The 54,357-nt window shown below is 64.7% G+C and carries 56 protein-coding genes (2 of these 56 only partly in view); 21 read left to right on the top strand and 35 right to left on the bottom strand.

The window, feature by feature from the left end; genetic code table 11:
- The 3 genes from RVU70_RS16280 to gltB form a co-directional block, all read right to left on the bottom strand.
- Positions 1–50 carry the 5' end (the start) of a hypothetical protein gene (locus RVU70_RS16280; protein WP_363348141.1) on the bottom strand. The gene continues 160 nt to the left of window position 1, outside the view, so 50 of the gene's 210 nt are visible here — the first part of the coding sequence; it begins with the start codon at positions 48–50; its stop codon lies off the left edge, out of view.
- Between the two features lie 6 nt (positions 51–56).
- Positions 57–1,475, bottom strand: coding sequence for a glutamate synthase subunit beta (locus tag RVU70_RS16275; RefSeq protein ID WP_363348139.1), 1,419 nt, complete (start codon positions 1,473–1,475; stop codon positions 57–59).
- A 228-nt stretch (positions 1,476–1,703) separates the two neighbouring features.
- Positions 1,704–6,389, bottom strand: a complete 4,686-nt coding sequence (gltB, locus tag RVU70_RS16270; RefSeq protein ID WP_363351373.1) for a glutamate synthase large subunit — start codon at positions 6,387–6,389, stop codon at positions 1,704–1,706.
- Positions 6,390–6,897: 508 nt separating this feature from the next.
- Between gltB and RVU70_RS16265 the strand changes: the two genes are divergently transcribed.
- On the top strand, positions 6,898–7,812 hold the full coding sequence (locus RVU70_RS16265; protein WP_363348137.1) for a hypothetical protein: 915 nt from the start codon (positions 6,898–6,900) through the stop codon (positions 7,810–7,812).
- A gap of 57 nt (positions 7,813–7,869) precedes the next feature.
- Here RVU70_RS16265 and RVU70_RS16260 read toward each other — a convergent pair whose 3' ends face one another.
- A complete protein-coding gene (locus RVU70_RS16260; protein WP_363348135.1) occupies positions 7,870–8,334 on the bottom strand; it encodes an Hsp20 family protein in 465 nt (154 codons plus the stop codon).
- Between the two features lie 179 nt (positions 8,335–8,513).
- Here RVU70_RS16260 and RVU70_RS16255 point away from each other — a divergent pair, with 179 nt between their 5' ends.
- Entirely contained in the window at positions 8,514–9,080 is a 567-nt protein-coding gene (locus tag RVU70_RS16255) for a TlpA disulfide reductase family protein (protein WP_363348133.1), read from the top strand.
- 82 nt (positions 9,081–9,162) lie between these two features.
- The gene (locus tag RVU70_RS16250) at positions 9,163–10,104 is read left to right on the top strand and encodes an alpha/beta hydrolase (protein ID WP_363348131.1); all 942 of its coding nucleotides are present in this window, start codon (positions 9,163–9,165) and stop codon (positions 10,102–10,104) included.
- Between the two features lie 44 nt (positions 10,105–10,148).
- Here RVU70_RS16250 and hisN read toward each other — a convergent pair whose 3' ends face one another.
- On the bottom strand, positions 10,149–10,952 hold the full coding sequence (gene hisN, locus RVU70_RS16245) for a histidinol-phosphatase (RefSeq protein WP_363348129.1): 804 nt from the start codon (positions 10,950–10,952) through the stop codon (positions 10,149–10,151).
- Between the two features lie 28 nt (positions 10,953–10,980).
- Entirely contained in the window at positions 10,981–11,925 is a 945-nt protein-coding gene (locus RVU70_RS16240; RefSeq protein WP_405044818.1) for an N-formylglutamate amidohydrolase, read from the bottom strand.
- Between the two features lie 179 nt (positions 11,926–12,104).
- Here RVU70_RS16240 and cpdR point away from each other — a divergent pair, with 179 nt between their 5' ends.
- Together cpdR and rpmE are read left to right on the top strand one after the other, a co-directional pair.
- Positions 12,105–12,467: a cell cycle two-component system response regulator CpdR gene (gene cpdR, locus RVU70_RS16235; protein WP_341108785.1), complete on the top strand. Its 363-nt coding sequence runs from the start codon at positions 12,105–12,107 to the stop codon at positions 12,465–12,467.
- A 145-nt stretch (positions 12,468–12,612) separates the two neighbouring features.
- Positions 12,613–12,843: a 50S ribosomal protein L31 gene (gene rpmE, locus RVU70_RS16230; RefSeq protein ID WP_363348127.1), complete on the top strand. Its 231-nt coding sequence runs from the start codon at positions 12,613–12,615 to the stop codon at positions 12,841–12,843.
- A gap of 168 nt (positions 12,844–13,011) precedes the next feature.
- Here the strand turns inward: rpmE and RVU70_RS16225 are convergent, their stop codons facing one another.
- Both RVU70_RS16225 and RVU70_RS16220 read right to left on the bottom strand, forming a co-directional pair.
- Positions 13,012–13,548 carry a DUF1465 family protein gene (locus RVU70_RS16225; RefSeq protein ID WP_363348125.1) on the bottom strand — a complete coding sequence of 179 codons (537 nt, stop codon included), beginning with the start codon at positions 13,546–13,548 and terminating at the stop codon, positions 13,012–13,014.
- 300 nt (positions 13,549–13,848) lie between these two features.
- On the bottom strand, positions 13,849–14,100 hold the full coding sequence (locus tag RVU70_RS16220) for a hypothetical protein (protein ID WP_363348124.1): 252 nt from the start codon (positions 14,098–14,100) through the stop codon (positions 13,849–13,851).
- A gap of 145 nt (positions 14,101–14,245) precedes the next feature.
- Here RVU70_RS16220 and RVU70_RS16215 point away from each other — a divergent pair, with 145 nt between their 5' ends.
- The 3 genes from RVU70_RS16215 to RVU70_RS16205 all read left to right on the top strand — a co-directional run bounded on the left by RVU70_RS16215 (position 14,246) and on the right by RVU70_RS16205 (position 15,934).
- Positions 14,246–15,037, top strand: a complete 792-nt coding sequence (locus RVU70_RS16215; RefSeq protein ID WP_363348122.1) for an inositol monophosphatase family protein — start codon at positions 14,246–14,248, stop codon at positions 15,035–15,037.
- 4 nt (positions 15,038–15,041) lie between these two features.
- Complete coding sequence (locus tag RVU70_RS16210; RefSeq protein WP_363348120.1) at positions 15,042–15,545, top strand: GNAT family N-acetyltransferase; 504 nt, start codon at positions 15,042–15,044, stop codon at positions 15,543–15,545.
- Between the two features lie 176 nt (positions 15,546–15,721).
- Positions 15,722–15,934: a cold-shock protein gene (locus tag RVU70_RS16205; protein WP_363348118.1), complete on the top strand. Its 213-nt coding sequence runs from the start codon at positions 15,722–15,724 to the stop codon at positions 15,932–15,934.
- 162 nt (positions 15,935–16,096) lie between these two features.
- Here RVU70_RS16205 and pyk read toward each other — a convergent pair whose 3' ends face one another.
- Both pyk and RVU70_RS16195 read right to left on the bottom strand, forming a co-directional pair.
- The gene (gene pyk, locus RVU70_RS16200; protein ID WP_363348116.1) at positions 16,097–17,545 is read right to left on the bottom strand and encodes a pyruvate kinase; all 1,449 of its coding nucleotides are present in this window, start codon (positions 17,543–17,545) and stop codon (positions 16,097–16,099) included.
- Positions 17,546–17,595: 50 nt separating this feature from the next.
- Positions 17,596–18,015 carry a DUF1036 domain-containing protein gene (locus RVU70_RS16195; protein ID WP_363348114.1) on the bottom strand — a complete coding sequence of 140 codons (420 nt, stop codon included), beginning with the start codon at positions 18,013–18,015 and terminating at the stop codon, positions 17,596–17,598.
- A 191-nt stretch (positions 18,016–18,206) separates the two neighbouring features.
- Here RVU70_RS16195 and RVU70_RS16190 point away from each other — a divergent pair, with 191 nt between their 5' ends.
- On the top strand, positions 18,207–18,791 hold the full coding sequence (locus RVU70_RS16190) for an NAD(P)H-dependent oxidoreductase (RefSeq protein WP_363348112.1): 585 nt from the start codon (positions 18,207–18,209) through the stop codon (positions 18,789–18,791).
- 8 nt (positions 18,792–18,799) lie between these two features.
- Here RVU70_RS16190 and hemB read toward each other — a convergent pair whose 3' ends face one another.
- Complete coding sequence (gene hemB / locus RVU70_RS16185) at positions 18,800–19,810, bottom strand: porphobilinogen synthase (RefSeq protein ID WP_363348110.1); 1,011 nt, start codon at positions 19,808–19,810, stop codon at positions 18,800–18,802.
- A gap of 113 nt (positions 19,811–19,923) precedes the next feature.
- Between hemB and RVU70_RS16180 the strand changes: the two genes are divergently transcribed.
- Entirely contained in the window at positions 19,924–20,421 is a 498-nt protein-coding gene (locus RVU70_RS16180) for a hypothetical protein (RefSeq protein ID WP_363348108.1), read from the top strand.
- 127 nt (positions 20,422–20,548) lie between these two features.
- Here RVU70_RS16180 and RVU70_RS16175 read toward each other — a convergent pair whose 3' ends face one another.
- Both RVU70_RS16175 and gatB read right to left on the bottom strand, forming a co-directional pair.
- Complete coding sequence (locus RVU70_RS16175; RefSeq protein WP_363348107.1) at positions 20,549–20,869, bottom strand: hypothetical protein; 321 nt, start codon at positions 20,867–20,869, stop codon at positions 20,549–20,551.
- A gap of 636 nt (positions 20,870–21,505) precedes the next feature.
- A complete protein-coding gene (gene gatB / locus RVU70_RS16170; protein ID WP_363348105.1) occupies positions 21,506–22,975 on the bottom strand; it encodes an Asp-tRNA(Asn)/Glu-tRNA(Gln) amidotransferase subunit GatB in 1,470 nt (489 codons plus the stop codon).
- An 86-nt stretch (positions 22,976–23,061) separates the two neighbouring features.
- Between gatB and RVU70_RS16165 the strand changes: the two genes are divergently transcribed.
- Positions 23,062–23,391: a PGPGW domain-containing protein gene (locus RVU70_RS16165; protein ID WP_363348102.1), complete on the top strand. Its 330-nt coding sequence runs from the start codon at positions 23,062–23,064 to the stop codon at positions 23,389–23,391.
- Positions 23,392–23,501: 110 nt separating this feature from the next.
- Here RVU70_RS16165 and RVU70_RS16160 read toward each other — a convergent pair whose 3' ends face one another.
- From RVU70_RS16160 to RVU70_RS16145, 4 genes are all read right to left on the bottom strand, one after another.
- Positions 23,502–23,834 (bottom strand): chorismate mutase, encoded by a 333-nt coding sequence (locus tag RVU70_RS16160; protein ID WP_363348100.1) that lies wholly within the window; start codon positions 23,832–23,834, stop codon positions 23,502–23,504.
- Positions 23,835–23,837: 3 nt separating this feature from the next.
- Complete coding sequence (gatA, locus tag RVU70_RS16155; RefSeq protein WP_363348098.1) at positions 23,838–25,328, bottom strand: Asp-tRNA(Asn)/Glu-tRNA(Gln) amidotransferase subunit GatA; 1,491 nt, start codon at positions 25,326–25,328, stop codon at positions 23,838–23,840.
- Positions 25,329–25,379: 51 nt separating this feature from the next.
- Positions 25,380–25,667: an Asp-tRNA(Asn)/Glu-tRNA(Gln) amidotransferase subunit GatC gene (gene gatC, locus RVU70_RS16150; protein WP_363348096.1), complete on the bottom strand. Its 288-nt coding sequence runs from the start codon at positions 25,665–25,667 to the stop codon at positions 25,380–25,382.
- Positions 25,668–25,796: 129 nt separating this feature from the next.
- Positions 25,797–26,066, bottom strand: coding sequence for a hypothetical protein (locus tag RVU70_RS16145; RefSeq protein ID WP_363348095.1), 270 nt, complete (start codon positions 26,064–26,066; stop codon positions 25,797–25,799).
- 100 nt (positions 26,067–26,166) lie between these two features.
- On the opposite strand from RVU70_RS16145, the gene ruvX reads away from it, so the two are divergent.
- Positions 26,167–26,640 (top strand): Holliday junction resolvase RuvX, encoded by a 474-nt coding sequence (gene ruvX / locus RVU70_RS16140; RefSeq protein ID WP_363348093.1) that lies wholly within the window; start codon positions 26,167–26,169, stop codon positions 26,638–26,640.
- A gap of 138 nt (positions 26,641–26,778) precedes the next feature.
- Positions 26,779–27,021 (top strand): hypothetical protein, encoded by a 243-nt coding sequence (locus RVU70_RS16135; protein ID WP_363348091.1) that lies wholly within the window; start codon positions 26,779–26,781, stop codon positions 27,019–27,021.
- On the opposite strand, the gene dprA is transcribed toward RVU70_RS16135, so the two are convergent.
- Both dprA and plsY read right to left on the bottom strand, forming a co-directional pair.
- The gene (gene dprA / locus RVU70_RS16130) at positions 27,002–28,273 is read right to left on the bottom strand and encodes a DNA-processing protein DprA (protein WP_363348090.1); all 1,272 of its coding nucleotides are present in this window, start codon (positions 28,271–28,273) and stop codon (positions 27,002–27,004) included. The genes RVU70_RS16135 and dprA overlap by 20 nt on opposite strands.
- Positions 28,270–28,863, bottom strand: coding sequence for a glycerol-3-phosphate 1-O-acyltransferase PlsY (plsY, locus tag RVU70_RS16125; RefSeq protein ID WP_363348089.1), 594 nt, complete (start codon positions 28,861–28,863; stop codon positions 28,270–28,272). The genes dprA and plsY overlap by 4 nt, the downstream gene beginning before the upstream one ends.
- 229 nt (positions 28,864–29,092) lie before the next feature.
- On the opposite strand from plsY, the gene RVU70_RS16120 reads away from it, so the two are divergent.
- From RVU70_RS16120 to RVU70_RS16110, 3 genes are read left to right on the top strand one after another with little or no spacing between them, the layout of a single operon-like run.
- Positions 29,093–30,163 carry a TIGR01620 family protein gene (locus tag RVU70_RS16120; protein WP_363348088.1) on the top strand — a complete coding sequence of 357 codons (1,071 nt, stop codon included), beginning with the start codon at positions 29,093–29,095 and terminating at the stop codon, positions 30,161–30,163.
- 5 nt (positions 30,164–30,168) lie between these two features.
- Entirely contained in the window at positions 30,169–30,966 is a 798-nt protein-coding gene (gene xth, locus RVU70_RS16115) for an exodeoxyribonuclease III (protein WP_363348086.1), read from the top strand.
- A 23-nt stretch (positions 30,967–30,989) separates the two neighbouring features.
- Positions 30,990–31,916 (top strand): CBS domain-containing protein, encoded by a 927-nt coding sequence (locus RVU70_RS16110; protein WP_363348084.1) that lies wholly within the window; start codon positions 30,990–30,992, stop codon positions 31,914–31,916.
- On the opposite strand, the gene RVU70_RS16105 is transcribed toward RVU70_RS16110, so the two are convergent.
- On the bottom strand, positions 31,913–32,758 hold the full coding sequence (locus RVU70_RS16105; RefSeq protein WP_363348082.1) for a hypothetical protein: 846 nt from the start codon (positions 32,756–32,758) through the stop codon (positions 31,913–31,915). The two genes, RVU70_RS16110 and RVU70_RS16105, sit on opposite strands and share 4 nt — an antisense overlap.
- 449 nt (positions 32,759–33,207) lie before the next feature.
- Here RVU70_RS16105 and RVU70_RS16100 point away from each other — a divergent pair, with 449 nt between their 5' ends.
- Both RVU70_RS16100 and RVU70_RS16095 read left to right on the top strand, forming a co-directional pair.
- Entirely contained in the window at positions 33,208–33,816 is a 609-nt protein-coding gene (locus RVU70_RS16100) for a hypothetical protein (protein WP_363348080.1), read from the top strand.
- A 164-nt stretch (positions 33,817–33,980) separates the two neighbouring features.
- Positions 33,981–34,577, top strand: coding sequence for a superoxide dismutase (locus RVU70_RS16095; protein WP_363348078.1), 597 nt, complete (start codon positions 33,981–33,983; stop codon positions 34,575–34,577).
- A 55-nt stretch (positions 34,578–34,632) separates the two neighbouring features.
- Here RVU70_RS16095 and RVU70_RS16090 read toward each other — a convergent pair whose 3' ends face one another.
- From RVU70_RS16090 to RVU70_RS16080, 3 genes are all read right to left on the bottom strand, one after another.
- A complete protein-coding gene (locus RVU70_RS16090) occupies positions 34,633–34,851 on the bottom strand; it encodes a hypothetical protein (RefSeq protein WP_363348076.1) in 219 nt (72 codons plus the stop codon).
- A gap of 45 nt (positions 34,852–34,896) precedes the next feature.
- Complete coding sequence (locus RVU70_RS16085; RefSeq protein ID WP_363348074.1) at positions 34,897–35,436, bottom strand: SRPBCC family protein; 540 nt, start codon at positions 35,434–35,436, stop codon at positions 34,897–34,899.
- A 139-nt stretch (positions 35,437–35,575) separates the two neighbouring features.
- A complete protein-coding gene (locus tag RVU70_RS16080) occupies positions 35,576–36,778 on the bottom strand; it encodes a pyridoxal phosphate-dependent aminotransferase (protein ID WP_363348072.1) in 1,203 nt (400 codons plus the stop codon).
- A 158-nt stretch (positions 36,779–36,936) separates the two neighbouring features.
- Between RVU70_RS16080 and RVU70_RS16075 the strand changes: the two genes are divergently transcribed.
- Positions 36,937–38,187, top strand: coding sequence for a glycosyltransferase family 87 protein (locus RVU70_RS16075; RefSeq protein WP_363348070.1), 1,251 nt, complete (start codon positions 36,937–36,939; stop codon positions 38,185–38,187).
- 203 nt (positions 38,188–38,390) lie between these two features.
- Complete coding sequence (locus tag RVU70_RS16070; RefSeq protein ID WP_363348068.1) at positions 38,391–38,618, top strand: hypothetical protein; 228 nt, start codon at positions 38,391–38,393, stop codon at positions 38,616–38,618.
- A 163-nt stretch (positions 38,619–38,781) separates the two neighbouring features.
- Here RVU70_RS16070 and RVU70_RS16065 read toward each other — a convergent pair whose 3' ends face one another.
- The 9 genes from RVU70_RS16065 to RVU70_RS16025 all read right to left on the bottom strand — a co-directional run bounded on the left by RVU70_RS16065 (position 38,782) and on the right by RVU70_RS16025 (position 49,332).
- Complete coding sequence (locus tag RVU70_RS16065; protein ID WP_363348066.1) at positions 38,782–39,387, bottom strand: copper chaperone PCu(A)C; 606 nt, start codon at positions 39,385–39,387, stop codon at positions 38,782–38,784.
- Positions 39,388–39,441: 54 nt separating this feature from the next.
- A complete protein-coding gene (locus tag RVU70_RS16060; protein WP_363348064.1) occupies positions 39,442–41,370 on the bottom strand; it encodes a CopD family protein in 1,929 nt (642 codons plus the stop codon).
- Between the two features lie 128 nt (positions 41,371–41,498).
- A complete protein-coding gene (locus RVU70_RS16055; RefSeq protein WP_363348062.1) occupies positions 41,499–41,831 on the bottom strand; it encodes a copper resistance CopC family protein in 333 nt (110 codons plus the stop codon).
- Between the two features lie 131 nt (positions 41,832–41,962).
- Positions 41,963–42,580 (bottom strand): hypothetical protein, encoded by a 618-nt coding sequence (locus tag RVU70_RS16050; protein WP_363348060.1) that lies wholly within the window; start codon positions 42,578–42,580, stop codon positions 41,963–41,965.
- A 358-nt stretch (positions 42,581–42,938) separates the two neighbouring features.
- The gene (amoB, locus tag RVU70_RS16045) at positions 42,939–44,198 is read right to left on the bottom strand and encodes a bacterial ammonia monooxygenase, subunit AmoB (RefSeq protein ID WP_363345982.1); all 1,260 of its coding nucleotides are present in this window, start codon (positions 44,196–44,198) and stop codon (positions 42,939–42,941) included.
- Between the two features lie 166 nt (positions 44,199–44,364).
- Positions 44,365–45,123 carry a bacterial ammonia monooxygenase, subunit AmoA gene (gene amoA / locus RVU70_RS16040; protein WP_363345981.1) on the bottom strand — a complete coding sequence of 253 codons (759 nt, stop codon included), beginning with the start codon at positions 45,121–45,123 and terminating at the stop codon, positions 44,365–44,367.
- Positions 45,124–45,454: 331 nt separating this feature from the next.
- A complete protein-coding gene (gene amoC, locus RVU70_RS16035; RefSeq protein WP_363345979.1) occupies positions 45,455–46,222 on the bottom strand; it encodes a bacterial ammonia monooxygenase, subunit AmoC in 768 nt (255 codons plus the stop codon).
- A 577-nt stretch (positions 46,223–46,799) separates the two neighbouring features.
- Positions 46,800–48,185, bottom strand: a complete 1,386-nt coding sequence (acpA, locus tag RVU70_RS16030) for an acid phosphatase (RefSeq protein WP_363348058.1) — start codon at positions 48,183–48,185, stop codon at positions 46,800–46,802.
- Between the two features lie 109 nt (positions 48,186–48,294).
- Positions 48,295–49,332, bottom strand: a complete 1,038-nt coding sequence (locus tag RVU70_RS16025) for a cytochrome-c peroxidase (RefSeq protein WP_363348056.1) — start codon at positions 49,330–49,332, stop codon at positions 48,295–48,297.
- Between the two features lie 287 nt (positions 49,333–49,619).
- On the opposite strand from RVU70_RS16025, the gene RVU70_RS16020 reads away from it, so the two are divergent.
- Positions 49,620–51,191 (top strand): pilus assembly protein TadG-related protein, encoded by a 1,572-nt coding sequence (locus RVU70_RS16020; protein ID WP_363348054.1) that lies wholly within the window; start codon positions 49,620–49,622, stop codon positions 51,189–51,191.
- Positions 51,192–51,227: 36 nt separating this feature from the next.
- Here the strand turns inward: RVU70_RS16020 and guaB are convergent, their stop codons facing one another.
- The 3 genes from guaB to RVU70_RS16005 form a co-directional block, all read right to left on the bottom strand.
- Positions 51,228–52,715, bottom strand: coding sequence for an IMP dehydrogenase (gene guaB, locus RVU70_RS16015; RefSeq protein ID WP_363348052.1), 1,488 nt, complete (start codon positions 52,713–52,715; stop codon positions 51,228–51,230).
- 188 nt (positions 52,716–52,903) lie between these two features.
- Positions 52,904–53,329, bottom strand: a complete 426-nt coding sequence (locus RVU70_RS16010; RefSeq protein ID WP_363348050.1) for a nuclear transport factor 2 family protein — start codon at positions 53,327–53,329, stop codon at positions 52,904–52,906.
- Between the two features lie 72 nt (positions 53,330–53,401).
- Positions 53,402–54,357, bottom strand: partial view of an ABC transporter transmembrane domain-containing protein gene (locus tag RVU70_RS16005; RefSeq protein ID WP_363348048.1) — the 3' portion only. Its footprint extends 859 nt past the window's final position; 956 of the gene's 1,815 nt are visible here — the last part of the coding sequence; the start codon falls outside the window, past its right edge; it ends in the stop codon at positions 53,402–53,404.

Raw genomic sequence — 54,357 nt, 5'->3', positions numbered from 1 at the left:
TGGGAGACGAAAGTGTCGCAGTACCAGAGATTGAGCTTCTCGCTGATCATTTTTCCTCACCTTGGCAGATTTGTTTCGCCCATCAGGTGAAGATCGACCGCATGGGCGCATTGGCGTCCCTCGCGAATGGCCCACACCACGAGCGATTGTCCGCGCCGCATGTCTCCGCACGCAAACACTTTTTCCCGCGACGATTTATAAGCGCGGGTGTCGGCCGCGACATTTCCGCGGTTATCGAGATCCACGCCCGCCCCCTCGAGCAGTCCTTTGCGCAACGGCGACACGAAGCCCATGGCGAGGAGGATGAGATCGGCGCGGATGGTGAAGGAGCTCTCCGGAACTTCCTGCATCTTGCCGTCGACGCGCACGCAGCGCAGGCCCTTCACGACGCCGCCCTCGCCGACGAACTCCTTCGTCAGCACGGAGAATTCACGGGCCGACCCTTCTTCGTGCGACGAGGAGGTGCGCAGCTTCAACGGCCAATCCGGCCAGGTGAGCAGCTTGTTTTCCTTCTCCGGCGGACGCGGCATGATTTCGAGCTGCGTCACCGACAACGCGCCATGGCGCACCGAAGTGCCGATGCAGTCGGAACCCGTGTCGCCGCCGCCGATCACGACGACATGCTTGCCGGTCGCCAGGATCGGCTCATTGGTCGGCAGCGGCTCGCCGGACACGCGGCGGTTCTGCTGCGTGAGGAAGTCCATGGCGAAATGCACGCCCCGAAATTCGCGGCCGGGGATCGGCAGATCGCGGGGGGCCTCGGCGCCGCCTGCGAGAACGAGGGCGTCGTGGCCCGCGACGAGCTCGCGGACATTCACGTCCACGCCAACATTGACGTTGTAGTGGAAGATGACGCCTTCGGCCTCCATCTGCTCGACGCGGCGGTCGACGAGATGCTTCTCCATCTTGAAGTCGGGAATGCCGTAGCGCAGCAGGCCGCCAGCCTTGGCCGCCTTTTCGAAGACATGGACGTCATGGCCGGCGCGCGCGAGCTGCTGGGCGGCGGCGAGGCCCGCCGGGCCCGAGCCGACGACCGCGACGCGGCGGCCGGTCTTGCGCTTCGGCGGCTCGGGCACGACCCAGCCCTCAGCAAAGCCGCGGTCGACGATAGCGCATTCGATCGACTTGATCGTGACCGGCTGGTCCTGGAGGTTCAGCGTGCAGGACGCTTCGCAAGGCGCGGGGCAGATGCGGCCGGTAAATTCCGGAAAGTTGTTCGTTGAATGGAGATTGGCGAGCGCCTTCCTCCAGTCGCCGTGATAGACCAGGTCGTTCCAGTCGGGGATCTGGTTATTGACCGGGCAGCCGTTGTGGCAGAACGGGATGCCGCAATCCATGCAGCGCGAGGCCTGATTGCGGGTGGCCTCTTCGGAAAGGGGGATGACGAATTCGTCGTAATGGCGAATTCGGTCGGCCGCCGGCTTGTATTTGCGGTCCTGACGGTCGATTTCGAGAAAGCCCGTGACCTTGCCCATGAGTAGCTTCCCAACCTTTCGCATCGGGCTCCGGCCATGACCGGAACTTAACTGTGCTCCGTTCCCACCGCCGGATTCAAAGGCGAATTCCGCCAGCCTGTCGACAACCGCCGCCACAGCGGGATTTCGCAACGTTTTTTCAAACCGTCAAGCGATCCGCCTGACGTACGCTCGGCGCGAAGCTTTTGACGGCTCCGCGCCGCTTTGGCCCGAAAGGGCCGGCCGGTCCTATTCGCCGGCCGCCGCGAGACGTTTCGGCTGCGCCTTCTTCGCCGCCATTTCCGTGAGCGCGCGGCGATATTCGATCGGCATGACCTTGCGGAATTTCGGCCGATAGACCGCCCAATTGTCCAGAATGTCGCGGGCGCGGGTCGAGCCCGTGTAACGCAGATGATTCTGGATGAGCTGGCGCAGGCGCTCGGCGTCGAAACGCGTCATGTCGGCGAGGATGTCGACCTTGCCATGCGTCTCGAGATCGCCGGACTGGTGATAGGTCTCGGTCATCGCCGTCTCCTCGGCGCCCACGGGTTCGAGATCGACCATGGCGAGGTTGCAGCGCGTCGCGAACGTATCGTCCTCGTCGATGACATAGGCGATGCCGCCGGACATGCCGGCCGCGAAATTGCGGCCCGTCTGCCCGAGCACCACCACCACGCCGCCGGTCATATATTCGCAGCCATGGTCGCCCACGCCCTCGACGACGGCGACGGCGCCCGAATTGCGCACGGCAAAACGCTCGCCCGCGACGCCGCGGAAATAGCACTCGCCCGCAATGGCGCCGTAGAGCACGGTATTGCCGACGATAATCGAGTTCGACGGATCGATCTGCCTGGCGTTGCGCGAGGGATAGACGACCAGCTTGCCGCCGGAGAGACCCTTGCCGACATAGTCGTTGGCCTCGCCCTCGAGCTGGAGCGTGACGCCGCGCGCGAGGAAAGCGCCGAAGCTCTGCCCCGCCGTGCCCGTGGCGCGTATGCTGATCGTATCTTCCGGCAGGCCGGCGTGGCCGTAGATGCGCGCGACTTCGCCGGAGAGCATCGCGCCCGTCGTGCGGTCGACGTTCTTGATCGGCGTCTCGATCGAAACCTTCGCGCCGCGATCGAGCGCGGGACGCGCCTCGGCAATGAGCTTGTTGTCGAGCGCCTTGTCGAGGCCGTGATCCTGCGATTGCGAATGACGGATCTTGGGGCCCTCGCCCGCCGGCTTGTGGAACAGCTTCGAGAAGTCGAGGCCCTGCGCCTTCCAATGGGCGACGGCCTTCGTCTTGTCGAGCATCTGCATCTGTCCGACGAGTTCGTCGAAGCGGCGGAAGCCCATCTCGGCCATCAACTCGCGCACTTCCTCGGCGACGAAGAAGAAGTAGTTGATGACATGCTCCGGCTGGCCGACGAAGCGCTTGCGCAGGACGGGGTCCTGCGTCGCCACGCCGACCGGGCACGTGTTGAGATGGCACTTGCGCATCATGATGCAGCCGGCCGCAATCAGCGGCGCGGTCGAGAAGCCGAACTCGTCCGCCCCGAGCAGGGCGCCGACGACCACGTCGCGGCCCGTGCGCAGACCGCCGTCGACCTGAACCGCGATGCGCGAGCGCAGGCCGTTGAGCACCAGGGTCTGATGCGTCTCGGCGAGGCCGATCTCCCACGGGCTGCCGGCGTGCTTGATCGAGGTCAGGGGCGAAGCGCCGGTGCCGCCCTCGAAGCCCGAAATCGTCACATGATCGGCGCGGCCCTTGGAGACGCCGGCCGCGACCGTGCCGACCCCGACTTCCGAGACGAGCTTCACCGAAATCGCGGCTTTCGGATTGACGTTCTTCAAATCGAAGATGAGCTGCGCCAAATCCTCGATCGAGTAAATGTCGTGATGCGGCGGCGGCGAGATCAGGCCGACGCCCGGCGTCGAATGGCGCACCTTGGCGATCACCGCGTCGACCTTGTCGCCCGGCAACTGCCCGCCTTCGCCGGGCTTCGCGCCCTGCGCCATTTTGATCTGGATCATGTCCGCGTTGACGAGATACTCCGTCGTCACGCCAAAGCGGCCCGACGCCACTTGCTTGATGGCGGAGCGCATGGTGTCGCCGTTGGGCAGCGGCTTGAAGCGATCCGGCTCCTCGCCGCCCTCGCCCGTATTCGACTTGCCGCCGATGCGGTTCATGGCGATGGCGAGCGTCGTGTGGGCCTCGCGCGAGATCGAGCCGAAGGACATGGCCCCCGTTGCGAAGCGCTTGACGATCTCGCTCGCGGGCTCGACCTCGTCGAGCGGCGCGGGCTTGCGGCCATCTTCCTCGGCGCCCTTGATGCGGAACAGCCCGCGCAGGTTCAGCAGGCGCTCGTCCTGCTCGTTGAGCGCCTTGGCGAAGGCGCGATATTGCTCCTGCGCATTGCCGCGCACCGCGTGCTGCAGCAGCGACACCGTCTGCGGGGTCCAGCTATGCGCCTCGCCGCGAATGCGGAAGGCGTAGTCGCCGCCGACGTCGAGCGCGTCGCGATAGACGGGCGCGTCGCCGAAGGCGAGCCGGTGGCGTCGCACCGACTCCTTGGCGATCTCGTCGAGGCCGACGCCTTCGACGCGGGTCGTCGTGCCGGTGAAGAATTCGTCGACGAAGAGCTGCGCGAGGCCCACGGCGTCGAAAATCTGCGCGCCGCAATAAGACTGGTAGGTCGAAATGCCCATCTTGGACATGACCTTCAAGAGGCCCTTGCCCACCGCCTTGATGTAACGCTTGATCGCCGTCTCGGCGTCGACGTCCTTGGGGAACTCCGAAACCGACGCTTCGAGCGTGTCGAAGGCGAGATAGGGATTGATTGCCTCGGCGCCGAAGCCCGCGAGGCAGGCGAAGTGATGCACCTCGCGCGCCTCGCCGGTCTCGACGACGAGGCCGACCGAGGTGCGCAGACCCTTGCGGATCAGATGATGGTGCACGGCGGCCGTCGCGAGCAGCGCGGGGATCGGAATGCGGTCCGGTCCGACCATGCGATCCGAGAGAATGATGATGTTGTATTTGCCGCTGACCGCTTCTTCCGCGCGCTGGCACAGGCGCTGAATGGCGCCGCGCATGCCGGCCGCGCCCCTGCTCGAATCGTAAGAGATTTCGAGCGTCTTGGTGTCGAAGCTGTCTTCGACCATGCCGATCCAGCGGATCTTCTCCAAATCCTCGTTGGTCAGGATCGGCTGGCGCACTTCGAGCCGCTTCTTATTGGCCGAGCCCTCGTGATCGAGAATGTTCGGGCGCGGGCCAATGAAGGAGACAAGGCTCATGACCAGCTCTTCGCGGATCGGGTCGATCGGCGGATTGGTCACCTGCGCGAAGTTTTGCTTGAAGTAAGTGTAGAGCAGCTTCTCCTTGTCGGAGAGCGGCGACACCGGCGTGTCCGTGCCCATGGAGCCGACGGCCTCCTGGCCGGTGACCGCCATGGGATACATCAGGAGATAAAGGTCTTCCTCGGTGTAGCCGAAGGCCTGCTGGCGATCGAGGAGCGTGACGTCGGCGCGCGCCGGGCGCGACTCGACGGGCTTAAGCTCCTCGAGCTGGATCTGCGTGCGCGCGAGCCACTCCTTGTAGGGATGGGAGAGCGACAGCTCCTTCTTGATCTCGTCGTCGGAAATGATGCGGCCCTGCTCGAGATCAACGAGCAGCATCTTGCCCGGCTGCAGGCGCCACTTCTGGACGATTTTCTCTTCCGGTATCGGCAGCACGCCCATTTCCGACGCCATCACCACGAGACCGTCGTCGGTGACGAGGTAGCGCGCCGGACGCAGGCCGTTGCGGTCGAGCGTCGCGCCGATCTGGCGGCCGTCGGTGAAGGCCATGGCGGCGGGGCCGTCCCACGGCTCCATGAGCGCGGCGTGGTGCTCATAGAAGGCGCGACGATCCTCGTCCATCAGCGGATTGCCCGCCCAGGCCTCCGGAATCAGCATCATCACCGCATGGGCGAGCGAATAGCCGCCGCGCACCAGAAATTCGAGCGCATTGTCGAAACAGGCTGTGTCGGACTGGCCCTCATAGGAGATCGGCCAGAGCTTGCTGATATTGTCGCCAAAGAGCGGCGAGGAGACCGCCGCCTGACGCGCCGCCATCCAGTTGAGATTGCCGCGCAGCGTATTGATTTCGCCATTATGCGCGACGAAGCGGTAAGGGTGAGCGAGCCGCCACGACGGGAAAGTGTTAGTCGCAAAGCGCTGATGCACGAGCGCGATCGCCGAGACGAAGCGCTCGTCCTTGAGGTCGAGGAAATAGCTGCCGAGCTGGGAGACCAGCACCATGCCCTTGTAGACGATGGTGCGCGTCGAGACCGAGACGGAGTAAAATTCGCGGCCGCCTTCGAGCTTGTAGATCTCGTTTGAGGACGACTTGCGCGCAAGATAGATGCGCCGCTCGAAATCGTCCGAGTCTTTCACATCCGCCCCGCGGCCGATGAAAAGCTGGATGTGATGCGGCTCGACGTCGCGAACGGCGTCGCCAAGGTCGCTCGAATCGACGGGAAGATCGCGCCAGCCGAGCACGACGACGCCCTCGTCGCGCATCTGCTCTTCGAGAATGGCTTTGGCTTGCGCGCGCGCTTCCGCGTCGCGCGGCATGAAGAACTGGCCAATCGCATAGTCGCCGGGGGCGGGAAGATCGAATCCGAGCTTCCGGCACTCCGCCTTGAAGAACTCATGCGGGATCTGGACGAGAATGCCGCAGCCGTCGCCGAGCTTGGGGTCCGCCCCGACCGCGCCGCGATGGTCGAGGTTGAGCAAGATCTGCAGGCCCATCTCGACGATGGCGTGCGTCTTCTGGTTATGCATGTTGGCGACGAAGCCGACGCCGCAGGAATCGTGCTCCTGCGCCGGATCGTAGAGGCCCTGCGCCGCGGGCAGCGCGGGATCTCGGCCAAGGGCGACCTCCTGCTGCCGGGCCTCCTGCATGGCCTTCATATCAACGACCTTGGTCATGGCGGCGTCTCCCCGACGCGGCGCGGCGCGCAAGCGGCCGGCGTCCCGTCACATCTTCGTTTCAAACTGCATAGAGCAAGACCAGGACGGATAGAAGCGCCCACGCGCTTCGTCCAGTCCCCGCTCGCGCCCGGCCAATCGCTTCGGCCGCCTTTAATTCTCTCGCGCCTGCCCCGGCCCGGCCGCCGCGCCCTCAGGCAAAAGGCGCGCCAGACTCCCAGCGTCGTCGGCCGCTCGCCCCCAGCCGCCGCGTTCGGCAGGCGGGAAAGGGAGTCGGGCGGCAGGCGAAGGACGAACGGCGTCAAAAGGTCAGCAGCACTGACATATTGACGCCCGTGATTGTTGCCAGATTTATGCCCCGGTGACAAGCAACCGCCCAATATCGAGGCGGTTCCAAACGCACATTTGCGGCCTAAGCGTCCAACCCTCGCCGCAATCGGGGAGAAGATGGCCTGACGCGCGGGGGCGACGCGTCTCATGGAACAAACACATGTCTTCTGCCTGGCCGAAATGGCGCAAGCCGCTCGCGCTCGGACTTCTCCTCGCCGTCGGCGTCGCCGACGCGGCGACCGCGCAATTCTTCTTTAGGCCCTACTTCCACAGCTGGCGCTATGACTTCCCGCCGGACGAGGACGATCTGCCGCGCTATGGGTCGCGTCGCGCCGTCGCGCGCATTCTCGCAGGCGCGGGCTATGAACTCGTCGGCCCGCTCGGGCGTCGGGGGGATCAGATCGTCGCGACGGGCGTGAGCCGGCGCGCGGGCGAAGCGCGCTTCATCATCGATCCGTACGAGGGCGAGATCGTTCGCGCCACGCGATTGGGGCCAGCCGCGGAGGGCCGACGCTCGGACGAAGAGCGACTGGGGCCCGCTGACGGATCGCGGCCGCCGCCGGCCCGCGAGGGGCGCGCCGTCGAGACGCCGCGCCGCGCCGCGCGCGCCGCCCCACAGCCTCTGGTTGAAAAGGCTCCGCCGGGACGCAGCGAGGCGGTCGCGCCGAGCCCGAATCGGGCGATGCCGGGGCCAGCTAAACCGCTAGAGGCTGAAAAGCCTCTCGAGGCCGCGAACCCCCCCGAGCCGTCGAAGCCGGCAGACGTGGCGAAGCCCGTTGAGATTCAGCCCCCGCCGCCCGGGCAGACGACAAAATCACAGGACGAAGCGCCGCAGAAACCAGCCGAGGCGGCCAAAGCGGAGGCTAGGCCCGCCGCTCCGGCCACGACCCAGAAGGCCGCGCCGACGCGCCCCGTGGCGGCGCGCTCGACCGGCTCCTCGCATCGGGCGATCGTTCCGCCCAAACAGGCGGAGGGAACGACTGCGGTGACGCCCTCGGCGCCGTCGACGTCGACGGCGCCGGCGGCAAGCGCACAAACGCCCGCGAGCGTCGCCATGCCCAAGAGCGCGCAATAGACAAAAAAGAGGCGCCCGAAAGGGGCGCCTCGCTAAGACCTCGCGCTCTCTAAGAGATTACGCGGCCTTGGACTCCACGACCTTGGCGGTCGCGACGCCGCCGCCAATCTCGATGCGGCGGGGCTTCTGGGCCTCCGGGATTTCGCGCACGAGGTCGACATGCAGCAAGCCGTTGACGAGGCTCGCGCCCGTCACGACGACATGGTCCGCCAGCTGAAAGCGACGCTCGAAGGCGCGGGCGGCGATGCCCTGGTGCAGCATCTCGCGGCCCTCGGCGGGCGCGGTCTGCTCCTTGGAGCCTTTGATCGAAAGGGTGTTTTCGCGGGTCTCGATCGTCAGCTCGTCACGCGAGAAGCCAGCGACCGCAAGCGTGACCCGATAGGCGTTTTCGCCAGTCCGCTCAATGTTGTAGGGCGGATAGGAAGAGGCGCCGTCGACGCCGCTCGCCTGATCCAGAAGATTGAAGAGGCGATCGAAGCCGACCGTTTGACGATAGAGAGGCGAAAGATCGAAGTGACGCATGACATATCCTCCGTATGAAGCGACATGCGGCGCGCTGCGTTACGCGCCGCGCCTGTTTGCGCGTCCATTCCGGCCCGCGCTGGCTTCGATCTGGGAACGGGGGGAGCGAAGTTCAAGGGGGCGATGACAAGGACCCGCTCCCGACCAGCCGCTTTGGCCAAACGACAAGGAAGAACAATATGGTGCGCATATTCATCCTCTTGCTGTGTCTGGCCCTCGCGCCGGCGGCGGTCCGCGCCGAGATCCTCGGCATGCAGGTCCCGCGCATGGTGAGCGAAGAGGAAATGAAAGCCTCGCTCCGCGCGGTGGAGCTCGTCGACGAAAGAGGCGCCCTGCTCGATCTGTCGGCTTTGATGGCCAGCGGCAAGCCGACGCTCGTCTCGCTCTGGGCCCATTGGTGCCCGAATTGCCTTGCTGAAATTCAGGGCTACAAGGCCATCGCCAAGGCCTGCCCGCAGCGCTGGAACGTCGTCTTCGTCTCGGCGCGCGCCAGCGATTATCCAAGGGACCTCGCCAAGTTCCGGAGCTACGGCCTGCCGTGGAAATTCTACCGGGTGGGCGACGCGGCCCGGAGCGATCCGACCAAGGCCCGCGCCGCGCGCGCCTTTTACGGCGAGACGACTCAGGGCGGGGTCGTGACGCCGATGCATTATCTGGTCAATAGCCGCGGCGCCGTCGAGGCGATCGTCGCCGGCAGGATGGACTTTGCCGATCCCGAGCGGCTGGCCGCCTTCTGCAGACGCTGAGGCGCGCCCCGCCAGTTCGGCCCATGACTAAAAATGCACTATCCTTGCGCGAAGAATCGGGCTCGAGCGCCACGGAGACAACATGCGCGAACTGGTCGCGACGCCAGACAATCCGATCCCCGAGGGCGCCGTCGTCCATCACCTCCGCACACCCGACGGCCGGCGCCTGCGCGCGGCGAGCTTCCCCTGCCCCGTGAAGCCGCGCGGGACGGTCGCCGTCTTTCAGGGCCACAATGAATTCATCGAAAAATATTTCGAGACCGTCGAGGCGCTGCGCCAGCGCGGCTTCGACGTCGTCGCGCTGGACTGGCGCGGACAGGCGGGCTCGGAGCGCGAACTCGACGATCCGCGCAAGGGCCATATCGACGATTTTTCGCAATATCAGCGCGACCTCGACGTGTTTTGCGCCGAGGTTTTGAGTCCGCGGCCGCAGCCCTGGTTTGCCCTCGCCCACTCCATGGGCGCGGCGATCATGCTCGACATGGCGCATGCGACCCGGCCGCCCTTCGAGCGTCTCGCGCTCACCGCGCCGATGATCGACCTGCACAATCTTCGCTTCCCCCGCGGTGCGCGCTGGCTCGCCGACACGCTCGACATGTTGGGCCTCGGCGGCTGGTTTATTCCCTTTGGAAAAGGCCGATCCTTCTATGAGGGACCCTTCGAGGGCAACAAGCTCACGACCGATCCCATCCGTTTCGCCCGCACCGCCCGCATCGTCGAGGCCGCGCCTCGGCTCGTCATCGGCGATCCCACGATCGGCTGGGTCAACGCCGCCTTTCGAATGATGAAGCGGTTCGAGGCGCCCGAATATGCGCGCCACATTCGCGCGCCGATATTGAGCTTCGCGGTTGGACGCGAAGAAGTCGTCTCCAACCGGGCGATCGAGCGCTTCGCGCAAAATCTGAATAATTACGCTCTGATCAACGTCCCCGGCGCAAAGCACGAACTGCTGATGGAGCGCGACGAATACCGCGCGCAATTCTGGCGCGCTTTCGACGCGTTTATTCCGGGGAGCGGGGTTTGACGCGGGGTCAAATCTGACGCCGTGAGCTCCCCGCGCCCCGACCCCTAACCGGCCAGCAACCTCACCGCCGCTTCGTGGAGCGCCCGGTCGCCCGCCGCGATGATGGCGCCGCCCTTCGCCGCGTCGCCGCCGTCCCATGTCGTGACGACGCCGCCGGCGCCTTCGACGATCGGGATCAAGGCGACGATGTCATAAGCGTTCAGCCCCGACTCGATCACGAGATCGACGTGGCCGGCGGCGAGCGCGCAATAGGCGTAGCAGTCGCCGCCATAGCGCGACAGACGCACTTTCTCTTCGACGCGAAGGAACTTGTCGCGTAATTCGGGCTCGATCAGCAGCGGCGACGTCGTCATCAACGTCGCCTGCCCCAGCGTCGGACAGGGCCGCACGACAAGCTTGCGGCGTTCCTCGCCGCCTTTGCCGAGACGCGACGGCCCGCGCCAGAAGGCGGCCTCGCCGTCGCCGTGGAAACGCTCGCGGGTGAAGGGCTGATTCATCATCCCGTAACAGGGTCGGCCCCGGTGCGAGAGGCCGATCAGCGTGCCCCAGGTCGGGAAGCCGGAGATGAAGCTTTTCGTGCCGTCGATCGGGTCGAGCACCCAGACATATTCCGCCGCCTCGTCACGCGAGGCGAATTCCTCGCCGATGACCCCGTGGCTCGGAAAGGTGCGCTGGATCAGTCGGCGCATGGCGAGCTCGGCGGCGCGGTCGGCCTCCGTCACCGGATCGAAGGCGCCGCCATGCGCCTTATCGTCGGCGGCGATGGCGGTGCGGAAAAAGGGCATGATGGCCTCGCCCGAGACTTCCGCCAGCTCCTCGACGAATTTTTCGAAATCGACGACGGTCATTCCTGCTCCAGCGCCGGAAAGCCGCTGATTATTCGGCGGCCATCCGGCGCGGGCCGCCAAAGATTTTGTCACAGTCCTGCGCGAGGCCCGCGACGACCCCGGCGAGATCGGCGGCGATGGCCGCAAAGCGCGGACCCCTCTCCAATGTCGCCTCGTCCATGTAAAGGCCGCGTGAAACCTCGATCTGAATCGCGTGCCACCCCGCAGCCGGACGGCCGAAATGCTCGGTGATGAATCCGCCCGCATAGGGGCGGTTGCGCTGGACATGATGGCCGCGCGCGCGCAGCCGCTCCTCGACCCCCTCGACCAGTCCCGGCGCGGCGCTCGCCCCGTAGCGGTCGCCGATGACGAAATCGAGACGGCGCTTGTCGCCCCGGGCGGCGAGCGACGGCTCGCGCGCGCTGCTCGAGGGCATGGAATGGCAATCGACCAGAACGGCCACGCCGAAGCGCTCCTGCGCCCGCTCCATCAGCCCGCGCAGCGACGCGTGATAAGGCTTGTAGAGCGATTCGATCCGGCGCAGCGCCTCGTCGACCGACAGGCGGCCCGCGTATATTTCCCGCGCATCCGCCACGACGCGCGGAATGGTTCCCAGTCCCGCGGCGACGCGAAGCGAGCGCACATTGGCGAAGGGCGGCAGCTCGCCCTCGAAAAGCTTGGGATCGAGCTCGTAAGGCTCGCGATTGAGGTCGAGATAGGCGCGCGGGAAATGGGCGCGCAGCAAGGGCGCGCCGACCGCGGTCGCCGCTGCGAACAGCTCGTCGACATAGGCGTCCTCGGAGCGACGCAGCGCCGCGGCGTCAAGGCGCGCGGCGGCGAGAAACGCCGCAGGATAGACCCGGCCCGAATGCGGCGAGGAAAAAACCAGCGGCGAGGCGAGTTCGCGGGGCTCGAGCACCTCGAAGGGGGAGGCGAATTCGCTCTCGAGCGGGGCCTCGGGTTCCTGCATGCGTCGTGAATCAGACCCGGTCATTCGATCGTCCCGACTTGCGTTCCAGAGCCTGGGAGCCCGATCCCGCCCCTTTGCAAGCTTTGCGCATTATCCGTTATGTAATGGCCTAAGTTAACTTGGTGCGACCCAAGTTTCACCTGATATTTACGAAGCTGCGGCTCTATGGGCAAAAAGACGCGAGGACGGCGATGAACGATCGGATGACGGCGAAGATTCTGCTGGCGGAAGACGACAACGACATGCGTCGTTTCCTGGTGAAGGCGCTTCAGCAGGCCGGCTTTTCCGTCACGTCCTTCGACAACGGCCTCTCGGCCTATGATCAGCTGCGCGTCGAGCCTTTCGAGCTGTTGCTGACAGACATTGTCATGCCCGAGATGGACGGAATCGAATTGGCGCGCCGCGCCACCGAGCTCGACCCCGACATCAAGGTCATGTTCATCACCGGATTCGCCGCCGTCGCGCTCAATCCCGACAATCAGGCGCCGCGTCAGGCCAAAATCCTCTCCAAGCCGTTCCATTTGCGCGACCTCGTGAGCGAGGTTCAGCGCATGCTCGCCGCCTGAGGGCGCCCGCCCCCGCCGCGGCCTTGCCGAACGGGGCGCATTGCGCTAAGAGCGCAGCCAAATCGCTAATTCAACCAGCCGCCCCGCGCTGAAAAAGGCGTCACGGGGTCGCGCTCGTTCAAAGATCGCAGGAAGGACGCGTGCAATGAAAAAGGATATCCATCCCGACTATCACACGATCAAGGTCGTGATGACCGACGGCTCCGAGTATCTGACGCGCTCGACCTGGGGCAAGGAAGGGGACACGATGAACCTCGACATCGACCCCAAGACCCATCCGGCGTGGACCGGCGGCTCGACGCAGCTCCTCGACCGCGGCGGCCGTCTGTCGCGCTTCAACTCCCGTTTCGGCGGTCTGAGCTTCGGCAAGAAGTAAGCAGCCGCGCAGCTTTCAAGAAATGCAAAAACGCCGAAGCGCCTGTCGCTTCGGCGTTTGCTTTGTTGGGAGGCTCGTGACGCGGCCTCGTTCTGCGAGACGCGGCGCGACGCGCCGAGAGCGTCGCCGCCTCGAAAGGAGGCAAAGCCCGGTCATGAGCGGGGGTCTCTACTGCGTGAAGGCGTCCCGGAGCCTGGCCAATTGCTCCTGCACGGGGCTCGCCGTTGGCGCCGATTGCGCCGTCGCCGCCTCGGGTCCGGCGTAGATCAGCTGGTCGAGATGAATAATGCGCGCCTGAAGCCGCAGCGAATGCAGCGCGAGCTCGCGCAGGCGCTGCGGCAGGCGCTGGAACATGTCCGGCGCGGAGGCCAATTCCTGGTGCTGGAGCTTGACCCGATGGCGGTCGCTGGCCGCCTGCGTCCGCGTCAGCTCGCCCTGATTGACGGCGCGCTGAAGCAGCAGCCAGGAGGCGACTTGCATCAACCTCGTGGTGAGACGCATGCTTTCCGCCGCATAGGCCAGAGCCTCGGTGCGCGGCAGAGCCTTGGCCTCGTCGCGGCCGTCGCCGTCGAGATAGGCGGCGGCCTCTTCGACGAGCCCCATGCCCTCCTTGAACATTGCGCCGAAAGCTTCCGAACCCGCAAGCTTTTCGACAAAGGAAACGGGCTGGCTCTGCTCGCCCCGATTATCACTCACACGACCCATGCCACGCTCACGCTTGCTGCGGGGCTCAAAAGCCCGCGGACTCGATACAAGGGGAACATTAGCGCACCCGACCCCGGCGCGCCTCATTAGCCGACTTTTAACCTTAACTGCACAACGCTGGATTTGAACACAAAAAAAGAGCCGCAAATGCGGCTCTGAAGGCGTGACAGGGAGGCATCAAGGACGAGTGGAAGAGAAAAGGCCACTCGGGGCCCACGCTTTGGGCAACGTCAAGCTAGGCGCGAGTTGGTTAAAATACTGTTAAGAAGTCCATGCGGCGGCGTTTCGATGCGCCGTCTTTTAGGCCCTCACCTGCAAAGCGGCGACCGCGCCGCTCGCGGGCGACTTCTCGACGCGGGGAAGCTGGGACACGCCGATGCAAAGGCCGACGAGGAAGGCCGTCCGGGCCAGCTGCCCTGGATTGATGCGGCAGAATTTCGGGCGAGGCCGCGCCGGACGCACGGTTTGCGCGGTTTCGCGCGTGCGGGCGGGATTGAAAGGCGCGGCGGGCCTGACCGCCGCCGCACGATAACCAAGCTCGATATGCGCCATGGAAGGCTCTCCGAAACCATTATTGTTAAGGTTTGGGGTAAATGCTTAATTTTCTGTTAATCACGCTAACCCCGCGCCGCTGCTTGACGCGCCGCCGGTCGGGATGCATTTGAACCCTCCCCCTTCTCCCCGAGGCCTTTCCGAGATGATTCGTTCCGCGTTGATGAATGTCATGACCGCCGCCGCCATAAAGGCGGGCCGCGGCCTGAAGCGTGATTTCGGCGAGGTCGAAAATCTGCAGGTTTCGGTCAAAGGCCCGGGCGATTTCGTCACCGCCGCCGATAAGCGCGCCGAAAAGACCCTCTTCGAGGAGTTGTCCAAGGCGCGGCCGGGTTATGGCTTTCGGCTCGAGGAAAGCGGCGTCGTCGAGGGTTCGGACAAGAGCCATACTTGGCACATCGACCCGCTCGACGGCACCTCGAACTTCCTGCACGGCGTGCCGGTGTTCGCGGTTTCCATCGCGCTGGAGCGCGAGGGCCAGCTGGTCGCCGGCCTCGTCTACAATCCCGCGAGCGACGAGATGTTCGTCGCGGAAAAGGGCCAGGGCGCCTATTTCAACAATCGCCGGATGCGCGTCGCCGCGCGTCGCTCCCTCGCCGAGTCGATGGTGGCCTGTGGCATCCCGCCGCTGGCGCGGCTCCGAGATCACGAATCCTTCAAGCGCGAGCTCGCCGCTGGAATGGCCAAGATCGGCAATATCCGCCGCATGGGCGCGGCCGCCATGGACCTCGCGATGGTCGCCTGCGGGCGCTTCGACGGCTATTGGGAACGCGGCATCAATAGTTGGGACGTGGCGGCCGGCGTCGTGCTGGTGCGCGAGGCCGGCGGCTTTGTCTCCGACCTCACGGGGGGCGGCGACATACTGGCCAAGGGCGAAATCTGCGCCGGCAATGAGACGATCCACCGCCTGCTTCTCGACGTGATGAAGAAGGCGTGAAGCCGTGACCGACGCCGTGACCGCCTCCGAAACCGCGCCCCCCGGGGCGGCTGCCGAGCCCCTGCTGCGCCGGCGCGACGACTCCGACTGGCCGGCATTGCTGGACCTCTGGGTCGCCGCCTGGCGCGCCACCTATCCCGAGATCGACTTCGAGGCGCGGCGCGGCTGGCTGACCCGGCAGATCGCCAAGCTGGAAGCGGAGGGCGCGGTCACGCTCTGCCTTTTCCCGGATGAAGCGACCGCGCTGGCGGGTTTTGTCGTGATCCATCCGCAAACGGGCTGGCTCGATCAGATATGCGTCTCGCCCGCCTGCAAAGGCGCCGGCTATGGCGACAGGCTGATGGCGGCGGCGCGCGCGGCTTCCCCCGGCGTCGTGCGGCTCGACGTCAACGCCGACAATTCTCGAGCCATTCGCTTCTACGAGCGCGGCGGATTCATGCAAATCGGCCGGGGCGCCAACACGCTGTCCGGCCGCGCAACGATCATGATGGAGTGGCGTCAGCGATAACTTCCAAGTTGGCGCTTTCTTTCTTTGCGGAAAACCCCATATTGGCGGAATCGGGTTTCGGCCGGAACGTTCTTGCTCTCTCGTCTCAAGACGTCGGCGCCTGACATTCTTCCAAAATTCGATGAGAAGACGCCGCACCCTGCGGCCGTCCGTTCATGTCTCGAAAGGACACGCCAATGCAGACTGGCGCCGTGAAATGGTTCAATGCACAAAAAGGCTTCGGTTTTATTCAGCCTGACGCCGGCGGAAACGACGTTTTCGTCCACATCAGCGCCGTCGAGCGCGCGGGCCTGCGCGATCTGGCCGAGGGCCAGAAGGTCAGCTACGAGATCGTTGTCGACAAGCGCAGCGGCCGTTCGTCGGCCGACAATCTCCAGATCAAGAACTGATCGAAGATAGGGGGCCGCCGGCCCTCTCTGACGGATTGACGCCCCTCGTGCTTCGAGACGCCTGCTCCGCAGGCGCCTCAGCATGAGGGGCTTCTTTTTGAGGCGCCTCGCCGCGGGTCGAAGACGCGGCCGCCTCGGGGAAACCGGACCGCGCCGACCCTTTTACGACCCCTCGCCCGCCTGCCTCGCCTCTTCGCCCACATGGGCGATGCGAATCATATTGGTCGCGCCCGGCGAGCCGAAGGGCATGCCCGCGACGATGATGATGCGGTCGCCATCCTCGCCGAAGCCTTCGCTCTTCGAATATTCGCAGGCGCGCTTCACCATGTCCTCGATGTCGACGGCGTCGCGCGTCTCCAGCGCGTGAACGCCCCAGACGAGCGCGAGGCGGCGCGCCGTGTCGCGCTTCGGGGTCAAAGCCAGAATGGGGGACTGGGGACGCTCGCGCGCGATGCGCAGCGCCGTCGAGCCCGATGACGTCCAGGCGCAAATCGCCTTGCAGTGCAGCGTCTGCGCGACGTCTCGCGCCGCGACCGCGATGGCGTCGGCGGAGGTCGGATCCGGAAGCTCGCCGCGCTGGGCGTTGATGATCGATCGGAAGAAGGCGTCGGTCTCGACCTCCTCCGCGATCCGGCTCATCGTCGCGACTGCGTCCTGCGGATATTGACCGGCGGCGCTCTCCGCAGAGAGCATCACGGCGTCAGCGCCCTCGAAGACGGCGGTCGCGACGTCGGACACTTCGGCGCGCGTCGGCAGCGGCGAGAGAATCATCGATTCGAGCATCTGAGTCGCAATCACCACCGGCTTGCCGAGACGGCGCGCCGACCGGTTGATCCGCTTCTGCAAGCCGGGCACGCGTTCGAGCGGCACTTCGACGCCGAGATCGCCGCGCGCGACCATCAGCGCGTCGGAGACTTCGATCACCTCTTCCAGGCGGTGGATGGCCTGCGGCTTCTCGATCTTCGCCATCACCAGGGCGCGGCCCTTGGTGATCTGCTTGACCTCGATCACGTCCTCCGGGCGCTGCACGAAGGAGATCGCGACCCAGTCGACGCCCTCCTTGAGGGCCGCTTCGAGATCGGCGCGGTCCTTGGTGGTCATCGAGGTGATCGGGATCTCGGTGTCGGGCAGGCTCACGCCCTTGCGGTTCGACAGGCGGCCCGCCACGTCGACGACTGCATGAGCGCGCTCGGGCGTCGTCTCGACGACATGCAGACGTACGCGGCCGTCGTCGATCAGAATCGTGTCGCCGACTTTGAGCGCCGCCAGAATTTCAGGATGCGGCAGCCGCACGCGGGTGACGTCGCCGGGCTTGGGATCGGAATCGAAGACGAAGACGTCCCCCTTGCGCAGATGCACCGAGCCTTCCTCGAAGGCGCCGATGCGCAGCTTCGGGCCCTGGAGATCGACCAGAATGCCGATGGCGCGCGACATCTCGGTTTCGATCTCGCGGATCGTGCGGACATAAGCCGCGAGCCCCGCGTGATCAGTGTGGCTCATGTTGATGCGGAACACGTCGGCGCCCGCGCGCACGAGCCCGGCGATGATCGCCTTGTCGACTGTCGCCGGTCCCAGCGTGGCGATAATCTTGACGCGCCTGAGCCTTCTCATTTCCGTTCCCAAATCCTTATGCCTGGAGCCGCTATAGCACGGCGTCCGTGTCACTGCGCCGATGCATTGGGGTCCGTGAGCTGCACCGTCCAGCTTTTGGCGTCGCGCCCTGTGTCGATCTCGAAGAATCCGGTCCTGTCGTAGCCGCGCGCGAAGCAGTCGTCGCGTCCGTCGATGCGAAACTCCCGGTCGCGCGTGCACATGAAAGCCTTGCCTTTCCACTCGCCGCCGCGCTCGTCCATCGCATAGACATAGTAAAATTGCGCGGCGAGCGGTCCGCGCAGCAACGTCTCGCAGGCGGTCGGCCGCAGGTTCCACCACCCTTCCGAAAGCCAGCTTTTCCCATCCGTATAGGCGATGGCGACGCTCACGCGCGTGCTCGTGTTGTTGCACAGGCGGAAATCGGCGCGCGCCGGCGCCGTCAGGGCCAGCCCCGTCAGAACGGCGGGAAGGAGAAGGCGTCGAATCATTGGCAGGAGCGAAACCGAAAGGACCATCGGCGGCGGCCTAGAAGCGCCGCCGCTTTGCGGAAGGCAAACCACGTGAGGCCGTGTTTGTCCACCCCGACCGCGCAAAAGTCCAGGTCGACAGCGCTGCGCCGTTGAACCGCTTGGCCTTTGGCTCCAGTTTAGAGAGAGTCAGGCGCAGGGGAGGCTCACATATGGCCAGGCGGATCGCGATTATCCAAGGACACCCGGACCAGAGGCCCGAGCGCTTCTGCCGGGCGCTCGCCGAGGCCTATGCGAGCGGCGCTGCGCAAGGCGGTCACGAAACGCGCCTCATCGACGTCGCTGCGCTGGATTTCCCCCTGATCCGCACCCAGGCCGAGTTCGAGAGCGGCGCGCCGCCCCGCGCCATCGCGTCGGCGCAGGAGACGCTGCGCTGGGCCGATCATTGGGTGATCGTCTATCCGCTGTGGCTCGGCGACGCGCCGGCCCTGTTCAAAGCCTTCGTCGAGCAGACATTCCGGCCGGGTTTCGCGCTGCGCTACCGAGAGGGGCGCCTGCCCGAAGGCCTTCTGAAGGGAAAAACCGCGCGGGTCATCGTGACGATGGGCATGCCGGCGCTCGTCTACCGCTTCTTCTTCTTCGCGCACGGCCTGCGCAATCTCAAACGCAACGTCCTCAATTACGCCGGCGTCTCGCCCGTGCGCGACACGCTGATCGGATCGATCAAGGACATGGACCGCGCGACGGGCGAACAATGGCTTCGGCGCGTGGAAGCGTTCGGGCGCATGGCGCGCTGACGCCTCCCCTATTCGCGCAGCAGCGCCGCCGCGCGCGGCGCGAAATAGGTCAGAACCCCCGCGGCGCCGGCGCGCTTGAAGGCGAGCAAGCTCTCCATCATCGCCCGCTCCTCGTCGAGCCAGCCGTTGCGCGCCGCGGCCATGATCATCGCATATTCGCCCGAGACCTGATAGGCGAAGGTCGGCGCATGGAAAGTCTCGGCGACGCGATGAATGATGTCGAGATAGGGCATGCCGGGCTTCACCATCACCATGTCGGCGCCCTGCTCCAGATCGAGCGCGACTTCGCGAAGCGCCTCGTCGGTATTGGCCGGGTCCATTTGATAGGCGCGCTTGTCGCCGCGCAGCGTCTTGTTGGTGCCGATGGCGTCGCGGAACGGCCCGTAGAACGCCGAAGCGTATTTCGCCGCATAGCTCATGATCTGCACGTTCTGGAAGCCCGCCGCGTCGAGCGCCGCGCGAATGGCGCCGACGCGCCCGTCCATCATGTCGGAGGGCGCGATGATGTCGGAGCCTGCGCGCGCCTGCGTGACCGCCTGCTGGGCCAAGACCGCAACCGTCTCGTCATTGACGATTTCGTCGCCCCGCAAAATCCCGTCATGGCCGTGGCTCGTATAAGGATCGAGCGCGACGTCGGTGATGACGCCAATCTCGGGCGCCGCCGCCTTGATGGCGCGGCAGGCGCGGCAGACGAGATTTTCCGGATCCAGCGCAACGCTCGCCGTCTCGTCCCGCAATGTCGGATCGGTGTTGGGAAAGAGCGCCACGGCCGGGACGCCGAGCGCCGCCGCTTCAACGATCGATTGAACCGCAAGATCAATCGACAGGCGGAAAACCCCGGGCATGGAGCCAACAGGATCTCGCCGCCCGTCTCCCTCCGTCAAAAACACCGGCCAGATCAAATCCGAAACGTCGAGCGTGTTTTCGCGCACGAGACGGCGGGACCAGTCGCTCTTGCGATTGCGGCGCGGACGCTGGATAAGCGTGAGCCGCGTCGGTGAAGTCTCCCTGTCCGTCATGGTCGCCTCCTTTTGAAAGGACGCTTATCACGCGCCCTTCCGGCTTTCGACTCCTGGAAGCGGCGCCGTTATACATATGGCGCGTTCGTTCCGCTCGCGGAAGGAAAGAAAAGATGGTCGCCGCGGGCCTGTGCTCTCCACTCACCACGATCGCCGCAGCTTTGCTCGCCACGGCTTGTAGCATCGGGCTCGCCGGGCCGGTCCTTGCGCAGCAGGATGCGGCGCCGGCGACGCGCGCAGCCCCGGCGCAAACCACGCCCAAGCCGACGACGGCGAAAGCAGCGAAGCCCGCGCAGCCGGCGCCGCCAAAGCCACAGAAGTTGGAAAGCGGGCCCATGCCGAAAGCGCCCGCGGCGAAGAATGCGCCGGGATCGCCTTCATTGCCCGCGCTCCCGTCGCCGCCGCCCGCGAGGCTCCAGCCGTTGCCGCCCATCGATACGTCGACGCCGCCGCCGCTGTTGCCGCGCGCGTCTCGGGAGCGCATGCGCGCCTGTGCGGAAGAATGGGATCAGATGAAGCGCCGCGGGACCGCCGGTCTACCGACCTGGCGCGAATTCGCAACGCAATGCCTCACGCGCCAGAGCCGCGGCGAAGAGGAACAGGCCCAGTAGCAGAGCCCTCTCGAACAATTTCGCCCGAGGCGCGCCACGTAAGCGCTTCCCCGGGCGGTGAGGTCTTTACGCCGGGCGCATTCACGACGCACGACCCTTCGATCACGCGTGGCGAAGACGCCTCCCTTCAGGCGCCCTCGTTCGTCGGGGTGGCTGGCGGCGCCACCTTTACTTTTCGCGGCGAACGCTTCTTGGCGGTGGCCTTTTTCGTCGTCGCCTTCTTGGTCGCGCGCTTTTTCGTCGCCGCCTTCTTCACCGTGCCGCGCTTCTTCGTCGCCGTCTTCTTCACGACGCGCTTCTTCGTCGCAGCCTTGCGGACGCTCTTCTTGGCGGTCGCCTTCTTCGTCGCGCGCTTCTTGGTCGCCGCCTTCTTGGTCGCGGTTTTACGCGCGCCCTTCTTCGCCGCCGCCTTCTTGGCCGGCTTACGCTTTGTAGTAGCTCTCGCCATAATAAGTCCCCTTGATCCGAATTGCCGGAACTATGGTCGACCGACAATACGCTCAACTAGCGTAACGTGGTTAATCACTGGTTCAAGTGGCGCCGCGCGCAGTTGAGCGTTTCAACGCGCGTCTCATCCTCTCGCGGCAGGCGTCGACAAAGAAGAAAAGCGCCGCATTCACCTGTCGAAGTCTTGCGCGAGTCGCTTCTCGACGAACTGCCGCGCACTGGAATGGAACGCACGCGCTGAGCGGCCGTCACGCGCTCGCGACGGTCGACGCACAGACGCCGACGCGTCGCGCAGCACGGGCGCATGCATTTTCAAATTCTTGTTTTTCTTGAACATGCACGCATTTGCCGAATGACTGCCCGATCGACCGCGACATGGCGCGACGTAATGACCGCCTGCATCGTCGCGCGTCGATCGCATCATTGCCTGCATCGCCGCGGACGGTGGCGCATGCGCTTTCGCGGTTCGAACAAGCATGGCGCAGAGACCCGTCTGTCGCCGGCGCGACACGTCGAAAAAAAATTGTGCGCGACGCTCGAAAAAAGCAAAAAAATGTCGGCCGGGACGATGCGCGTGACAAAAAATCGCGCATGTCCGGGCCGACTCGATTCGTCGGAAAGCGATGAAGGGCGTCGCTCAGACGCCCAATTTGCTCTTCAGCAGCTCGTTCACGGCCTGCGGATTCGCCTTGCCGCCGGTCTGCTTCATCACCTGTCCGACGAACCAGCCGAGCATGGTGGGCTTCGCCTTCGCCTGCTCCGCCTTGTCCGGATTGGCGGCGATGACGGCGTCGACTGCGGCTTCGATCGCGCCCGTGTCCGTGACCTGCTTCATGCCGCGGCGCTCGACAATCTCCTTGGGATCGCCGCCTTCGGTCCAGACGATCTCGAACAGATCCTTGGCGATCTTACCCGAGATGACGTTTTGAGAGATGAGGTCGATGATGGCGCCGAGCGCCTGCGCCGAGACCGGCGAGCGCGTCACGTCCAACCCTTCCTTGTTCAAGCGGCCGAAGAGTTCGTTGATCACCCAATTCGCCGCAAGCTTCGCGTCGCGTCCTTTCGCGGTCTCTTCGAAGAAATCGGCGCTGGCGCGCTCCATCACCAGCACGCCCGCGTCATAGGGCGGCAAGCCATATTCGGCGATGAATCGTGCGCGCTTGGCGTCAGGCAACTCTGGCAGCCCGGCTTTCAGCGCGTCCACATAGGGCTGGTCGAACTCGAGCGGCAGCAGGTCCGGATCTGGGAAGTAGCGATAGTCGTGCGCCTCCTCCTTCGAGCGCATCGAGCGCGTTTCGCCCTTGCCTGGATCGAAGAGCCGCGTCTCCTGATCGATCTTGCCGCCGTCTTCGAGGATGCCGATCTGACGGCGCGCCTCGACCTCGATGGCCTGGCCGATGAAGCGGATCGAGTTCACATTCTTGATCTCGCAGCGCGTGCCGAGCGGTTCGCCCGGGCGGCGCACGGACACATTGACGTCCGCGCGCAGCGAGCCCTGCTCCATATTGCCGTCGCAGGAGCCGATGTAGCGCAGCAGCGCGCGCAGCTTCGTGACATAGGCGCGCGCTTCCTCGGCCGAGCGCATGTCGGGCTTGGAGACGATCTCCATGAGCGCGACGCCGCTGCGATTGAGGTCGACGTGACTCTCGCCGGGAGAGAGATCGTGCAACGATTTGCCGGCGTCCTGCTCGAGGTGCAGACGCTCGACGCCGACCGTGATGCGCTCGGTAGGCGAGACGTCGACGATCACCGCGCCCTCGCCCACGATCGGGTGTTTAAACTGGGAAATCTGATAGCCCTGCGGCAGATCGGGATAGAAATAGTTCTTGCGGTCGAAGATGGAGCGCAGATTGATCTTGGCCTCGAGCCCCAGGCCCGTGCGGATCGCCTGCTTGACGCATTCTTCGTTGATGACGGGCAGCATGCCCGGCATAGCCGCGTCGACGAGCGAGACATGATTATTTGGCGCGCCGCCATACTCGGCCGAAGCGCCGGAGAAGAGCTTGGCGTTGCTCGTGACCTGCGCATGGATTTCCATGCCGATGACGACTTCCCAGTCGCCGGTCGCGCCTTTTATGAGTTTGGAGGGAGCCGCCTGTGTCGCCATATTTTCCTCGCTAAACCTACGCCTTCCATATAGACCACGGCGCGCGCCAGCGGAACGGGCGACGTGAAAGAGGAGCGGCCACAAAAATGGTCCGAAACGACGCCCCAGAGAAGGACGACGGCGCGAAGAGCCGCAACAATGGGATCCTTGCGCGCATACGCGCGGCGCCAAGTTACGTTGGCGTCCCCGTCGGCGTCAGCTTCATCCTCGGGGGCACCCTCCTCGCGCCCCTACCCTTTTTCGGCGTCTGGATGGTTCCGCTCGGCCTCGCGATCCTCGCGCCGCACTCGCCCGGCGCGCATCGCCTCACGCAGCGCCTGTATTGGCAGAAGCTACGATTTCTGCGTTGGGCGATCCGCCGCGGTTTCGTGCGCGTCAGACGGGTCGAGCGCAAGAAGGACGAAACGGTAGGGTGATTGCGAAATCTCGATCGCAAGCGGCGCCTTAGAAAGGATCAAGCCGCGCGTTTCGAGCGTCGTGAACCGCCTCGCCTTTGCGATCCGCGGCGGGCTCTCGATCGACAGGCTCAGTCGCCCTTCGGCGCCCGATCCCCCATCAGGCGCTCTTCGTACTGGATCGACCATTCGATGATGGTCGTCCAGAGATTCATCGCGACTTCCACCGACAGGCCCTCGCGCCGCGCGGCGCCGAGCACGCGCGCCAGCACTTCGTCGACACGCTCCGGCACGCGCGCTGGAATGCCGAGCGACGGCTTTACCTTTGCAGCCCGCTCGATCTGTCGCTGTCGCTTCGCAAGCAACGCGACGAGTTCGTCGTCGAGTTCGTCGATGACGCGGCGAACGTCGGACATTTCGTCCTGCATCGACTTGAGGTCGGGTTCGACTGCGGCCTTGTTCATCTTTCAGGCCTCGCGCCACCAGGGTTGCGGGAAGTCGATTTTCGGCGCCGCCTGCTCCAGCGCCGCAGCGAGCGAAAACAGCGTCTCTTCGTCGAAGGGGCGCCCAATGAGCTGCAGCCCGAGCGGCAGACCATTGGCGGCGAGGCCGCCGGGCACGGCGACGCCCGGCAGGCCCGCCATATTCACCGTCACCGTAAAGACGTCGTTCAAATACATCTCAACCGGATCGGTCGAGCCCTGCTCGCCCTGCGCGAAGGCGGTCGAGGGCGTCGCGGGCGTCAGCACCGCGTCGACGCCGGCGGCGAAGGCCTCATCGAAATCGCGCTTGATGAGGCTGCGCACCTTCTGCGCGCGCACGTAATAGGCGTCGTAATAGCCCGCCGACAGCACATAGGTGCCGATCATGATGCGACGACGCACTTCGGCGCCGAAGCCCTTGGCGCGGGTCTTCTCATACATGTCGACGATGTCGCGGCCCTGCTCGCGCATGCCGTAGCGCACGCCGTCATAGCGCGCGAGATTGGACGAGGCCTCCGCCGGCGCGATGATGTAATAGGTCGGCAGCGCATACTTCGTATGCGGCAGGGAAATGTCCACGATCTCCGCGCCCGCGTCCTTGAGCCAGGCGACGCCCTGATCCCACAGCGCGGCGATCTCGGCCGACATGCCGTCGAGGCGGTATTCCTTCGGCACGCCGATGCGGCGCCCCTTCACCGAGGCGCCGACCGCGGCCTCGTAATCCGGCACCGGCGCGTCGACGCTCGTCGTATCCTTGGGATCGTGGCCGGCCATGGAGCGCAGCATGATGGCGGCGTCGCGCACCGTGCGCGCGATCGGACCCGCCTGATCGAGCGACGAGGCGAAAGCGACGATGCCCCAGCGCGAACAGCGCCCATAGGTCGGCTTGACGCCGACCGTGCCGGTAAACGCCGCCGGCTGGCGTATGGAGCCGCCCGTATCGGTCGCCGTGGCGCCAAGACAAAGATGCGCGGCGACCGCCGCCGAAGAGCCGCCCGACGAACCGCCGGGAACGATCTTCGCATTCGGATCGCCCTTGCGGCGCCATGGCGAAACGACGGGGCCAAAGGCGCTCGTCTCGTTTGAAGAGCCCATGGCGAACTCGTCGAGATTGAGCTTGCCAAGCGTCACCGCGCCGTCGCGCAGCAGATTGCCGGAGACAGTCGATTCATAGGTCGGCGTGAAATCGTCGAGGATGCGGCTCGCCGCCGTCGTGCGCACGCCTTTGGAGCAATAAAGGTCCTTGACGCCGAGCGGCAATCCTTCGAGCGGGCCGGCTTCGCCGCGCGCGAGCTTCGCGTCGCTCGCCTCCGCCTGCTTCAACGCCAGTTCCGGCGTCTCGGTGATGAAGCAATTGAGGGCGCGCGCCCGCTCGATCGCGGCGAGATGCGCCTTGGTCAACTCGACCGCCGAGATTTTCTTCGACGTCAGCGCGTCGCGCGCGTCGGCGAGGGAGAGATGCGTCAGATCGGACATCGAGTCTCTTTATATAACGGAAGCGGGAGGCTGTGCGGCGTCGCGGGCGCCTTACTCGACCACCTTGGGAACGACGAAATAATGATCCTCGCGGGCCGGCGCATTGGCGAGGATGTCATCGGCGATGCCGCCGTCGCTCACGACGTCGACGCGCTTCTTCATCTGCATCGGGAGAACGGAGGCGATGGGCTCGACGCCCTCGACATTCACTTCGCCGAGCGTCTCCACGAAAGACAGAATGGCGTTGAGTTCGCCGCGCAGCCGCTCGACCTCTTTCTCCTCGACGGCGATGCGCGCGAGATGGGCGATGCGGCGTACCACCGCTGAATCGACAGACATGGGAGAGCTCCGCCGGATGAAACTGTTACGGCGCTATAGCAGCCGGAGACGGCGGCGCGCAATGCGGGCGCGGCCGCTGTAACGCTTCGGCGGCGTTTCGGCCGCGCCCCTCCGCCCGGCTGGACGCGCTCAGCGCGCCCGGCAACCGTAGAAGCGCAGCTCCCAACGCGAGCAGGCGACGCCGCCCGGGACATTGTGCCAGCGCACGCAAACCCGGCGGCTTCCGTCGCAGACGAGCCGCGAGGGCGGGACAATAATGCGGCTGGCGATTTGTTCCACGCCGCCCTGGCTGGTCTCGCCGAGCGGCGCAATCGGCGCCGCGATAACCGCCTCGGCTCCGCCGATAAAGGAGACCACGACAAGGAAAAACGCGCGTCCACGCCTGCAAATCGCTTTCATAACCAGCCCCTCCGATTGGCCGATAAATGCTAAGCTTACGGCTTGCGGCGTCAAGGGTGCGCTCGCGCATTCCGTCGGAGGCTGATATGCGAGGCGCACGATGACGCTTGACACTCCACTGGATAAGCTGGCGGCCGAGCTCCCGCCGCGCGGCCGTCTCATGGGCCTCGACCTCGGGACGAAGACCATTGGCCTCGCATTGTCCGATGTCGAGCGCCGGCTCGCTTCGCCGCTCGACACCATTCGACGCGTGAAGTTTTCGCAGGACGCTGAAGCGCTGCTGAAACGCGCAGCGGAATTCGAGGTTCAGGCGCTCGTCTTCGGCCTGCCGCTCAACATGGACGGCACGGAAGGCCCCCGCGCCCAGGCGACGCGCGCCTTCATGCGCAATCTGCGCAAACTGACGCCCCTGCCCTTCGCCTTCTGGGACGAGCGCCTCTCGACGGCGGCGGTGACCCGCGAGCTCATCGCCCAGGACGCCTCCCGCGCCAGACGCGCCGAGGTCGTGGACCGCATGGCCGCGGCCTACATTCTGCAGGGCGCGCTGGATCGATTGCGCCGGCTCAAGCCGTGAACGCTTGCTCCCGTCATGACGCTGACGCGCGTGTTTGCGCTCTTTGAAGCTTGACTTCCTTAACCTGTGCTTTAAGAGAAATACATCTTACGGTTGCGTTCAAGCTGCGGAAGACCCAGATTGACGGAGACACGCCTCATGGCCCGACCAGCCGCCACGCCGTCGCAGGCGCGCAAAGCCAAACCCCCCGTCCTCGCGCGTCGCGCCGAGGAGGACGCCGCGGCCATGGCGAGTTACATTGCCGATATGTCGTCGGAGCTCTCCCAACTGGCGGCGGGCGCGGACCTCGAGATGGTCGCCTATTTTCTCAATCTGGCGCGCGTCGAGGCCGAAATCCGCGCCCGTGAGATGGGCGGCCCGGTCATTCGCCGCGAGACGTAGGGCCCGCGCCCGCGGCGTAGAGGAGCGAGACGGCGTTGGGCCCGTGCCGCTCGAGACGGCCATCGAGATCAAGCTCCATCAAGGCCCCGTGCACGTCGCGGGCGGGAAGACCGGCCATCCGGATCAGTTCGTCCACAGGAACGGGCGCGGGGCCAAGCAACTCCAGAAGAATCTCCCGGGCGTTTTCCGCTGGTGGGGGCCGGGACGGCCGTTCGGCCGCTTCAGAGCCGGCCGAGACGAAGCCGGACTCCTCCGGCCCGCTCTCCTCGAACGCGAAAATGCCCTGGACGGGAAAGAGGTCCAATTCGTCGAACAAGGGTTCGACGTCTTCGCCGATCGTCGCTTCGTCGGATAGCGCGCCCGGAGTCACGGGACCGCCTGCGGCCAGCGAGTCGAGCACGTCTTCGGGCCTGGCGCAGAGCGTCGCCCCCTGGCGGAGAAGATCGTTCGTCCCTTCCGCGCGCGGATCGAGCGGCGACCCGGGCACGGCGAACACCTCCCGCCCCTGCTCATTGGCGAATCGCGCCGTGATCAGCGAGCCGGATCGGCGCGCCGCCTCGACGACCACAGTCGCGCGGCTCAGGCCTGAGATGATGCGGTTGCGTCGCGGAAAATCGCGCCCGCGCGGCTCCCATTCGAGCGGCATTTCGGAGACGAGCAGCCCCTGCGCGGCAATTTCGGCGACGAGCCGCTCATGCTCGGCGGGATAGGGCCGCGCCTGTCCGCCGGCCAGCACGGCAATCGTTCCCGTCTCCAGACTGGCGCGATGCACGGCGGCGTCGACGCCGCGCGCCAGGCCGGAGACGACCACATAGTCCGCGCGCCCGAGGCTGCGCGCCAACCGCTCGGCGAAGGCGAGCCCCGCCGCCGAGGCGTTGCGCGAGCCGACGAGCGCGACCGCGTCGCGCTGCGCCAGGGCCGCGCCGCCGCGCAGCGAAAGCACCGGCGGCGCATCGTGAATCTGCCGCAACAGCGGCGGGTAGCCGGGATCGCCCGTCGTGACGAAGCGCACGCCCATGGCGGTCGCTGCGTCGATCTCACGTAGGACCTCGTCGCGCTCGGCGATGCGGATCGTGCGGCCGCGCAGCGTCTTCCTGGCGAGTTCGGGCAAAGCTTCGAGCGCCGCGCGGGCGCCGCCAAAGCGGTTGATCAGCTCCCGAAAAGTGCGCGGGCCAATGTTTTCGCTGCGGATCAGGCGGAGCCAGTCGACGAGCTGCTCGTCGCTCAGGGAGGCGCCCGATCCTGCGTTCATGCCTTCTGCCCTATCCGGCTCTCTGTCCCGGCGCGCAGCCGTGCGATGTTTTCCGCGTGCTTGCGCCACAGCAAAGCGGCCATGGCCGCGACGACGAAGGCCTCGCCGCCCCGCCCAACCGTGAAGAGCACGAGCGGCGCGGCGGCGCTGGCGACGAGCGCAGAAAGCGACGAATAGCGGGTCGCCGCCGCGACGGCGAGCCAGACGCCGCAGAAGGCGAGCCCTGCCGGCCAATAGAGGCCGAAGAGACAACCGAGGAAGGTGGCGACGCCCTTTCCGCCCTTGAACTTCAGCCAGACCGGCGCGACATGTCCGACGAAGGCCGCAAAGCCGGCGATCACGGCCCCTTCGGGCGAGAGCTGCGCGCCGATCAGCACGGCGGCCGTTCCCTTGAGCGCATCGAGCAGCAGAGTCGCGGCGGCGAGATCCTTGCGGCCGGTGCGCAACACATTGGTCGCGCCGATGTTGCCGGAGCCGATGGCGCGGAGATCCGTCGTGCCGGCGCCGCGGGTGAGCAGCAGGCCGAAGGGAATCGAGCCGAGAAGATAGCCAATGGCGAGCGCGAGGACGTCGGGCAGGAAGGAGATCATGACGGAAACGCTTAGCTCTGCTCTTCGAGACACGCCGGCACAGCGCGGCGGATGCTAGCGGAGGCTTGACCGGACCGCAACAAGCGCCCCTGGGCAAAGCCGCCGCCGCCTTCTTCCTTGGCCAAACCGCGGTTGGCAGACAAGCGTTTTTCAAAGAAGTCATCATGACGCTCCCGCTTCGCGGCCTAAAGCTGCTAAAGGGGGATCACGAAAATCGGGACCGGAGCACATGAGCGAGTCAGAGCGCAATGTCGAGCGCAATCCAGAACGCAGACCCCGCCCGCGCGCCTTCCGCCTGAGCGGCGACGAGACCGTCACCTCGAAGCCTGCGCCCGAGGTCATCGAACCGGAGGTCGACGTTTTCGCCGAGGCCGTCGAACTCGTCGAAGGCGCGCCGGGCGGCGAGGCGGCCGTCGCGGAGGCGCGCGCAAAGGGCGTGCTCGACCGCTTCATTCTCTCGCCAGGCGGCATGTTTCTGTCTGCGCTCAGCGGCCTCCTCACTCTGGCGGTCAGCGTTTGGGCGTGGAATCTCGTTGAGGATCTCTTCCGCCACTCCACTCTGCTCGGCACGATCGGCCTTGCGCTGGCGATCGCCGCCCTTTTCGCCGCGCTCGTCTTCCTTGCGCGCGAAGCCCGCTCGATCATGCTGCAAAATCGCGTGGCGAAGCTGCACGCCGCATTGGCCCAGGCGCGCGCCGCAAACGACGCCGATGCGGCGCGCGTCCATGTGAAGGAGCTGTGCGCGCTCTATGAGCGCCGCCCCGATCTCGCGCGGGCGCGCGCGCTCATGGGCGACTACGGCAAGCAGATCATCGACGGCAAAGACCTCATCGATCTCGCCGAGCGCAATCTCGTCGCGCCGCTCGACGGACAGGCGCGACGGGAAATCGCCGCCGCGGCGAAGCGAGTCTCGGTCGTCACCGCCGTGAGCCCGCGCGCCGTGCTCGACGTGATCTTCGTCGCCGGACAGGCGATCGTGCTCATGCGGCGCATTGCGGAAATTTACGGCGGTCGCCCGGGCCTGCTTGGCTTCTTCAAACTCCTGCGCTCCGTCGGCGCGCATCTTGCCATTACCGGCTCGGTCGCGGTCGGCGACACGCTTCTTCAGCAGGTGCTCGGGCATGGAATCGCCGCGCGTCTCTCGGCGAAACTCGGCGAGGGCGTGCTCAATGGCCTGCTGACCGCGCGCGTCGGCCTCTCCGCCATGGCGGTGTGCCGTCCCACTCCCTTCGTCACGGAGAAGCAGCCCGGCGTCAAAGACGTCGCGCCGTTTCTCTTCGGCGACAAAAGCAAGGCCTGACAGCGTTGAAGATCACGACCTGGAACATCAATTCCGTGCGTCTGCGCATGCCGCTCGTCGCGCATTTCCTGAAGACCGCCGCCCCCGACGTCCTCTGCCTTCAGGAGACGAAGTGCCGCGACGCCGAATTTCCCATGAAGGACTTCGCCTCGCTGGGCTACAAACACGCCGCGATCAACGGCCAGAAGGGCTATCACGGCGTCGCCGTGATTTCGACGAAGCCGCTGCGCCTCGTCGAGAAGCGCGACTTCTGCGAAAAGGGTGACGCGCGTCATATCGCGGTCGAGATAGAGAGCCAGGGCGGTCCGATCACGCTGCATAATTTCTACGTCCCGGCCGGCGGCGACGAGCCCGACGTCGAGGTCAATCCGAAATTCGCCCACAAACTGAGTTTCCTCGACGAGATGACGAGCTGGGGCGCGGATGGCGCGGCCAAGGGGCGCGTCGCGCTCGTCGGCGACCTCAACATCGCGCCGCTCGAACATGACGTTTGGAGTCACAAGGCGCTACTAAAAGTCGTGAGCCACACGCCGGTCGAAGTCGAGAAACTCGAAAAGGTGTTTCGCGCCGGCAAATGGATCGACGCCATGCGCCATTTCGTGCCGTCCGATGAGAAGCTCTACACTTGGTGGAGCTATCGCGCGGCGGATTGGGCGGCGTCCAATCGCGGTCGGCGCCTCGATCACATCCTTGTCAGCGAAGCGCTCGGCGGCGCGCTGCAGCGGCTCGACGTGCGCACCGAAGCGCGCGGCTGGGAGCGCCCCTCCGATCATGTTCCGGTAACGATTGAACTGTCAGAATAAGTGGGGACCATGCGGGGACCCGAATGATTGCTTGCGACCTCATGCAGCGCCGCTTCGTCTATGTGACGGCCGACGCAGACGTCGATTATGTCGCAAAAGCGCTCGCCGAGTCGTCCGTCGGCGTGGTGCCGGTCGTCGACGACGATCTCACGCCGATCGGCATCGTCACGCGCAGCAACCTCGAAAAAGCGCTTCCGGCGCTCCCCGTCGATCTCGGGCCGATCCCGCCCTTTCTGCTGCGTAACCGGCCGAAGGCGCCGTTCCACGGCAATGGCGCGGCGCTGCGCGAGATCATGACCGCGCCGCCGATCTATGTGCCCAGCGACGCGCGCATCGCCGAGGTCGAACGGATCATGGCGGCGCACCGCCTCAAGCGCATGCCCGTCGTCGAAGGGCACAAGCTCGTCGGTCTTTTGCTGCATCGCGCGGTGCTGGAAGCCATCGCCAAGGCCGCCGGGCACGCGGACAGGCCGACGCTCGCCAAGACGCAGCCGGAGCCAGCCTTCTGCGACATTGTGAGCGCCTCGGAGTTTCGCGAGCTCGTCGGCGCGCATGAGCGTCAGATCGCAATCGAGCGCATCGAGCAGCACAGGGCCGCCACGGCCTTACGCGAACAGCGCATTCGTGAGCTCGCGGCGCGCCGCCTCACCGACGCGCAATGGCGGGGGATGCTCTCTCAGGCGCGCGCGGCGGCGCAGAGCGGACTGACCGAATACATGCTCATTCGTTTTCCCGCGCAGCTTTGCGTCGACGGCGGCCGGGCGATCAACGCGCCGGACCTGCATTGGCCCGAGACGTTACGCGGCGAGCCGGCGGACGTCTATCGACGCTGGCGCAACGAGCTTCATCCGCGCGGCTTCAAGATTGCGGCGCAGATCATCGATTTTCCCGACGGGCTGCCGGGAGACGCCGGCTTGTTCCTGATCTGGGGCAAGAGCGCCAACGCCTAGCGCTGGCGAAGCGTCGTATCCGCCTTCAACGCCGCAAGCGACGGATAACGCTGTACGCCCTCGGCGCTGTGCACCTCGACCGAACCGTCGGACATCATGACATACGTCGCGTCTCCCGCCGTATAACGGTCGACCTCAGACGGCGGGGCGGCGGGCTCGGCTTTTGGCTCCGCGTGCTGTTGCGGATTCAGCAGCGCGGCGAAATCTGGCGGTTGAGTCTCTGATTTTGAGCCGACCGCCCGCTCATCGGGCTGCGCTGCGCCCGAGGGCGGAACGACGAACCGCGGCGGCGGCGACGCAGGGCGCAGCGGCGCTCCTTCGGCCTTGGCCGGCTTGTCGTCGTCGCGCGCGGCGATCTGCGTCTCGACGAGCTTTGCAAGCGGCTTGGAGAGCGGCGGTCTGGATGACGGCGGTTTCGCGAGCGGCTGGTTGGCGAGCGGCGGCTTGGAAGGCGAGGGCTTAACCAGTGGCGGCTTCGAAGGCGCGGCCTTGGCGGCCGCGCTGACTGCGGCCTTCTCTTCCGCGACCGCCTGCTCCGGCGGCGCTTCCTCGCGCCCATTTTGCGACGGTTCCGCCATGGCGACGGGCGCGGGGCTTGCAGCGACGGCGGGCAGCGCCGTCAAGTGCGCCGTCGCCGGAGCGATGCGCGCCAGATGCGCGACGACGCGTCCGAGCGCCATTGTCACCACGCCTCCAGAGATGGCCACCGCGCCGGCGATGAACATGCTCCAGCCGCGTTCCAGCAGGATCATGTCCCAGCCCGTCCACATCGCATAAGCGCCGGCGCCGGCAAGCAGCAGGCCGCCAACGGTCACGTCCCAACCGGACAGATTGCGCGTCATATCCCTTCCGTCGCTAATTTAGCGCCCTGCTGGCCAATCCCCCGCAGAGTCGCCTCAGCGGCCTTGGATTGCGCAGTCGCATCGCTTTTTAACATGACAATTACGGAAACGCACAATCCCGAGAATTATAGGGCAAAAGGATGTAAGAATTACTTTCGTCTACAATTGTCCACGGCGACGCTGCGACCGACGCGTTTTCTATATATATGGGGTTTTGGCCGCTCAGATTCAATATGTAGCGTCTCGATCTTGGGAAGCGTCCCCTCCGGCTTACTCAAAGCTGAACAAATTCAAAATCTTGAAATACACATGAAGAGTGCGGCTCGATGCCGCATAGTAAAACGTGGTCGCAATACAAAGCTCTTGTCAACGGCTGGAAGAGCGGCGGGCGGCGGCGTGGGAGCCGCCGGACCACACGGCCAGAATCATGTCTTGATGAGGAGACGAGCATGAAGGGTTTGTTTCGGCGCGGCCTCTTGGCTGCGGCGTTTGGTTTTGTCTCTGCTTTCGGCCTCCTGCCCAGCGGGGCGCAGGCGCATGGCGGCGTCAAACTGGAGCAGGACGAATGCGTGATGCGCGTTGGTCCGAGCACCATGCATTTCATTGGCTATCAGCGCTCGGGCGAGGAGCAGGAATTCTGCCAGGACATCGCCCAGACGGGTCCAACCGTCATCGCTCTGACCGCGGTCTCTCCGGAGCTGCGCGATATGGCGATCGGCGCCCGCATCGTGAAAGACACGGGCGCGCCTGTGGCCAAGGATAATCTCGAGGCGCTGACCGTCGCTCATTATGAGCCGAAGGTCTATCGCAACGGGATCATGACCTTCGAACATGATTTCAAGGATTCCGGTCGCTATGTCGCGATCGTGACAGTTCGGGACGATCTCGGCAATGAATGGGTGTCGCAGTTCCCCTTTACGGTGGGGCTCTACACCTTCTGGGGGATGCTCGAATACATCCTCTACGGGGTCGCCTTCTTCTCGCTGGTCGGCGTCATGTGGCTGGCGCTGCGCGCCAAGTCCAACAAGTCGGTTGAAGCGGCGAACGCTCCGGCCTGATCCCGAAACGAAATCCTGCGCCTCTTCGATGGCCCGGCCCGCGCCGGGCCATTTTGCTTGCCGCGCCTGCCGTCGAGGACTCGTTATTGCTTATTGCCGCGCAATGGCGCCGGGTCTAGTTAAACGCGGGGCCAGCGAGTCCCGTTTCTGTCAGGAGACGATTGATGTCCTTCACGCTTGAAGATCTCCCCTACGCTTACGACGCCCTTCAGCCCTATTTGTCGCGCGAATCCTTTGAGTATCATCACGACAAACATCACGCGACTTATGTCACGAACGCCAATAATCTGATCAAGGGCACGGAGTTCGAGGGCAAGCCCATCGAGGACGTGATCGTCGGCTCCTTCGGCAAGAACACGCCGATCTTCAACAATGTCGCGCAGCACTACAATCACCACCATTACTGGAAGTGGATGAAACCGAATGGCGGCGGCGCGGCGCCCGCCAGGATCGAGAAGCTCATCGTCGATTCCTTCGGCTCCTTCGACAAGTTCAAGGAAGAATTTCAGAAGGAAGGCCTTGGCCAGTTCGGCTCAGGCTGGGTGTGGCTCGAACTCAAGGACGGCAAGGCTGCCATCCGCAAGACGCCGAACGCGGAAAATCCGATCGTCCACGGCGCGCAGCCGCTGCTCGTGGCCGACGTGTGGGAGCACTCCTATTACATCGACTACCGCAACCGCCGCGCCGACTATCTGAAGGCCTTCCTCGACCATCTGGTCAATTGGGAACATGTCGAGGAAATGTTGGACGCCGCCAAGTAAGCCTGGCGCGTTGCAAGGCATGCGCGCGGCGGCAGGACCTGCCGCGCGCCAAAATTTAGCTACAAACCGTCCGGCGGACCCCACGGACCCACATCGTGCGGCAAACGCGCGCCGGGGCGACAGGGCGGCGAACAACCGCGGCGCCGCGATAGCCGGCGCAGCCGGCGCGATAGGGTCCCGCCGCACACACGACAGCGCCCGCCTCGCGCGGCTCGATCGTCAATGTCGCGGCGAAAGTCGCGGCTGCAAGTCCGGCCATTAGCAAATGTCTCATTATGATAGCTCCTTAAGTCGAGATGGCGTCCCGACTCGCACAGAGCTATGCTTCGGCCGGAGCTTCCACAAGCGTTTTCAGATTGGCGAGGCCCTGCTCGAACTGGCCGCCGACCGCCCGGTCCATGTTCATGAAGGCGTGCACCGCCTTGGCCATGAACTCATTCTTGCCGGACATGGTCCAGACCACTTCCGTTCGCGTCTCGTCGATGGGCTTCAAGTCGAACTGGACGTCGTGGATCGCCTTCATCGGCTTCAGGAACTGGATCTTGATGCGAATTCGTTCATTCTGGCTGCTCTCGGCGATCTTCATCTTTCCTGCGCCGACCTTGCTGTTGCCGGACCAGGACATGACGGCGCCGGCGCCGAGCGGCGAGCCGTCGTAGGCGACGATCTGGGCGGGGTCGAGTTTCGACCAGGGCGACCAGCGCTCCCAATGATGCAGGTCGTTGATGAGCGGATAGATGCGCTCCGGCGGCGCGTCGATCACGGCCGAGCGCGCAATGCGGAAGGTGTTGGGCTGAAGCGAGACATAGGCGATCAGCGCGCTCAAACCCGCAAGCACGATAAGCAGAAAAAGGGTCATGGCGACGTCCCTCCGCGGCGCAGATCGGGGGCCTGCGCTTTTTCTTTATTCTAAGGCGCGGGGAGGAAGCGGGTAAAGCGTGGAGAGCGCCCCACCCTCTCCCGCTTGTGCAGGGCCTAGAGGGAGGGGGCGGCGCCCTTTATGTCAGGCTCGCGCAGAAAGACTGGATCTTCGCGCAGGCCTTTTCCAGCGTCAGCGCCGAGGCGGCGTAGGAAACGCGGAAATTGGGGCCCGTCCCGAAGGCCGAGCCATGCACGACGGCGACGCCCTCCGCCTCCAGGAGCTCGGTGACGAAATCCTCGTCCGTTGCGATCACCTTGCCGCTCGGGGCCTTGCGGCCGATAGCGCCGGCGCAGGAGGGGAAGACATAGAAGGCGCCCTCCGGGGTCGGGCACTGCAGAAATTTCGCCTGGTTGAGCATGGACACCACCAGGTCGCGCCGTTCCTGAAACGCCTTGCGGAAGGCGCCCAGATGCTCCTGCGGCCCGTCCAACGCCTCGACCGCCGCCCATTGCGCGATCGAGCACGCGCCGGAGGTCTGCTGACCCTGCAAAAGGTCCATGGCCTTGATGAGCTGGCTCGGCCCGGCGGCGTAGCCGATGCGCCAGCCGGTCATGGCGTAGGCCTTGGAGACGCCGTTCATGGTCAGCGTGCGATCCATCAGACTGGGCTCGACCTGCGCGGGCGTCACGAATTTGAAGTCGCCGTAGACGAGATGCTCGTAAATGTCGTCGGTGAGCACATGCACCTGCGGATGGCGCAGCAGCACGTCCGTCACCTTCTTCATCTCGTCGTGGCTATAGGCAGCGCCGGACGGGTTGGACGGCGAGTTCAGCACGAGCCATTTGGTCTTGGGCGTGATGGCGGCCTCGAGCGCTTCCGGCTGAAGCTTGAAGCCGTCTTCCATTTTCGTGTCGACAAAGACCGTCTTGCCGCCGCAGATGGCGACCATTTCCGGATAGCTCACCCAATAGGGGGCCGTGACGATCACCTCGTCGCCATGGTTGATCGTGGCGAGGAAGGCGTTGAACAGAATGTGCTTGCCGCCGGTCGCGACGATCGTGTCCGAGGCTTTGTAGTCCAGCCCGTTCTCGCGCTTGAACTTGCGCGCCACGGCCTCGCGCAGCGGCGGGATGCCGAGCACGGGCGTGTAGCGCGTCTCGCCGCGGTCGATCGCCGCCTTGGCGGCGTTGCGGATGTGTTCGGGCGTGTCGAAGTCGGGCTCGCCGACCGAGAGGCTGATCACCTCCCGGCCCTGCGCTTTGAGGTCGCGCGCCTTCTGCGTCACGGCGATCGTGGCGGAGGGTTTGACGCGCGAGAGAGCGTGGGCGAGGAAGGTCATTGCCGTTCATTCCGTTAGGGGGAGTGTGCGTCGCACCATAATTTGCGGACCGCCGCCCGGCAATGAAAATCCGCAGGTCAAGCCCGCGTGTCGGCGCCTCCCATTAAACCGCCTTCCGTTATTCCTGCAAAGTCACGCTGAAGGTGGAGGAGGGAGCGATGTTGGCGACGCTGCGCGATGGAGACTGGGCGACGCCGGAGCGGCTGAAAACCTATCCGCTCGTTCTGCTGACGTTTTCCGTGGGGGCCGCCGTCGTCGCCGTGGCCACCTCCCGGGGCGGGATCGGGCCCAATGATCTGCCGCTCGGCGCCGACTTCAGCCAGGTGTGGGTCGCCGGTAAGGAGGCGCTGGCCGGGCATCCCGAGGCGCCCTTCGACATCGCGCGTCATGCAGCCGCCCAGCGCGCCGCCTTCGGACCGGACACAGGCGTCTTCGGCTGGCACTATCCGCCCTATTTCCTCGGCGTGGCGGCGCTGCTCGCGCGCCTGCCCTATCTCCAGGCGCTCGCCGTTTGGCAGTTCTCGACCCTTGCGCTCTATCTGATTGCGATCCTCTTGCTGCTGGATGGATCCGGCCTGAGCCGACGCGCCGTGGTCGTCGCCGCCCTCGCCTTCCCTGCCGTCTTCGTCAATCTGGGTCACGGGCAGAACGGCTTCCTTACCGCCGCCCTGCTCGGCGGCGGATTTCATCTTCTGGAGCGGCGGGCCGCCGTCGCCGGCGCGCTTTTCGGCCTGCTCGCCTATAAGCCGCAATTTGCGCTGCTGCTGCCGCTCGCATTGCTCGTCGGCCGTCACGGGCGCGCCCTCGCAGGCGCCGCTGCATCCATTGCGCTGATGACCGCGGCGAGCATCGCCGCCTTCGGCGTCGCCAGTTGGCGCGCCTTCTATGACAGCCTCGGCTTCACCCGCGCCATTGTCGAACAGGGGGCGACCGGCTTCGAGAAGATCCAGAGCGTCTTCGCCGCCGTTCGACTGATCGGCGGGAGCGTGCCGGCTGCCTGGTTCTGGCAGGGGCTCGTAGCCGTTTGCGCCGTGGCGGCGGTTCTCGCCCTGCTGCGATCCGGGGCCGACGCGCGCGTCAAAGCCGCCGGCGTGATCGCCGCCCTGTTCCTCGCGACGCCCTACTCGCTCGATTACGACATGATGGCGCTGGCGCCGGCCATCGCCTTGCTGCTGGCGCACGGGCTCGAGAACGGGTTTCGCCCTTACGAAAAGTCAGCGCTCGCCCTCGTCTATGGCGCGCCGCTCTTCGCCCGCCCGCTTGCGACGCTGCTGGCGGCGCCGCTGGGTGTCGTCGCCGTCGTCGCGCTCCTTGTCGTGACGATCCGCTATGTTTTCGTCGAGGAAAAACAGCCCGATGGTCGGTCCGGCTGCGCGTCTGCCAACCCGCAAAAGTTGCAATTTGAGTGATCCGCGTCGCCGTCCGTTAACTCTGAAGTGAAAAAAAGTTAATTTTTTATGAATTTTTGAGCTGCCGATGCAACTTTTTGGCTTGTTGATAGTTACCCGAGCAAAGGCAAAGACCGGAGGGGGTCGAGCCTGGGCCGCGTCGGTTTTAGGGAGGCCGCCGCGGTGGGAGAAAAAGGGCGTTTTAGCCGAGAGGAAGACTGACTATGTCGCTCGTTGATAAGTTCGACGACCAAATTGAGCCCGCGTATTCGCGCAGTTTCGACCGCGAGTCAGCCCGTCGTCAATTCCGCGTTTCAATTCTTCTTGTCGCAGCCATGGCGCTCGCCGCCTTCATTCTTGGCTTTGCCCTGCCGATCAACCCTACGCAGAATGCGTCGCCGGTTGCCGATCAGGCGCAGTTTACGGGACGGCTCGTTAGCGTCGACCACTGATCCAACGAGAACAACGCTCCGCTACGCGCGCCTACGGCGCGCGTTTTGCGTTTTTGCCTCGCATGGCCGCCGGCGGGATTGTCGGCGAACGCGCATGAGCGCCCCTCGCGCTTCGGGACGTGTGGCGCCCGAGCGCTGAAATGCGCCCGGGCCTCGCGCCCGTCTATTTCGCGCCTTCGGGCTTCTCCGAATGGTGGTGGCCCTCATGGCCATGATGCGCTTCGTGGCCGGCGCTTTCCTTCGGCCCGGAGGTGTCTTTATTGTGAGCCTTCTCCCAGCGCTCCATGGCTTCGGCGTCATGCGCGTGCTTGGCGTCCGGCGCATCGATTGCGGCGTCGACGACGACTTCGCCGGCCTTCTCGAAAACGAGCGTCATTTCCAGGCCCCAGCCGATTTCGAGATGCTTTTTCGCGTCGAGCAGCGCGACATAAACGCCGCCCGGCGCCAAGGTGACCTTCGACTTCGGCGGCAGGACCACCGGCGTCTCGAGCTCGAGATTTTTCGCGTCGCCGTGAACGACGGCCTTGCCGAATTTCTCGACCTTCACTGCGACGAGCTTGTCGGGCGTATCGCCGGCGTTATGCAGGAACGCGTAGAAGGAAGCGTTCTTCTCGCCATCGGCGGGGGCGCGCAGCCAGGGATGCTCAACCTTGAGCTTGCCGACGTCATACTCATGGGCCAGCGCCGACCGCGCCGGAATGAAACCGAGAGCCGCGCCGGCGAGCAATGAGCCGCCGGACGCCAAAAGATCACGCCGCCTGATCACCATTTTTCTCTCCCTGAAAAAAGCCGGCTGCTCAGCCGGCTTAGAAATCCTGCGCTTTTAGTGCGAGTGCAGGTTGATCTCCACGATGGGCTCCTGCGCCATCATCGCCGCCTGTGCGGCAAGTTGCGTGGCGCTGCCGTCGTCCTCGCCGAACTGCTTGAAGCGCGCGCGCACATAACCCGAGCGGTCGATCAGAAAATGCGCCTGCGCGATCTCGCTCGTGTAGGGCACGTTCGGGTAGCGGTTGATGATCGAATAGGCCTTCTCCACCGCCGCGGGGTGCAGCGCTTCCCGCGCCTTGGCCGCCGCGGGGCAGTCGCCGGTATAGACCGTCACATGATTCGCCCCGGCGGCTTTGGCCGCTTCGGCCGCTTTGAGAAGACTGGCGTCGAGTTCCTTTTTCTCGTCGCCGGTCGCGGTGCAGCGCGCGAAGGAAAGGAGCGTCGGCTTGCCGCGCAGCTTGAAGAAAGTGGTGACCTCTTCCCTCGGATCGATCAAAGCGAAATCCGGCGCGATGAGCCATTGAATCATCGCCTGCGGGGCGATGAAGCGCGAGCGATTGGTGCTCGAGAGCATGAGAAGATAATTGATCATGTCCCAGCGATCGTCGACGTCGAGCACATGGCTGAAGCTCGGCATGACCCCGCTCTGGCCGCCAAAGGTCAGCCAATGGAAGATGTCGCCGATCGTATGGGTGCCGACATGGGGCGCCGTCAGGTCCGCGGGGTCGACTTTCACGCCCTGCGCGTTCTTGAGGTCCTTGGACATGGGACCGTTGCCCTCGCCCATCGGACCATGGCAGGCGACGCAATTGTCCTGAAACGCCGCCATGCCGCGCGCAACTGACTCGGCCGTGAAATCCTGCGTCGGATCATTGTAGGTATCGACGTAGGCTTCCGTCGAAAAGGACACGGCCAGACAAAACAGCGCGGCGATCGTCACGGCCGGCGTGGCGTAAAGGCGTTTCTCACGCGTCGCCGGGGTCCACCAGAGCAGCGCCGCGACGGCCGCCAGCACAACGGCGGCGATTGCCCACCACCAGATCGGCGAGGGGAACGCCGGCTTCTGGCCCCAGGTCGCGATATAGGAGAGGCGGAAGGGCAGAGGCCAGTAGATATTCGTTTCATGGGAGGCCGGCGTGATCACCGCAATGTAACCGGCGATCGCCAGGAGGCCGAGGCCAAAGACCGCCTCGAGACTACCGACCTTTCCGACCCAGTCGACATTGAAGCCGTCGCCCGCCGGGCGGCTGTGCATGTAGCGCACGATGGCGAGCGCGCACAGCAACACGGCGCAAAGCAAGAGAAGCTTCAGGGTCAGCAGTCGCCCATAAGGCGTCGCAAGCATGTTCGGAACGCTGCCGACGTTCTCATAGGCCATGGCGACGCCCGTCACCGCCACGAGCCCGACGGCGACCTTCGCGACCAGCGACCAGCGTTCAGCGAGCCGCGCGGCCACTTCCGGAGGCTTCTTGTGCGCGGTGAACATCCACCAGATCAGGCCGAGAAGGCCCCCGAGCCACGTGAGACCCGCCGCCGTGTGCAAAAGGAAGCTCGCCTGCGTCCAAACGGGCAGACCGTCGTCGATCGCATGGCCGGTGACCGAGACGACGGCAAGGACGCCGACGCCCGTCCACAGCGTAATGCGGTCGAGAAGATCGGAAGCGACGAACAGCCGTGCGACGGCGAGCCCCGCGAAGGCAAAAGCGACGAGCTGGGTAAACACCCAAGCTTTGCCGACGCTCGTGCCGAATGTGAACTCCCAGAGCAGAGCGGAGTCGATCGGCCGTTCCGCCGGGACGATCGCGCGCGCGATGAGATACAGCAGCGCGAAGCCGAGCAGCGCCCGGAACACGGCCGCCGCTGCGACCGGAACTTTGAACCGCCCGCCGTCTTCGCCGATCAGACGCGGCATCAGCAGCAAGCCGACGGCCAAAGCCGACGGCAGGCTTTCGAGGAAGCGAATGAATGCGAGAGAAAGATACATCGTTCGGTTCTCGCTCCTGGCCCTTTCCGCCCACTTCAGACAGAAAGCCGTCGATCACGCGAAGGGTAGCGGCGAGCCGCGCGCCCGTCAGCGCGGGCGCCATTCGCCGCCGTCAAAGGTTGCGCGCCTTACTTGGGATCGACTGTGAATTCGTAGTTGCCTTCGACAACGTGCCCGTCCGTCGACAGCACCCGGTAGCGCACGACATATTTCCCGGGGGCCAGTTCAGGGGACTCCATCGAGAGTTCGCGCGGCTTGTCGGGGGCGCCGATCGCCCCCTCCCCAAGAACCTTGCCCTCCGCATTCTCGACCGTCAGCTTCGAGTATTTCGGCTCGACGCCGCCGCCGAAGCGCAGCTTGATCGTCTTGGGCGAGGTCGCAACGTGGTCCTTCGACGACGGCGTCGCTTCGACAAGGAAGGAATGCGCAAGAGCCGGCGCCGCGCCGACGAGGACGGCCAACGCGCCTCCCGCTAGAAGGCCGGAAAGGCGACGAGACAAGCTACCCATTCCCTTCATGACATTTCCCCCGAGGCGCCGAGCCTCTTTTGCTTTTTTGGTTGTCTTCGAGATGATTTCGATTGCGTCGAACGTCAAGACGCAACGGGCTCGGCGGGCTCCTTCTCCTTCTTCTTCGACGAAGGATGCGTGTGCTTCCAATAGACGAAGACCATGCCGGCGATGAGCACCGTGCCGGCGATCTGAGGCACCCAGGCCCAAAGCGTCTCGCCGACCATGAATTTGAACTGCTCGGTTTCCTGCTGGCCGTTCTCGCGCGTGAGTGTGACGAGGCCGATATAGTGGCCGTTATTCGCGAAGTTATGCTCCAGGCTGAACGTGCCCTTGGTATATTTCTTGGCCGGCAGATGCAGCTCGGTCAGCGGTTCGAGATCCGTGTCCTTGGTGATCGGCGTCAGCGGATCGCGAATGATGCGCAGTTCGAGCGGCAGATCGCGGAAAGCCGGCGTCTCGATGTCGAAGACCATGATCGTGCGGCCCGTCGCCGGAATTTCGCTGCAATACTCGCTGCGCGACTTGTCGGGCTGGAAGACGGTGATGTGGATCATGTCATAACCGAACATGACCATGCACATGTTTCCCATGGACATGGCTTCCGGCCCCGCGCCGCCCTCGGCCCGCGCAGGCTGACCGACGCTGAGCGAAAGAACGGCGCCAAACATGGCGGCGGCAAGGCTACGCCAATTCATCATTTCCATCCCTCGATTCTTTCCCTGCGCCTTTTTTTCCGACGCAGTTTTGTCTGGCCGTCAGCTCGGGCCATACCGGCAGGCGGCCAATCCCCGGCGCACCAGACCGCGCCGCTCGCAGTCTTCCTTAGCCTAAGCGTCCCTTTTCAGCGAGACCTCGCATGCGCGAGGTCGTCGATCTCCGGGCGCTACTTTGCATCCAAAACAGGCGTTGGCGCGAGCAAAAAGCCTTGACGCAATTTGCGTCTAAAGGACGCACCGATTGATATTGAGCAAGACAGCGCCTGCCCGTGGGGCCAAAGCGAAACCGGCCGGATCTTTCGATCCGGCCGGCTTTTTTAGGTTAGCGATCGTTGTTCGCTCAGGGCATGTCGCCGGCGACGAACTTCGGAATCACCGGGCCGCCGATTTCAGCCGCGAAGCGCTTGCCGTCGGGCGTGAAGAAGAACAGCAGGCCGCCGATCTGGCTGTCGGTGTCGTAAGCCAGGTCAGACAGACGCTCGATGTCCCAACGCGCGTCCTGGATCTTCACCGTGATCTCCTTCGACTCGCCGGGCGCGATCGTGTCGTCGTTCGACAGGCCGCGGTCGGCAAGCAGGTAGTCCGGGAAGTCAGGCTTCGAGGTGAACACCGACGGGTTCAGGAAGCGCAGGCCAGCGGCGGTGTATTCGCCGAGGCGCACCGGCTGAGACGTGCCGTTCTTCACCTTCACGTTGATCGTCAGCTCACGGCCCGGAACCTTGTAGACGCCGCCGTTCAGCTCGGTCGTCACCTGCTCCTTGCCCACGCCAGCCGTGCCTTCCGTCTCGATCGGCGTCAGCGGCTTCTGCAAGCCGGCCTGAAGCGGGATCGTGCGCGGGAAGGTCGAGTTCGTCACGGCGTAGCCGACGATGGTCGCCAGGATCGTCAAAGCGAGAACGATCGCGCCGATACGACGGTCGTCATCGCCGATGACGTCATCAGGACGGCCTTCCGCGACCTTGACGTAGGACGCGATGATGCCCTTCCGGATGAACCAGAACAGGATCCAGGCGGCGCCAACCGCCATCCACGGCAGATGCCACGCATAAACGCGGCTGATGCCGTAGTGCTCGAGGTCAATGGTCGACCCGTCGAGGAGCGTCACCGGGTCGGTGAAGTCCTTCATGTCGCCCTTGATCTCAATCCACTGGCCGGGGCCGATGATCGGACCGCCGCCTTCAACGTTGATCTGGGCGTGGACGTGCCAACGGCCCGCGCGACGGCCGCGCAGGTTGATCGAGAAGGCGTAATCCTTGCCGATCTCCAGCGACACCGAACGCGGCGCAAACTGCTCGCCGATGAACTGCGCCGTGCGAACCAGAACCGGGCCGGGCTCGCCGGCGTTCAGGAACGACACGCGCGGATTGGCGACCGCCTGCGGCCACGCCGAGAAGACGTGGACCTTGCCGGACAGAACCATGTCCTCGTTGACGTTGACCGTCGTCTTCGACCACTGAACGTCATACCAGTTCAGCGTGCGCATGCGAAGGAACGCCTGCTGCGACTTCTCGCCGTGCGCCGAAGCCGGAGCAACCGCTCCAAGCGTCGCCGCCACAGCAGCCGCCGCGCCAATGGCGGCGAGCTTGACTAGCTTTTTCATGAACAAACCTCCCAGGTTCCTCTTCCGGCCGGCGCCTCGCGCGCCAGCCGACTTTTTTCCTCGCAAGCCGTGAAGCCAAATCGTCGACCCGGCCGCATGCGGACTTGCGTTCTTTTCCTCTTCGAGACAGGCCGCGACCCGTTTCAAAACCGCGGCCCAGCCCGCATTAGATGGAGTCGATGACCTTGGTCGTGGAATACCAGCGACCCATGAACCACCACAGGAAATACACCATCATCGAGACGAAGCCCGAGAAGAACGCCGCAACCGGCACAACGTCCTTACCGAACGTGCGCAGCGTGCCGCGCTCGACCATGCGGATGTATTCCGGCATCGACGTGCGGACGTAGTGGAGGCCGATCAGGTCGGCGAGGGTCATCAGCTGACCATGCTGCTCGGTCGCCTGGTGGAAGGCGGCGATCGCCGGCCAGTTGTTCGGGTAGAACAGCAGACCCCAGCCCAGCGAACCGACAACCGCCGTGATCACATAGGAGCCCGACAGAAGCAGGATCACGTCGAGCCAGATCGCCGGAACGATCAGAGCGGACGGGAACACAAGGCTGATCGGGAAGTAGGTCCAGCCCCAGAAGTTGACGTAGCGGTTGATCCACTCGCCAATCAGGAGGCCGAGAGCCGCGAACACCGCGCCGAACGGCAGACGGAAGTTCACCCACCAGAAAGCCTGCGACGCCGCGCAGAAGGTCACGCCCAGAATCGGCACGACCGTCGGCCACATACGACGATCCTTCCAGTCAACCCAGAAGTCCCAGTCGCCCGCCGTCAGCATGAAGTGGACGTGATAGCCGCCCAGAACGGCGAAAAACAGCAACACAAGAAGCATCCAGTCCGTCGTCTGAACGCAACCCGCCGCCTCGGCGACGGAGTTGAACGGACCGACCGCCCCCCCGCTTTTCGATTGTGACATCACTCTTCTCCTTGGTGTTTCTCGGAAAGCCATCGTGGGCTCCGAGCTTTCTTTTTGCCGCAGGACGGAACGAAAGCCCCGGACCCGCGTCCAAACCCGATGCGCCCTCTCGAAACGCCCGCGTTCGGTTTTCTTTTGCGCAACGCGAAACGTGCGCCGCGAAACCTTCCCCTTCCCGAGCCGGGGGCGAACCCCCCGAGCCGCGACACGAAAAACCAGCCCCCGCCGAAAGTCACGGCAGATCAAAAGCCTTCTCGTGTCAGTGGTGTAAGCGAAAATCCCGCCGGAACCGTCCGCCCGCGCCAACCGGGCGCGGGCGGCCTTTGTCCGATTACTCGGTCAGGAGGGCGACGCCTTCCTTGCCGATCAGCGCATGAATGCGCATCAGGATCTGCAGCACGACGCCGAAGACGCCCAGGGCCATCCAGCCGAAGAACACGAAGCCCCAGTGCAGCGGAGCGACGAACAGCTCTTCCATGAACCAGAAGGTGTGGCCCCACTCGTTCAGGCCAACGTTCGGGATGATCATGAACGGGCCGATGGCGACGATCAGGAACGCCAGCGAGTAGCCATGAGCAAAATACGGAATGCGGGTCTTCGCATAGAAGAACGCGCCAACCGCGATCACCGAATAGATCGGATAGCTCATGTAGAACTCGATGATGTGCGACGGCGTGAAGTCCGTGTCGCGAATCACCGTCATGTGCCAGGTGCCGTCCTGCTCCGTGAAGAACGACGCGCCCCAGTAAATGGCGATGCCGTAAACGACAAGCCACTGAACCAGAACCACCAGGCGGCGCATCTCTTCGCGCGGCGTCACCGCGTCGACGTTGCGGTCGCGGGTCTTCCAGAGATAGCCCGCAAGGCCCAGACCAGAGACCAGCTCCAGCGGGATCTCGGTCCAAAGGATCGACATCCAGTAGGTCTGGAACTCCGGCGCGAACGAATCCAGGCCAGCGCGCCAGCCGTAGACCTGCTCGTAAATGCGCACGATCAGATAGAAGATGTTGAGGACCGCAAGGCCGATCCACATTCCGCGAAGATCGACTATTTGTACCTCAGCAGCTGCGCCAGCAGCTGCGCTCGTCGTCGAAGCCATATTAACTCCTCCTATGTGCTCCCAGGGATATGCGCGTGACCGGTATCGCTCCGCCTCCCAGAACAGAGCTGCTTCGTCCTCGTTTGTCTTAAAACGTTAGGCAGGGCCCCCTAAAGGTCGCCCCACGCCATACCGCCCTTTCTTGACGCGGCCATCGGACATGCAGCCTTCAGAAAAATTTCCCGAAAGACCGAACATCCAATCCTGCCGCTTGTTGTTATCGGACGAACACCGACGTCGCCGCCTAAACAAAGCCCACTAGGCCACCCTAAGGGAACAGCCCAGAAAACCCCGTTTAGCGTGGCCCAACCATTCCCCCTCACCAGCATAATGACAATATCCCTTGGTATAGCAAAATGCTGTCTATCGAATAGTAATAACAACCCCAGTGGGTTGGTTATAAACTGTCTTAACGGGTAGGTTAAGCGGCGCCTGCGGAAGACGGCGACTCTCTGCGAACTTGCTGATTTCCCTGATTTTATCTGTCATTGGACCCAGAATGGGCGAGCGGGCGCCAAATATGTGGCGCCACGTGCAGCCGCCCCGCCGACAGGACTGCGGCGATCTGTCAATGACTTTATTGGCCGAGCGGTTCGAGCGCGTTGCGAAAATCCGCCGCCGCCGCGTCTCTCGCCGTGAGCGGCGCCAGGCCGAAGCGGACCTCGATGGTGCGCAGGATCGAGGTTCCGTCATAGACGGTCTTGTCCACGAAGCCCTTGCGCGCAAAGGGAGAAATCAGGAGCCCAGGAACGCGCGTCCCAGGCCCGAAACGATCGATTCGCGGCGGGGCGACGTGGTCCCAGAACCCCCCATTCTCGTCCGCGACCACGACGATCAGCATATCGCTCCAGTTCGGGCTGGCCCGGAGCTGGTCAACGATTTCGCCCAGATGCGCGTCGCCCGCGTCGAAAGCCGCATAGGCCGGATGTTCGTTGTAGCGGCCCACCGGCTTGTAGAATGACACCGGCGGCAGCGTCCCTTTTCGGGCGTCCTCCAGGAAATCCGCCTCGTCCTTGAGATGTTCGGCGCGCGCCCGCGTCCCCGGGCCGAAATTCTGGAAATAAATGAACGGCTGGTGGTGAATTTGAAAGTTGTCGGAACCCGAATACGGCTTGCTGCGCCCCGACACGACGTCGGCCCAGCCGCCGGCGTACCAGGCCCAGCTGATTCCCTTCTCGCTCAGCCTGTCCCCGATGGTCAGCGCGGTTTGCGCCGGCAGGACTTCGCCCTCCGCCTGATCGCCCGCGAGCGGCGCGAAGGGCAGGAAGGTGCCGACCGCGAAACCGTCCGGCGTGACCTTGCCGACGTTGCGCCAGTGCGGAACGCCGTCCAGCGCGCTCTTCGGCGACGTCTGCTTTCGGGCGAGGCGCCCCTCTCCATCAAGCTGCGCAACGAGCTTGTCTGGCGCGTTGGGATAGAGCGGCGCGCAGGCGCAGACGAGGAAAAAATGATTGAGCAGCGAGCCCCCGAACGCAGGGTGGAAGAAATGGTCGGCCAGCGTGAAGTCCTGGGCGAGGCGCCATTGCCGTGAGCCTCTGGCGTCACGATAGCCCATCACGAGCCCGCCAGCGTTGGAGGCCTCTACGAAGCGATCCATTCGGCCGCCGTTGATCTGCTCCTGTTCGACGTAGAACTGGTGGATCGGATCGATTTTTTCCGGCCCGGCGAGCGGACCTTCCAGCAGAAAGGGGGCGTTGGCCTGCTGCGTGTCCAGGCCTGGAAGATAGGGAAGCGGACGGCCGTCCCGGTCGATCTGAGGATTGGCGCGACGGGCGCCCTCGAGCCCCTCGGCGCCGGGAAAGAGGCCAAAGACGTGGTCGAAGCTGCGATTCTCCACGACGATGACGACGATGTGCCCGATCCGCTCGAAAGGGTTGTCGGAAGCTGCGTCGCCCGCTTGCGCCGTCGCCGACGCGCCCAGCAGGCAAATGATCAGGAGCAGCCGCGAGAATGCTTTCGTCATGACCCTCCTACCCGCCACGTCGAGACGCGCCCCGTAGCAGGCGAAGACTGCGCTTTTGCGACAAAAGAAAAGGGCGAGCCTACCAGACCCGCCCCTTTGTTCGTGATGGCTATTGCGGCCGAGGCGTGTCCTTGGTGCGGGCCGGCAGGATCGGATAGGTCACCTTCGGCTGATCGCCCGAGAGCGACCCCAGGAAGGCGACGATGGCCGCGTTCTCGTCCGGCGTCAGGGTCGCGCCGAGCTGATCCTTCGCCATCACATTGACCGCCTCTTCGAGCGTCCACACCGCGCCGCTGTGGAAATAAGGCGCGCGCAGCGCAACGTTGCGGAGCGGAGCCGAACGGAACACGAAGGCGTCGGCGTCATTGTTGGTGACCTTGGCGCGGCCGCGGTCGGCGACCGGAAGAATGGCGGCGTCCGGCTTCTGCGCGACGCCGAACGGGAAGTAGCCGTTGCCGCCGACGTTCACGCCGCTGTGACAGCCGCTGCAGCCCTTGTCCATGAACAGGCGCAGGCCCTTCTTCTCCGTGTCGTTCAGGGCGGCGGCGTCGCCTGCGAGGAACTTGTCGAATTTGGAGTTGGGCGTCGTCAGCGTGGCTTCGAAGGCCTCGATGGCGTTGGCCATATTGTCGAAGGTGACGGGATTGGCGTCGCTCGGGAAGGCGGCCTTGAACTCCGCCACATAGCCCGGCATGCTCTTGAGCGTCGCCTCGACCGCCGCCGGGGTGTTGTTCATCTCGACGTCGGCTTGCACCGGACCCTTGGCCTGCGCCTTGAGGTCGGTGGCGCGGCCGTCCCAAAACTGGGCGACGTTGAAGACGGCGTTGAGCACCGTCGGCGCGCGGCGCGGACCCTTGGCCCAGCCATGCCCGATCGACGTCGGGCCGGCGTCGACGCCGCCCGTGCCGAGGTTATGGCAGCTGTTGCAGCTGATGATCTGGCTCTTCGAGAGGCGCGGATCGAAGAACAGCTTGTGGCCGAGTTCGATCTTCGCCGGGGTGATGGCGTTGTTCTTCACCACCGTGTTGATGCTCGCCGGATCGATAGGCTTGAAGACGGCGGCGGCGTCGGCGCGCAAGTCGTCCGCCTGCGCGAGAACGGGAAACAGCAGCAACGCGCCAGTGGCGACAATCCGAAGTCCGGACATTTCTTCTCTCCCCTACAGCTCTTCTTTGTAGCTGCGCCCCGCCGCCCCCGAGGCGCGCGAAGCTTGCGTCCTGCGCTACCACAACCCCCGACCCGGCGGAAGCCCTCGCCCGAAAGGGCGACGCGCGTCGGAGCGGCGACAGGCATGGAAGCGCGCCTGCGCAAAGATCTGCCGACCTTCGGCGTCGCCTTAAGAAACGGGCCTTACTGTAAAGCTTCTGTCAAGCCTTCGGCAGCCATAGTCGCCTTTGTCCTCGCTCGATCGACACAGGGAAAAAGGGGCGCGCAATGTTGTTTGGGCAGTTCAAGCGCGGGGCCGCTGCGCGGCTCTCCGCCTTCGGGAGGGACAATCGCGGCGTCGTCGCCGTGATCTTCGGCCTGACGCTGGCGCCGGCGCTTTTCCTCGCCGGCGCGGCGATTGATTATGGTTCGGCGCTGCGGGTGAAGGGCAATTTGAAGTCGGCGGCCGACGCAGCCGTCCTTCAGGCCGCCAGAGGCTTTCTCAGCGCCGCGGATGGCGTCGACTGGTATTCCTACAACCTGTATTTGAAAAACAGCCAATATTCGAAATGGCAAGAAATAGACATCAAGCAGCAGACCGCGAAGGCTTTGACCGACGTAGCGATCTCTCAAGCGAACGCCAAAGCTCAAGCGATCTTCAAGGCGGGCGTCGACCCGAAAATCAGAGACGCCAAACTGGACATCACGACTACGGTGAACGACGCCGCCGTTGTCTCTCGGGGCGTATACTCCGGCGCGGTTGACGCCTCTTTAACGAAGGTCCTCGGGTTCAAGACCCTTCCGATCTCCGGGACTGTCGAGGCGACGGCAGGCATCCAGTATACTCAGAATTACAAGAACATCTATTTCCTTGTCGACGTCTCGCAATCCATGAGCGTCGGGGGCGCTCAGGCGGACAGGGACAGGCTCGCGCTCTACACGCCCGGCGGGTGCGTTTTCGCGTGCCACGACGTGAGGGACGGCGACGAAACGCTTCCTGTCCAAATCCCCGGCTACCTGACCAGAAAAAACGGGAGATTGACGACGGCCAACGTGGCGGTCGCTGGCGCATTAGGCATTCAGACGCGGCTCGACTACATCCGAAATGCGATGTTGGCGTTCGTCTCCGCCGTCGATCAAAAGGTCTCTCAAATGAAGACCGCGGCGGCCGACGCCGCAAGGAACAATGCGACACAGGCCGGCCTCAGTCAGAGTAAGATTAATAGTGCGGTGAACGATGCGATAAAGGACTGGAATAACGTTTATCGCTTCAGCATTTCGACAATGTATAAGGATAGTTTGGATTACACGGGTCGGACGGATAATTATCCAAACGTGATCGACAGGATCAAAGACAAGATCGTGCTGGGAGACGCGGAGGACAACGAAACCGGTCAGTCCAATATGGGCGATGTGCTTGGCAAACTCGCCTACAAGCTGAATGGCTCGGGTGACGCCGAGGCGAAAGGAACCGCGCAGGACTACGTGATAATCATAACAGATGGCGTCGTACATTATACGCAGCCCCACGACGGAAACGATATTGTAAAGGCCGTTGGATACGATAGTCTAACTTGCACAGGGTTCAAGAAGGATGGAACGAGGCGCCGACCCGGCGACCCCGTCGTCATCGTAATTTATACGCCCTACATCAAGTTCATGCCGGGTTACAGCACATATTACGATACGAGTGTGAAACCCCATCAGGAACCCACCGACTGGTACGGGAAAGCATTGCAGGACTACTGCGCCTCGTCGCCGGAATGGTTTTTCGAGGCGAGCGAGGGCCCCGCCATCACAGACGCGCTAAACAAAGTGTACAGCAGGATCATGATGCCGTCTGTGGGGCTCACAAAATAGCGGGGGCGTCGAACGGCCCCCGCCCCTTCGGAGCGCCTACACACCGGTCGGATAGTTCGGGCTTTCTCGGGTGATCGCCACGTCGTGGACGTGGCTCTCGCGCAGGCCGGCGTTGGTGATGCGCACGAATTGCGCGCGGTCCTGAAATTCGCGGATGGTCGGCGCGCCGACATAGCCCATGGCGGCGCGCAGGCCGCCGGCGAGCTGATAGAGGATGGGCGAGATCGGCCCGCGATAGGGCACCTGCCCCTCGATGCCCTCGGGCACGAGTTTGAGCTGGTCCTTCACGTCGCCCTGGAAATAGCGCGTCGCCGAGCCCGCCGTCATCGCGCCGACGGAGCCCATGCCGCGATAGGCCTTGAAGGAGCGGCCCTGATAGAGGAACACCTCGCCGGGCGATTCCTCCGTGCCCGCGAAGAGCGAGCCGATCATCACCACTTCCGCGCCCGCCGCGACCGCCTTGGCGAGATCGCCGGAATATTTCACGCCGCCGTCGCCGATCACCGGCACGTCGGCTTTGCGCGCCTCGGCGGAGGCTTCCATGATGGCGGTGAGCTGCGGCACGCCGACGCCCGCGACGATGCGCGTGGTGCAGATGGAGCCCGGCCCGATACCGACCTTGATCGCGTCGGCGCCGGCGTCGATCAAGGCCTTGGCCGCCTCTGCGGTGGCGATGTTGCCGGCGATGATCTGGACTTTGTTGGTCTCGCGCTTCACGCGCGCCACCTGATCGATCACCGCCTGCGAATGGCCGTGCGCCGTGTCGATCACGATGCAGTCCACGCCCGCGTCGATGAGCTGCAGCGCGCGGTCGAAGCCGTGATCGCCCACCGTCGAGGCGGCGGCGACGCGCAGGCGCCCTTCCGGGTCCTTGCAGGCGTTGGGGTGCTGCGTGGCCTTCTCGATGTCCTTCACCGTCACGAGGCCGACGCAGCGATAATCCTCGTCGACGACCAGCAGCTTCTCGATGCGGTGCTCGTGCAGCAGCCGGCGCGCTTCCTCCTGCCCCACGCCCTCGCGGATGGTCACGAGCTTCTTCGTCATCAGCTCGGCGATCGGCTCTCGCCTGTCCTGCGCGAAGCGCACGTCGCGGTTCGTCAGAATGCCGACGAGCCGGCCTTTGCCGCCGGTCGCCGAGCGCTCGACGACGGGGATGCCGGAGATGCCGTTCGACGCCATCAGATGCAACGCGTCGGCAAGGGTCGCGTCAGGGAAGATGGTGATGGGATCGACCACCATGCCGCTCTCGTAGCGCTTGACCTTGCGCACCTCGGCGGCCTGATCGGAGGGCGACAGATTCTGGTGAATGACGCCGACGCCGCCCGCCTGCGCCATGGCTATGGCGAGCCGCGCCTCGGTCACCGTGTCCATGGCGGCGGAGACGATCGGCAGATTGAGCGTGATCTCGCGGGTGAGGCGCGTCGAGATATCCACCGCAGACGGCATCACGCGGGAATGGCCGGGCCGCAGCAACACGTCGTCGAAAGTGAGAGCTTCGGTCAACGCGGCGGGCAAATGGGCCATGGGCCAACTCCTGTTTCGAGCGAGGCGGCGATGAAACGCGCCTTTGAGGGTTGGCGGGTGCTCTTAGCATTATTCCTTGCAAAGGCAAATGGCGCGAAGCGACGCCCTGCAGCGCGCCTCATCTTTGGCGGCGGCCGGCGATGCGTCCGCTTCGCACGGCGCTCAGCTTCGGCTCCCGCTGGCGCGCGTCAGTCCCGCACCGCTTCGAACATCGCCGCCGTATCGTAATATTCGAAGAACTCGACGGCCTTGCCGTCCGCGTTGAAACGCCAGGCGTCGACCTTGGGCGTATCGACCGCCCTGCCGTTGGCCTTGTAGCGCCAGGCCGTGCGGCCGAGCATGACCACCCGGTCCCCCTGGCCGACAAAGTGGTCGACGACGTAATTGATCATCTCCCAGTCGTTGGTGAGCGCGCGCAGATAGCTCTCGACGCCTTCGGGAGAATAGCGCTGTTTGGTGAATTCAACCGCGCTCACGCGGCCCATGGCGAGCGAACCAAAGTCGATCTCGTCGGCCATGATCGACAGCCAGTGGTCGACGCTGCCGCCCTTCGTGTCCGCCCAAAGGCGATAAGCTTCCTGCAAAATGGCTGTGTTGCGCGCTTCCTGGGACATGGCGACGCTCCGGTGAAATGCACCGCCCGCGAGAGTAGACGGCTTTCCGCGGATGGGCCAGCGCTTCTGGCGCTACGCCGCCCCCGCCCGCTCCGTGTCGAACTGCAGCTTCGCCAAGCGCGCATAAAGGCCGCCGGCGGCGCTGAGCGTCGCGTGCGTCCCCTCCTCCACGATGCGGCCCTCGTCGAGCACGATGATGCGGTCGGCCTCGAGTACGGTGGCGAGGCGATGCGCGATGACGATGCTGGTGCGGCCGGCCATCACGTCGTGCAGCGCCGCCTGCACGGCGGCCTCGTTCTCGGCGTCGAGCGCGGAGGTCGCCTCATCGAGCAGCAGAACCGGCGCATCGGCGAGAATGGCCCGCGCGATGGCGAGGCGCTGGCGCTGGCCGCCGGAGAGCGTGACGCCGCGCTCGCCGAGCAGCGTGTCGTAGCCCTGCGGCAGCGCCTCGATGAATGCATGCGCCTGGGCGCGCTTGGCGGCGGCGACGATCGCCTCCCGCGTCGCGCCCTCGCGGCCATAGGCGATGTTTTCCGCGACGCTCAGGCCGAAAATCACCGGGTCCTGCGGCGCGAGCGCGATGGCGGCGCGCAGATCGAGCGGATCGAGCGCGCGGACGTCGACCCCGTCGAGCGCGATGGCGCCGCTGTCGACGTCGTAGAAGCGTAGCAGCAGCGAAAACAGCGTCGACTTGCCGGCGCCCGATGGGCCCACGAGCGCCACGCGCTCGCCGGGCTCGACGACGAGCGAGAGGTCGCGCAGCGCCGCGCGATCGGGCGCCGTCGGATAGGAAAAGACGACATGGTCGAAAGATATTTGCCCCCGCCAACGCGCCGGCGCGGGCGTCGGATAAGGCGGCGCGACAATCTTCGGCTTCACCGAGAGAATTTCTGCGATGCGCGTCGCGGCGCCGGCGGCGGCGGCCACTTCGCTCCACACCGAGGACAATTCGCCGAGCGAACTCGCGCCGAGCACGGCGTAGAGCACGAATTGCGAGAGCAGGCCGGCGCTCATACGCCCGGAGAGCA

Origin of the sequence: Methylocystis echinoides (assembly GCF_040687965.1) — a bacterium.
Lineage (GTDB): Bacteria > Pseudomonadota > Alphaproteobacteria > Rhizobiales > Beijerinckiaceae > Methylocystis > Methylocystis echinoides_A.
The sequence above is the reverse complement of the archived record's forward strand: the minus strand, read 5'-3'. Positions and strand labels throughout refer to the sequence as shown.

Excerpts from the sequence above, each read along its gene's own strand:
- RVU70_RS16275 (WP_363348139.1), bottom strand. The coding sequence starts at position 1,475 with ATGGGCAAGGTCACGGGCTTTCTCGAAATCGACCGTCAGGACCGCAAA.
- gltB (WP_363351373.1), bottom strand. The coding sequence starts at position 6,389 with ATGAAGGCCATGCAGGAGGCCCGGCAGCAGGAGGTCGCCCTTGGCCGA.
- RVU70_RS16265 (WP_363348137.1), top strand. The coding sequence starts at position 6,898 with ATGTCTTCTGCCTGGCCGAAATGGCGCAAGCCGCTCGCGCTCGGACTT.
- RVU70_RS16260 (WP_363348135.1), bottom strand. The coding sequence starts at position 8,334 with ATGCGTCACTTCGATCTTTCGCCTCTCTATCGTCAAACGGTCGGCTTC.
- RVU70_RS16255 (WP_363348133.1), top strand. The coding sequence starts at position 8,514 with ATGGTGCGCATATTCATCCTCTTGCTGTGTCTGGCCCTCGCGCCGGCG.
- RVU70_RS16250 (WP_363348131.1), top strand. The coding sequence starts at position 9,163 with ATGCGCGAACTGGTCGCGACGCCAGACAATCCGATCCCCGAGGGCGCC.
- hisN (WP_363348129.1), bottom strand. The coding sequence starts at position 10,952 with ATGACCGTCGTCGATTTCGAAAAATTCGTCGAGGAGCTGGCGGAAGTC.
- RVU70_RS16240 (WP_405044818.1), bottom strand. The coding sequence starts at position 11,925 with ATGACCGGGTCTGATTCACGACGCATGCAGGAACCCGAGGCCCCGCTC.
- cpdR (WP_341108785.1), top strand. The coding sequence starts at position 12,105 with ATGACGGCGAAGATTCTGCTGGCGGAAGACGACAACGACATGCGTCGT.
- rpmE (WP_363348127.1), top strand. The coding sequence starts at position 12,613 with ATGAAAAAGGATATCCATCCCGACTATCACACGATCAAGGTCGTGATG.
- RVU70_RS16225 (WP_363348125.1), bottom strand. The coding sequence starts at position 13,548 with ATGGGTCGTGTGAGTGATAATCGGGGCGAGCAGAGCCAGCCCGTTTCC.
- RVU70_RS16220 (WP_363348124.1), bottom strand. The coding sequence starts at position 14,100 with ATGGCGCATATCGAGCTTGGTTATCGTGCGGCGGCGGTCAGGCCCGCC.
- RVU70_RS16215 (WP_363348122.1), top strand. The coding sequence starts at position 14,246 with ATGATTCGTTCCGCGTTGATGAATGTCATGACCGCCGCCGCCATAAAG.
- RVU70_RS16205 (WP_363348118.1), top strand. The coding sequence starts at position 15,722 with ATGCAGACTGGCGCCGTGAAATGGTTCAATGCACAAAAAGGCTTCGGT.
- pyk (WP_363348116.1), bottom strand. The coding sequence starts at position 17,545 with ATGAGAAGGCTCAGGCGCGTCAAGATTATCGCCACGCTGGGACCGGCG.
- RVU70_RS16195 (WP_363348114.1), bottom strand. The coding sequence starts at position 18,015 with ATGATTCGACGCCTTCTCCTTCCCGCCGTTCTGACGGGGCTGGCCCTG.
- RVU70_RS16190 (WP_363348112.1), top strand. The coding sequence starts at position 18,207 with ATGGCCAGGCGGATCGCGATTATCCAAGGACACCCGGACCAGAGGCCC.
- hemB (WP_363348110.1), bottom strand. The coding sequence starts at position 19,810 with ATGACGGACAGGGAGACTTCACCGACGCGGCTCACGCTTATCCAGCGT.
- RVU70_RS16180 (WP_363348108.1), top strand. The coding sequence starts at position 19,924 with ATGGTCGCCGCGGGCCTGTGCTCTCCACTCACCACGATCGCCGCAGCT.
- RVU70_RS16175 (WP_363348107.1), bottom strand. The coding sequence starts at position 20,869 with ATGGCGAGAGCTACTACAAAGCGTAAGCCGGCCAAGAAGGCGGCGGCG.
- gatB (WP_363348105.1), bottom strand. The coding sequence starts at position 22,975 with ATGGCGACACAGGCGGCTCCCTCCAAACTCATAAAAGGCGCGACCGGC.
- RVU70_RS16165 (WP_363348102.1), top strand. The coding sequence starts at position 23,062 with ATGGTCCGAAACGACGCCCCAGAGAAGGACGACGGCGCGAAGAGCCGC.
- RVU70_RS16160 (WP_363348100.1), bottom strand. The coding sequence starts at position 23,834 with ATGAACAAGGCCGCAGTCGAACCCGACCTCAAGTCGATGCAGGACGAA.
- gatA (WP_363348098.1), bottom strand. The coding sequence starts at position 25,328 with ATGTCCGATCTGACGCATCTCTCCCTCGCCGACGCGCGCGACGCGCTG.
- gatC (WP_363348096.1), bottom strand. The coding sequence starts at position 25,667 with ATGTCTGTCGATTCAGCGGTGGTACGCCGCATCGCCCATCTCGCGCGC.
- RVU70_RS16145 (WP_363348095.1), bottom strand. The coding sequence starts at position 26,066 with ATGAAAGCGATTTGCAGGCGTGGACGCGCGTTTTTCCTTGTCGTGGTC.
- ruvX (WP_363348093.1), top strand. The coding sequence starts at position 26,167 with ATGACGCTTGACACTCCACTGGATAAGCTGGCGGCCGAGCTCCCGCCG.
- RVU70_RS16135 (WP_363348091.1), top strand. The coding sequence starts at position 26,779 with ATGGCCCGACCAGCCGCCACGCCGTCGCAGGCGCGCAAAGCCAAACCC.
- dprA (WP_363348090.1), bottom strand. The coding sequence starts at position 28,273 with ATGAACGCAGGATCGGGCGCCTCCCTGAGCGACGAGCAGCTCGTCGAC.
- plsY (WP_363348089.1), bottom strand. The coding sequence starts at position 28,863 with ATGATCTCCTTCCTGCCCGACGTCCTCGCGCTCGCCATTGGCTATCTT.
- RVU70_RS16120 (WP_363348088.1), top strand. The coding sequence starts at position 29,093 with ATGAGCGAGTCAGAGCGCAATGTCGAGCGCAATCCAGAACGCAGACCC.
- RVU70_RS16110 (WP_363348084.1), top strand. The coding sequence starts at position 30,990 with ATGATTGCTTGCGACCTCATGCAGCGCCGCTTCGTCTATGTGACGGCC.
- RVU70_RS16105 (WP_363348082.1), bottom strand. The coding sequence starts at position 32,758 with ATGACGCGCAATCTGTCCGGTTGGGACGTGACCGTTGGCGGCCTGCTG.
- RVU70_RS16100 (WP_363348080.1), top strand. The coding sequence starts at position 33,208 with ATGAAGGGTTTGTTTCGGCGCGGCCTCTTGGCTGCGGCGTTTGGTTTT.
- RVU70_RS16095 (WP_363348078.1), top strand. The coding sequence starts at position 33,981 with ATGTCCTTCACGCTTGAAGATCTCCCCTACGCTTACGACGCCCTTCAG.
- RVU70_RS16090 (WP_363348076.1), bottom strand. The coding sequence starts at position 34,851 with ATGAGACATTTGCTAATGGCCGGACTTGCAGCCGCGACTTTCGCCGCG.
- RVU70_RS16085 (WP_363348074.1), bottom strand. The coding sequence starts at position 35,436 with ATGACCCTTTTTCTGCTTATCGTGCTTGCGGGTTTGAGCGCGCTGATC.
- RVU70_RS16080 (WP_363348072.1), bottom strand. The coding sequence starts at position 36,778 with ATGACCTTCCTCGCCCACGCTCTCTCGCGCGTCAAACCCTCCGCCACG.
- RVU70_RS16075 (WP_363348070.1), top strand. The coding sequence starts at position 36,937 with ATGTTGGCGACGCTGCGCGATGGAGACTGGGCGACGCCGGAGCGGCTG.
- RVU70_RS16070 (WP_363348068.1), top strand. The coding sequence starts at position 38,391 with ATGTCGCTCGTTGATAAGTTCGACGACCAAATTGAGCCCGCGTATTCG.
- RVU70_RS16065 (WP_363348066.1), bottom strand. The coding sequence starts at position 39,387 with ATGGTGATCAGGCGGCGTGATCTTTTGGCGTCCGGCGGCTCATTGCTC.
- RVU70_RS16060 (WP_363348064.1), bottom strand. The coding sequence starts at position 41,370 with ATGTATCTTTCTCTCGCATTCATTCGCTTCCTCGAAAGCCTGCCGTCG.
- RVU70_RS16050 (WP_363348060.1), bottom strand. The coding sequence starts at position 42,580 with ATGATGAATTGGCGTAGCCTTGCCGCCGCCATGTTTGGCGCCGTTCTT.
- amoB (WP_363345982.1), bottom strand. The coding sequence starts at position 44,198 with ATGAAAAAGCTAGTCAAGCTCGCCGCCATTGGCGCGGCGGCTGCTGTG.
- amoA (WP_363345981.1), bottom strand. The coding sequence starts at position 45,123 with ATGTCACAATCGAAAAGCGGGGGGGCGGTCGGTCCGTTCAACTCCGTC.
- amoC (WP_363345979.1), bottom strand. The coding sequence starts at position 46,222 with ATGGCTTCGACGACGAGCGCAGCTGCTGGCGCAGCTGCTGAGGTACAA.
- acpA (WP_363348058.1), bottom strand. The coding sequence starts at position 48,185 with ATGACGAAAGCATTCTCGCGGCTGCTCCTGATCATTTGCCTGCTGGGC.
- RVU70_RS16025 (WP_363348056.1), bottom strand. The coding sequence starts at position 49,332 with ATGTCCGGACTTCGGATTGTCGCCACTGGCGCGTTGCTGCTGTTTCCC.
- RVU70_RS16020 (WP_363348054.1), top strand. The coding sequence starts at position 49,620 with ATGTTGTTTGGGCAGTTCAAGCGCGGGGCCGCTGCGCGGCTCTCCGCC.
- guaB (WP_363348052.1), bottom strand. The coding sequence starts at position 52,715 with ATGGCCCATTTGCCCGCCGCGTTGACCGAAGCTCTCACTTTCGACGAC.
- RVU70_RS16010 (WP_363348050.1), bottom strand. The coding sequence starts at position 53,329 with ATGTCCCAGGAAGCGCGCAACACAGCCATTTTGCAGGAAGCTTATCGC.